Genomic DNA, 57671 nt, shown 5'->3' on the forward strand with positions numbered 1-57671 from the left:
CCCACAAGGCGGCCGACATCGCCGAACTGCTCCCGCATCGCTGGACGCCCAGCGCCACCTAGCTGGCAAGACGGGTTCACCGGGTGCTTACCATGAATCACTGTTCTTACGCTGTCATATTTCATTAGAGGCAAGTAAGCGGGGACCAACAGCAGTGAAATGCGGCGAGCGAGCTCTACTTCCGCGCTTTTTGCCTCGGGCGACAACGTCCCTTCTACGACCAACGAGTTGGGCGGGCATTCGCACCGTGCGTCTGGATGCGTAATCAGGGCTGAACGTGCATTTGGTCCGTGACAGGTTGGACAAAGGGTCTCAAGCGGCACGCCATGCACTCCACAGAACAACAGGCCCGGTATCAGGTGGTCGCGCCTCCAGAAAGGTCGGCCGCAAGGTGCCACATCAACACGAACACATTCGGGGCAGCTTGCGATCACGCGTGGACACCAGCCTGACCGAGGGCCACTCAACCCAACGATAGCCGGTAACCCAGCCACGGAGGCGTCAAGAAAATGTTTCTTCAGAAGCTCGACATCTTTCCCTGGCAAGAAGCGGCAAAAAAGCGGGACAGGAGTATTGTTCGCAAGCAAGGTACTGGCATCACCAACAAAGGGAGACATTCGGTCGACCAGCCCCCGCAATCCGGACGGCAACAACCAAGCCGAGAGCTTCAAGTCATCTCGTGTAGCGCGACGTATGCGGTGCCTAAACCCGGTCACGTGCTCCGAATGGCAAATCGACGTCATGTGCAGGTAGCCGCGTGGCGGAACGAATGTCATACGCTTTGATGGAGGAAGTGAGTGATCAATGCACGTGGTGCGTGTTTCCAGATGGAGGCTTCACGAAGCCCGGCTTCGCGCGCAACCATAGAGACGCTGGTAACGCAGCCCCCCCCCTTCTCGCCGCCAATTGCGTCGAAAACGCGTTGCTGTATAAAGGCCGCTCTCTGCGCCGGAAGTGCTAGGGTGCGTGCATCCGCCCCGAGCTGTCGCCGCGAGAGGAGGAAGACGTAGTCCGCCATTCCGTAGGCGAGCCGAGTCTGATACATCGATGGCAGACGGGCCCTTCCTGCAGCATCGAGCGGCTTAGGCCCCGCATGCCTCCCAATGAGCAACTCCACCTGCGGTGGAATAGCAGTTGGACGCCGCCCCGAATACCGGGGTACACGTGGAAATTGGTGGGCCGACAACCATAGCCGATCGTGGCGATACAGCCAGGTCCACAGAGCTGGGTTCCTGTGGCGTACCTGGGTCCTCGACAAGCCGATATTGGCCTTGCACAATCCCAGCCAGTTCTCTCGCTTTTCTGAGAGAAGCGTCGGCGTTATAGCGAACCTCTTGCGAGTGCTCTGGTCGACCTGCTTGACGGTCGTAGGTTTAGGTGCAGCGGACTTGTGCTTTGACACGTGCCTAGACTGCCCATCTGAAGCGTCCAGGAGCATATCGAGCAACGTTAAGTGAACCGGATGCATCGCCCGCTCTTCTCGTGCGAGGCCGTGCGCAACCAGGTCTACATAGTTCTTGTTGCCAATCAGAGCGTTCAAGCGGACGTCTTCAAAGCCGGCAGAGAAGCACCGCTCCAGGTCACGACGCAGGTGGACTAACTGAATCCGACCTGAATCCGATACATACCCCTGCTCAGCGAGCCTGCTCATCAACGCGGCTCTGTATCCGTCCAAAGGCTGACAGCAGGCGATTTGATAGCTGCGGATTGAGAAACGCTCACTATTAACTCTTGTAGAGGCATCGCCGGAAACGACTGCCAAGCGCTCAATTGAACTACATTCGTTGTCGCAGTCGAGCGCGCACCCGTGTAGAGGGCAGCGCGTTACAAAGGGCAAGCAGTGAAAACAGTACGAGACGCGACGCCCGAACTCAGCATGTGCTGCTACGGAGCACTCTGGGCACTGCAAACCAAACCGATTTCCGCACTCAACGAATGGCGGCAAGCGAGGGCAACTCGTTCGAGAACGAACACCATGAATCAGTTGCCAGTTGGCACGTGCTTGCGTGTCTACCGACATGCCGTGTCTGAAGTAGTTGAAGAGCGTGTGACCATAAAGCACCCCTTCCTCTCCCCCGTAGGCATGCTCTATAGCGACGTTGAATCGGCTAACACGACAGGGCAGCGTGTAGACCAGCGGGCTACACCGTCGGAAACACTGACCATTTAGAAGTTTGGCGTCTAGGTTATCGGTGAGGGTTGCCGCAGCATTCAGTAAGCTGGAAGCGGTTTCCCATTGCGCGGGGCACGGATAAGTTCTGCAAGCGGGCATGGTGTTTTTCCAATTGGCTGTCACTGAATGACGGCATAAGACTGCTGTTCAAGCAGGAGCCTCGGCACCGTGGCAAGCGCATGCCGCAGAGGCAACCAATCGCCATGCCTTCGCAGACTCGTGAGGGTGTATCGGCCCGGCGATGCCAAGCTATGAAGGATGTCAATGTGCGGCTGCTCCAGCACCAGGGCCTCAGCGGCGAGCTCTCGAAAACGAGCCTCGTCAAGGTGAACTAGCTGCTCACTTGAAAGCCGGCTGTCGACGTAGCGACAAACCCCGCTGGCCAGCCCATTAAGCGCTCGAGATACATCCCATAGAGCATCGTCAAACCACTGCGGTGGGCGGCAAAATTCCTGCGTACGAAGGTTTGCGTCAAATATGGCCTTACTCACGGCTGACCACTTCCGGGAGCCACGCTCTTGAGGGACTATCGTGTGAAGGCCGCTGGCTGAGAGCTCGCCAGCTGCTGAGCTTTGTTCTGAAAGAGCGGCGGCAGCCCCAGGTGTCGCCATGGATAAGACCGGGATGCCCGTAATGCGGGTGAATTGACCTAGCGTATCCCACAGTTTCTCGGCACTAGGCCCACTTGCGTCTCGTGTATTGATGCGCTCGACGATAAGCAAACCGAGATTGGTGGCTACGCCAAGCGCGCAAAGCGCCGAGCGGATGTCCACCTCGTTCCGACGGAATGGTCCATGGCGTAGCAGTGACAGGCGGGTGCCCATAGCCGCATCGAATGACCGTAAAAGGATCTCCGCAAATTTGCGAAGCGAGCCCCCTGCCGGCCACTGCACACGCAGAACCGGGAGCATCCAATAGGAGGCTATTTGGCCCTGGCTCACCTCTACAGTTAGCGGCCGTGGGTTACGGCCGATAAAATCCTGAATCGCATCAGCGATAACACGCCGGCCCATCCGCGCCTGAGCAATGACAAGGACTCCTCGCGGCTTCGCATCTGGCAGATTTGCAGCCGGCAGGCTGAGCGTATGGCCGTGCTGCCCTGACGAGTGGTGGACAAACTCGCTCGCCGTTATCACGCGAGCGCGAAAATCCGCGCGACGAAGGTCGCGTGCGGAGTAGCCTTCCCGGACGGTTGCGGCGACATTGATGAGCAGCAAGGCTAGCTCGTCATTCCCGAGGAGCAGGTCCGCATGATCCGCCGCTGCTCCGCCGACCGCACGATGGGTCCGGACAAATAGGCCCCGAGTGAGCTCGCTCATCGCGGCCAGCTTGGTTGGCGTCGGTGGCAACTGAGCAGAGCAGGGGTTTTGCTCCGCCATTACCGCTTTGAATCTCGTTTGGGCGAGCGCACCCGCCGCATATTCTTGCGCCATAAGTGTTTCCCGACCGACGTCGCATTAAAGCGCACGTGACCGTGCCTCCCCTAAAAGAGGAAGATTGATTGACTGGCGAGCCAACCCATGAGACACTTCGCGCGTTGTCAGGGCGGTGTGTCCCCATGGGGGCTCTCCGAAGAAAAAAGGCGAGGCGCCAACCTCGCCTTTTTTCGTTTACGTGGGCAATCTCGTTACTTCGATAACCACTCCTCTTAACTCGCCTCGCGAGTGTCAACGGCAACCATTCCAGCGCTGCGCAGCAGCCACAAGCAGGTTGCGCCAAACCGTGCTACGAGAAGTCGACACCAACATCACTCCCGCAGCAACAAACGGGCGGCATCGTAAATTTTTAATCTGATGCTGTCAACACAGTTTAAAAAAAATTTCTGAAAGATGCACAACTCCTCTTCTTAAAACGTTTTTTCAATTCTCAGCGCCTCATCCTCTTCCGGTCCGGCAGAGCGTCTTCACAAAGGACACCAAAGGCCAGACCACCGAAGCTGCTCGACAGCGACCGCCCGCTGCGCAGGCGCTGCGCGGATCAGCCAGGCAGCAGGGCATGAGAGGCAACCGTGGCACGCGGTCACGCTGGCTAACAGCGCTTCCAAGCGTCCATAGGGGCCCCAAGTCGCCAAGTCCGCGTCGCCAGTTGCACACCAAATACGGCCCTTAATTTTCTTATAAGACACTTAGAACACTATTCTTGCAATGGAACGCCCATAAATTCAATGCATTGAATCAGTGAATTGATCTACAAATTTCACATCCATCGGCACCTTATTTGCAGCGAGTAAACTCGCTCGCGCACAACTATAAGCTCACTCGTACGGCTTAATTTTTTATTTGATTCAATAAAATACGGCTTGAGCCATCTGAATTTATTGATATCGCCGAATATTTCCAGAACCGCATATCCGATTTTATTGAACTTTTTCGGAGCTTATCGCTATATGCAATCAAGGAGCCCTATCAGTATCTCGCAAAGGCTCGACGTCGATAGGCCTAATCCATCATGCAGAATCAAAGCTCTGTCAGTGAGACAAGCGAGTACTTGTCCATCCTCGCAATCGACGAGGATTGGGCTTTCCGGCTGCCTTCGCGCTATATCAGCGCGAAGCCATTCCCGTCGCGGTGCCAACGGCCTTTTAGTTAAACGCAGAGTGCGATTACCAGGCAGCGTTGCACCGACTACGCGAGACCGCACCGCAAGCGGTAATTGCTGTGTCGCGAATTGGTAGCCAAAATAGGGGACCCACCACGTGTGTAGCACTACGCGCACGCTCGGCCGTGCATCAACAACGCGCTCGAGCAACGGATTGTTCTCAAACAACGTATGGCCGGGCACAAGGAGACGCGGCTTCGCGCCTGCTTGCAAGCACACTCTCTGAGGATGCAGCACGCCGTCGAAGTTGAGGTAAAGGGTCGCAGCCATGGCGACTAATTGACAACAGATGCAGCGCTGGGAGCAAGCGGTCAACTTCCTAGCCGTTACAGATAGGCATAGAATTTCGCCCAGCTTGTCCCATCATCGACTTGGTCCGACTTCGCCATTGCGGCTAAAGTTCTGCTTCTGTTAAGTCGTCCCTTGACACTGCTCGCCGCGTTCGCGACGAGGAGCAATTTACCAATAACTTAAAGGCTCGTGCCGTGAGTCATGTCGACACGCCTTGGACACGTCTCGCTTCGCGCACAGCGCGAGGAATCCTTGCGCGCAAAGGCAGTAGCTACGAAGCACTTGCCAAGAATCTCTGCGCTATAGGAATCCAGGAATCCGTTAGAAGTGCCGAGAGCAAAATTCAACGCGGGTCGTATCGATTCACTTTTTTTCTCCAACTCCTGCGGGCAGTCGATTCCGAGTACCCCCAATCTTGGAGCGCATACGTCGATGCGGACGATGCCTGGGAAGTTGCTGCCAGGAAGATTATCGTCTACGAGCTAACTTCGCATGCGCTGGACGTTACAAAATTTGGGCACCGCTTGACTGGACTGGGCATCCCCGTTGAGGCCCGCTTTCTCGAATCGCAGATTTCATCAGGCGAATTCCCGTTCGTCATGGTCTTACAACTGTCCCTAGTGGCGCGCATTGTGGGGTTGGAGCGTTTCGTGGACCAGAAAGACATCGAGCACACGGCTTCGAGCGCGCGTGCCTAAACGTGTTCTCTGCGATCGGCGAGTTTCCTGTAGCTCTCATTTCTGGGGCCTCGTTTTTGGGTACGTAAAACCACGCACCATTAGTTTAGGCTGTCTACCCAGGAGGACAAGCACTGTTACAGTGTGCGCCCTCCATCGCGCACAGCTTGTCAAGCCCGTGTTGGTACGCGCGCACCTGGTTTGCGCTCAATCGTCAACGACCGAGGCCAGTGATGAGGTTGTGTCCCTTCGAATCGTTGCTACGTTCGAACGACCGTCCGTGTGTGGTGCCTTCACCTTCCGGCATCGACTGTTTGAGTTGGCGCGCTCGCGTCACGACAATCTGCAGGCAGCGGATTTCACGAAGCAAGGCGTTCACAGTGGGCAGCGCTCAAATCTTTGCCAACCCGACGCTTCATGTGGACCTCGCGTTGCGTCATGATGGGCGGCGGATAAGACATCTCTGCGTTGTCTGACATACAACGACGTTGTCTATTAGGCAGCGAGTGCACAGGCGAGCCGGCGTCAACCTAATAGGGCCTCATCGCTGATGCCCAGAGTTGTGCAAAATTGCGTCCAGCTCATGGGCTTTCCGAACAGCCAACCTTGCGCGTACTCGACACCTTCTTTGCGCAGAAAGTCCGCTTGGTGGCCATGCTCAACGCCCTCGGCCACCATGGTGATGCCGAGTGATTTCGCCAGCTCGATGATGTGCAACGCGACTTGATTCGTCGGAGCGTCGGTACCGAGCGCATCGATAAACGATTTATCAATCTTGAGGCAGTCCATGGACATGGAGCCAAGATAGGACAGGTTTGAGTATCCAGTGCCAAAGTCGTCGATGGCGATTCGAAGGCCAAGGTTGTGAAGCGCCTGAATAACTGGCAGGGACTGGCTTGGATCGAGGAAGCCTCGTTCAGTGGCCTCGATCAATAAGCTCGCAGGACTGATGCCGGTGGTACGCAAGAGTTGACGCAGTCGAGCGGGCAGCCGGTCTGAGACAAGGTCGGCTGCCGCGACGTTCACGGCAAGGTGCAGTTCCGGATGCTGGCAGAGCGCAGGACAGCATTCTCGCTCTACGATGTCCAAAACATAATTCGTGATGTCAGAAATCAGCCCGACGCTTTCCGCAACCGGGATGAACAAGTCCGGCCGGATGACCTTGCCATCAGGTCTTTTCCAGCGCAAGAGGGCTTCCGCGCCGGCGATGTGACCATCCCGCAGATCAACAACGGGCTGATACTCCAAATAGAACTCTTTCCGCCGAAGCGCGTGGCGAATAGCTGTCGGCAGTGAGGTTTGTTGCCGAAACAGATAGTAGAGCCCCACAGCCAGTAACGCGCCGCATAGCAGACCGATGGGTATCGCGCGCACTGCTAGACCCAGGGCCGTGCTGTAGACCAGTGAGGCAGGTACTGCTGCTGCCGCTACAAATTGCCGCTCGCTCGAGGCGCGCAGCATCAACAGTTGATCATGCTTGAATTGCGTCTTCTCGCTGCCTGGCGCGACACGTTCAAACCAGTCCGGCTTTGCTGCGCCATGAGAGGCCAGCATGCGACCATCGCCAATCGCATATAGGGCCATGACCGTGGCCGTTGTGCTCGGGCTGGTATTGATGGCTAATTCGCGATTGGCCACCGCAAGGTACCGGTCGCGCTCCAAGCCAATTAGATTTGGCTCCTGGCCGAAGTTGAAGCGCATGTGCATGTGAAAACGCGTGCGGGCAGCCGAGACGAAATCGATCGGCCCGAGCTGAATGCCGGAGTCACCAGGCCCATACGAAGAACAGATCACGCGATTATCTACAACGTAGGCAATCGCCTGAAGATGCTCCAGGCGCAGGGCGAGGTCGCGCATCAGTTGCAGGTGCTCCGCTGAACAAGGCGAATGACCGCTTGCCTGGAGCCGAGAGAAGGCGAACTCCGTTTGATCGCCCGTGTGCTCGCTGCGCTGAAGTACATCTGAGACCGTAGCCCTTAGATCGCTATTCACCAGCAACATCGCACTGTTCCATGCGAATACCAGGGCCATGACGACCGGGAGGATCAGCAAGAGCGCGCCAGCCAGGGCGATCACCAGCGGTGGTTTTTCGAAGTTTTTCAAGGGCTCAGCTGCATCGCATTTGTTTGCCGGTTTGGCGGACGCTGTCTCTCCATGCGGCTCGGTTTGGCGGACGCTGTCTCTCCATGCGGCTCGGTTGGGTGGGTTGCAAACCATCTCGGAGCAACCCTGGCCCCCGTCATCTCGGGGGCGTGTCGGCGTCATCGCTGTTGACGACGTTGGCACAGCGAAGCAGGTCTCGATGGTACCGAAGCGTTACACAGAAGAGGAGAACCATTTAATCGGTGCTCCGGCAAGGAAACTTGAGTGCCAGGGCATGCGACTTTTCGTGCAGAGCCAAGCGGGGGCGGACGCTCGAGCGTCTTGCATGACTTGAGCGAACGTGCGTTTGGATGTTGCGAAGCTATACACGCCAAACGCTTTGGTATCGCACGGGCCATACGAGTGTGTGCAAGGCCGTTGCAACAGGTTCGCGGCGTCCGCATTCGACGAACGTCGTTGCGTTGCCTGACTCATCGCAGGGGCGATAGATTGCCCGGGGCTATGACGCATGTGATTGCGCGTCTCGCCACGCTCGTGGCGTCATGCCGAAATGCGCAACAAACCAACGGGTAAATGAAGCCTGCCGCGTATAGCCTAATAGTGCCGCCACCCGCCCGATCCGATAACTAGGGTTGGCCAGGTAGCGGATCGCTAGGTTATGGCGCACCTCCTCTACCAGGTTAGAAAAGGTCGCGCCGGCTGCATCCAATTGCCGCTGCAGCGTACGCACGCTCAGGTGCAAGTGGTTAGCGACATCCTCTACTGACGCTCGCTCCAACGGTAATAGCAGATACACGGCGCGCCGGACCTCCTGCACCACAGCATCCGGCCCCGAGATATTGAGTGGCTCAGCCAGGCTTTCTGCATAGCGCACCAATGCCGGGTCAGCGACCGGGTTGGGCCTCTCCAGGTCAGCGGCAGCGCAGACAATGCCATTGAAGTCGCTATCAAACTGAACAGGGCAACCAAAGACGCGCCGATGCATGCTGACGTCAGCGGGTGCCGTATGCGTGAAGTGAACGCTACGGGGTTTCCAATGAACGCCAAGCAGCGCATTGCAGGTTCGGGCAAGCACGCCCACCGCCAGCTCGTTTGCCTGGCGCAGCGGCACCGGTTTCTCGGTGATGACCTCTTCGCGAATGACCACCATGTCGCCATCTGATTCGAGATAGATGGCCAGCGCCTCATTCAGCAGGTGGCGATATTGGATGATGGCCTGCAAGGCTTCACGCAGGGTTCGCTTATGCCCAAGCAACAGCCCGAGTACACCGAAGTCGAGTTCTTGTCGTGCCTCGGCCATTTGCAGTCCGAGCGTTTGGCAAGGCGCGGCCTGGGCCGTGAGCTCCATCAACTCGCACGTTGCCAACACCGGGACAGTCTGCTCCGGATCAGCCAGCTTGGCGGGATCAAGCCCTACTTGGCGTAGCGCCTCCTGTGGGTTGAAGCCAAGCCGCCTGACAACCTGAAAGTACCCATTGAGGGATCGGGCGCGCACCATCGCATCCATAGGTTTCTGCCGGTTTCGGGTCCTCTTGGTGTTTACACGGAATGGCACCAAAAGAGTAAAAATTGGCACCAAAAGAGAAATTCAACCTTACTGCTTCCCTATAGTGAAGTCCAGCCGAGACATTCCCTAGAAGGAGCCCCCACATGCAATTCCTCGACGATTCGCTGCACCCCGAAAACCAGGACAAGGTGGTCATCACAGTGGCGCCGTATGGACCGGAATGGATGCCAGAAGACTTTCCAGAAGATATTCCGGTCACGATGGAAGAGCAGATTCAGAAGGCCGTGGACTGCTACAACGCCGGCGCGACCGTACTGCACCTGCATGTGCGTGAGCTGGATGGCAAGGGCTCCAAGCGGTTGTCGAAGTTCAATGAACTGATTGCCGGCGTGCGCGCGGCCGTTCCCGACATGATCATCCAGGTGGGCGGCTCAATTTCATTTGCCCCCGAAGATGAGGGCCAAGCCGCGAAATGGCTGTCGGACGACACGCGCCACATGCTGGCCGATCTGACCCCGACCCCTGACCAAGTGACCGTGGCCATCAACACCACGCAAATGAACATCATGGAGCTGCTCTATCCGGAATACCTGGAAGGCACCTCCCTGGAACACCCGGCCTATCAGCAAGCCTATCGCGAGATGACAGTGCCGGCGGGTCCGCAATGGGTGGAAGAGCATCTGCGCCGCCTGCAGGCAGCGGGTGTACAGCCCCACTTCCAACTCACGGGCATTCATGCGCTGGAAACGCTTGAACGCCTGGTTCGCAAGGGCGTGTACAAAGGCCCGCTCAACCTGACGTGGATCGGCATCGGCGGTGGCTTTGACGGGCCCAATCCGTTCAACTTCTTCAACTTCGTCCACCGCGCTCCCGATGGTTGCACCCTGACCGCCGAGTCGCTGCTCAAGAACGTACTGCCGTTCAACATGATGGCCATGGCAATGGGTCTGCATCCGCGCTGCGGCATCGAAGACACCATCATCGACCAGCACGGCAAGCGAATGACCTCAGTGCAACAGATCCAGCAATGCGTACGCGTGGCACATGAACTGGGGCGCGATATCGCCAGCGGCAAGGAAGCCCGCGCGATCTACCGCATTGGCGTGCAATATGACAGCGTTGAAGAAACGCTGGCCAAAAACGGCATGCCGCCCAACCGCGCCCCGAATATCAAAAACCTGCCGCTGCGCGCCGCCTAAACTGGAAGAAGGCATTCCACCGGGCCCAACACAGGCGGCGCTCAACGCAAGCGCCGCCACTCGGAGACAACCATGAATCTGCATGCCGCCGACCTGCGCGCAGACAACCACGACGGCTACCTCGTTGGCCGCCCCCAAGCGTGGTTTGCGTTTGCAATGACGTTCGCGCTGATGCTGTTCGATTACATCGATCGGCAAGTCATCGTGTCATTGTTCCCGCACCTGAAGACGGCGTGGGCGCTGTCTGACAAACAGCTCGGCGCGCTTGTCTCCGTCATATCGATCGTGGTGGCTGTAGGAGGGCTGCCGGTCGCGCTGCTGGCTGATCGGTTCAGCCGCGTCAAGAGCATCGTCGTGATGGCTACGGTGTGGAGCCTGGCAACCATCTCGTGCATGTTTGCGCGCAACTATGCGCACCTCTTTGCGGCCCGCGCCATCGTGGGCGTGGGCGAGACGGGGTATGGCTCGGTGGGTGCAGCCTTGATTGCCAGCCTCTTCCCGAAGCGCCTGCGCGCGACACTGATGGGGGCTTTTTTTGCTGCGGCCTCTGTCGGGTCGGTACTCGGCGTACTGCTCGGAGGGGTGATCGCAGCGCGCTGGGGCTGGCAGGCCGCCTTTGGCGTAGTGGGCCTGCCGGGTCTGGTGCTGGCGTTGCTTTACATGTTCGTACCGGACTACAAGACAGTAGTGATGGCGCCGTCCAGCGTGCAAACGCGGCAATCCGGAAACAGCCTATTCCACGGCGTCGCCACGGCATTGTCCAGTTCACGCACGCTGTGGTGGACGTGCCTGGGCGCGGCATTTCAGCTGATCGTGGTTTCGACAATCTGGTCGTGGCTGCCAAGCTACCTGAACCGCTATCACGGGATTGCCCCCGACCGCGCGGCTATGCAGGCGGCTCTGGTCGTGCTCTGCGGCGCGCTCGGTGCATTCGTGTGGGGCGTCGTGGCGGATCTGGTTGCAGCACGGCGCCAGCGCAATCGGTTGATCGTCGTGGCGGCGCTAGCCCTCGTCACGCTGCTTGTTTTCACGGCAGCCTTCGGTATGACGATGCCAGCCAATCAACAATTCCTGTTGATCGCCCTCGGCGGCTTCCTGATGACGTGTGCCGTGGCACCGGCCTCGAGCGTGGTCTTCGACGTGATTCACCCGGGTGTGCGATCGACAGGCGCGGCTGTGCTGTCGCTGTTTCAGAACCTGTTCGGTCTGGCGATCGGCCCATTCGTGGGCGGAGCAATGTCCGACGCCTGGGGCCTGCAGACTGCACTGGCGGTGATGCCTCTTTTTAGCGTCATCGCCGCAGGCTGTTTTCTGTGGGCTGCCCGCAGTTATGAAGCCGAACTCAAGCGCGTGGCGAACGTAGCACTTGCCGCCGCGCCAACGGCCACACCGTCCGCCGTGGCTTCGGCATGAAATCCTGACCGCCTTCAACGCGCGCCGCCCCGCAAGGTACCTCACTCCTCTCCCGCTTTGCCTGCAGCTCGCCCTGTGAGCTGTGAGGGCGGCACGCACCCCAAACATCGCTGAAACATAGGAGAAACCATGGCAACCGCAGTTCGCTTTCATGAAACTGGCGGCCCTGAGGTCTTGCGCTGCGAGACCATCGAAGTTGGGCAGCCCGGGCCTGGTCAAGTGCGCTTGCGCCACGAAGCCGTTGGCCTGAACTTCGCCGATACATATTTTCGCTCTGGTCTATACCCGGTACCGCGTCCCGCCGGCATGGGCGTCGAAGCGGCAGGCGTTGTTGAAGCGGTGGGCGAGGGCGTGACCAATGTCGCAGTGGGCGACCGCGTTACCTACACCGGCTTCATCAACACGCTAGGCGCCTATAGCACCGAACGCCTCATTCCGGCCGCACCGCTCATCAAGCTGCCTGACGCCATCGCATGTGAGACGGCTGCCGCCATGACCATGCGGGGCCTCACCTCAGCCTATTTGCTGCGCCGAATCTATCCGTTCGCAAAGGGCAATACCGTACTGTTGCACGCGGCCGCCGGAGGTGTCGGGCTCATCGTCTCGCAATGGGCCAAGCTGCTCGGCCTCACGGTGATCGGGACGGTATCGAACGAAGCCAAGGCCGACATCGCCCGCGCGCACGGATGCGATCACGTCATCAACTACGCGCACGAAGACGTCGCCAAGCGCGTGCGCGAACTTACCGACGGTGTAGGCGTCAACGTCGTGTTCGACAGCGTGGGTAAGGCCACTTTCGATGCCTCGCTGGACTCGCTCAAGCGACGCGGTCTGATGGTGTGCGTGGGTACGGCGTCAGGCCCGATCCCGCCGTTCAATCCGCAGCTGCTGGCGATGAAAGGCTCGCTTTACCTGACGCGCCCGGCTCTGGCCGACTACATCGCCGATCCGACAGAGAAAGCCGAGCTAGCGGGCGAGTTGTTCGATCACGTGGCAGCCGGGCGCATCAAGATCGAGATTCACCAACGCTACGCGCTGCAGGACGCCGTCCAGGCACACCGCGACCTGGAAGCGCGCAAGACGACCGGGTCATCGGTCTTTGTCATCTGAGACATCACCATGCGTATCGAACAACTAACCAATGCCCTCGGTGCCGAGCTGATTGGCGTGCAACTGCGCGACGCGATCGAAGACGCCGAGCTGTTCAGCGAGATCCGCACCGCCCTTCTCAAGCACCGTGTGATCTTCCTGCGCGACCAAGACCTGAGCCGCGCCCAGCATGTTGCATTCGCTCGCCGTTTCGGGGAGCTCGAAGACCATCCCGTGGCCGGCAGCGACCCCGAAAACCCAGGCCTCGTGCGCATCTACAAGACGCCCGAGCAACCCAATGACCGCTACGAAAACTGCTGGCATGCCGATACAACGTGGCGCGAGGCGCCCCAGTTTGGCGCCGTGCTGCGGTGCGTGGAATGTCCGCCCGTGGGCGGCGACACCATGTGGGCCAACATGGTACTGGCCTACGAGAAGCTACCGGAAGACGTCAAGCGCGACATTGCAGACCTACGCGCCCGTCACAGCATCGAAGCCAGCTTTGGTGCCGTCATGCCGATCGAGAAACGCCTCGCGCTCAAGGCGCAATACCCCGATCCGGAACACCCCGTCGTGCGTACACACGCCGAGACCAGGGAAAAGGTGCTGTACGTGAACGGCTTCACAACGCACTTCACGAATTACCACACCCCCGCGCGGGTTCGGTACGGACAGGACGCCACTGGCGGTGCGGCGGACCTGTTGCGCTACCTGATCAGCCAAGCGTATGTGCCGGAATACCAGGTGCGTTGGCGTTGGAAGCCGAACAGCGTGGCCATTTGGGATAACACCGCCACGCAGCATTACGCAGTCATGGATTACCCGCCATGCCATCGCAAGATGGAACGCGCCGGGATCATTGGTAGCAAGCCGTTCTAACGATCGTTCGGGGCAATCCGCACCCGGCGACGACGACACTAGGAGACCCTGCAGTATGAAAACCAAGCATATCGCCCCAGTTGCTCTAATGGCTTGCGCCGGCGCAGCGTGGGCTCAATCCGGCGTCACGCTTTACGGCGTCGTGGATACCAACCTTGAATACGCCACCAACTTGCAGGGCCCCACGCCTGGCAGTTCAGGTAACCGCATCGCTATGCAGAGCGGCGGCCTGTCCGGTTCACGCTGGGGCATGCGTGGCGTGGAAGACCTCGGCGGGGGCTTGAGCGCCTTGTTCGTGCTGGAAAGTGGTTTCGCAAGCGACACGGGCCAATCGCAGCAAAGTGGTCGACTGTTCGGACGTCAGGCATTTGTCGGGCTGAAAAGCGGCACGCTCGGGCAACTCACGCTTGGCCGTCAGTACACGACGCTCTTTCAGTTGCTGGCCAACTTCGAGCCGATGGCGTATTCGACGCAGTACGAGCCCGCAGCCGTGCAGACAGGCGTCAACTTCCGTTCAGATAACACCGCTATGTACACCGGTACCTTTGGCCCGGTGACCGCGCAGGCGCATTGGTCATTTGGTACCGGCGCCCCTAGCGCCAGCCCGACTGGCGGCGGAAATGGCGAAGTGCCAGGTCAAGCCAGACGCGATAGCGGCTATGGCGCGGGGGTAGCGTATTCGGCCGGGCCGCTGGGCGCCACGCTCGCGTATGACCAGTACAACCCGAGCACGCCGCTGGGCGGCGGCGCGTTCAGCTCCGGCACGGTGCGCAAGGCTGCAGTGGCCGGCAGCTACCTGATCGGCGATACGGTCAAGGTCATGGGTGGATATCGCTGGGGCCAGAACAAGAACGCTGTCGGCAGCGTGGCACTGCGCGACGACTATTACTGGGCGGGTGTGAATTATCAGGCGTCGAGCGCGGTGATGCTGTCGCTCGAATACTCGTACCAGAAGATCACAACCATCAACAGCGCGCCGTCCACACAGGCCAATCCGTGGCAGGTGGCATTCATTGCGGACTACAGCCTCTCCAAACGGACTGACCTGTACCTGACCACGGCATATGCGCGCAATGCCGGCTTGGCACTAGACCAGGCCGGAGTGGACCTCAACGCCACTGGCTACAGCCTAGCGTCGGGCAAGACCAGCATGGTCGGTGCAGCCTTAGGCATTCGTCACAAGTTCTGAGCGGCCCACGCTGCGGTGGGGAGCAACATCCGCCCCCCCCCTTTGTCGGCATTCGAGGAGGGCGACCTCCTCATTTTTTCTGTCTTCTTCATCATGAATGTGTCCAAGACCTCTCCCACCATCTTGATGGTGCCCGGACTGCGCGACCATGTGGCAGACCACTGGCAGACGTTCCTCGAAGCACGGCTCCTTGCAGAAGGCCGCAAGGCCGCCTCTGTGGCGCCGCTGGAGTTTGACAAGCTGAGTTGCGCGGCGCGGGTAGCGGCATTGGACAAGGCCATCAGCGCGATCGACGGGCCCGTTATCCTGGTAGCGCACAGTGCCGGCGTCATGATCACCGTGCATTGGGCAAAGCGCCACGCGCGCAAAATTCACGGCGCCCTGCTAGCCACGCCAGCAGATCTTGATACGCAGTTGCCGTCCGGCTACCCGACGCAAGACGTACTGCAGAAAAACGGCTGGCTGCCGTGCCCGCGCAGGCCGTTGCCGTTTCCGAGCATCGTCGCTGCCAGCCGCAACGACCCGCTTGCTTCCTTTGACCGCGTAGCCGGGATGGCCTCCGACTGGGGCAGCCGTCTTGTCGACGTGGGAGAGGTCGGACACCTGAATCCCGCAGCTGGCTTCGGCCCGTGGCCCTTGGCGGAAAAGCTGATTCATGAACTCGTTTGATCAGCCCGTTCAGCCGAGCCAAAAGGGCAAAGACGGGCGAGGCAAGAGCCTTACCGTCGATGTGTTCTTCGACTTCATCTGCCCGTGGTGCTGGATCGGTACGCGCCATCTGTCTAGCGCGCTGAGCGCATTTGAGAAGATGCATCCTGAAGTCAAGACCAAGGTACGGTGGCGTTCGTATCCACTGCTACCGGATACCCCCGAAAAAGGAGTGCCCTATCAAACCTTCTACCTTAGCCGCCTCGGCAGCGCCACCGCTGTGTCGATGGGGCGCGCCCAGGTGGAGCGTGCGGGACAAGCTGTCGGCATCCATTTCGATTTTTCGCGCATCAGCGTCCTGCCGAATACCCAACGCGCGCATGGCGTGATCAAAGAGTTTCGGCGCGTCGATCCAGACGTACAACTGGACGTGCTAATCGACCGTATCTTCGGCGCCTACTTCAATGAAGGGGCTGACATCGGCGACCAGGATGTACTGCAAAGACTAAAAGCTGAGCACGACGCAGCCAAAGCACTCGCGCCTCCGACAAACTGGTCCAGCGTTAGCCGGCAGACTCTGCGTGGAGTGGCTGTTCCCGGCGTGCCCTATTTCATCTTCAATTCAGACGTATCCATCTCCGGCGCACACAACGCTGGGGCGCTGTTGCATGCCATGCGACACGCAGTTTCGAAATCCCAATGAGCACCATGATCAGCGAGATTGCCGTGGCCCAGGTCGGCGACGTATGCACTGGCCAACGCAAGCTCATTTTCGTCAAGGGCCGTAGCCTCCTCTTGTTCAACGTGGAAGGTCGGCTTCACGCCATCGATAACAGTTGCCCGCACAATGGCGCTTCGCTGGCGACGGGGCGCCTGGACGGCACCGTATTGCAATGCCCAGCGCACGGTCTCCGCTTTGATCTCGCCACTGGCTGTATGCCGGGCACCAGCGGTTTGTGCCTGAAGACTTATGCAATCCAGGAGGCTGACGGCCACGTTGTCATCCGGATGCCAGACGATGCTTGATTTGTCCCGTTACGTTCGAACCTTTCCTGAAGCCATCCAAACCATGCGAGCCATGCCGGCCGAGATTTGAGACTCGGTGATACCCGTGGGCCACTTCTCATTGGCCGCCGCAGCCTTAAAGTCGCGGTTAATGAGATTGGCGCCGGACTGATCTCGCTCAGATAGGAGCCGTATTAGCGACGCTTCGCTGTTACAGCGACCCGGTATTCCGAGCTGCTGCCCGTACTGCCGGCACCAACCCTTCAGCACGTTCTTGGTCGGGTATCCCAACTGACGAATGGTTGACCTGATACGCTTGCCGAGCTTGATGTAAAGCTCGACTGCTCGAGTCCTACCCTCGCACGGATACATAAACCACCTCTAGGTAGTCCAAGATTTTGTCCGCCGCTCCGGCCCGGACAGATTCCTTACGCGGGAATACGCAAACCGGCGGATCGTGCTCGGCATCCGCCGTTGGATCGCGGCACAGGATTAGAGAGACACAGCATTGGATTCAACGACGCGCTACCGATCTAGATCCCAGCAAGTTGATAACTAACCCCAACAGCACAAAAAGGCACCCGAACCACTGATTGGTGCTGAGCCCTTCTCCCAGCACAACAGAAGCAGTAGCTAACCCAACAACAGGAACGAGCAAGGTAAACGGTGCCACCTTGCCCGGAGGATGCCGAGTAAGCAACATCGTGAAAGCCCCTGACCCAAACAGGGTCCCGCCAAATGCCAGATAAGCCACCGATCCGACGGACGCGAGCGAGAAATGCCGAAGTGTACTGACTACAGTACCCGGCCCCTCCAGCCAGAGCGATAGCAGAGCAAAGGGCAGCGGTGGGATTAGCCCCGTCCAGACGATAAAGCCCATGAGGTCAAATTTTTGCCCCGCAGGTATGCTGTCAGCGGCCATGCGCGCCACCACATTTGACAGGCCCCAGAAGGCCGCTGCGCCAAGTACCAAGCTAAACCCAAACCAGCTTGCGCCCTGAGTCGTGCCGGCAAGCCCCCCGGCCAACATGGAGAGTCCCCCGGCGGCGACTGCCAGTCCAAAAAACTGGGGCCAGTACCAATGCTCGCGCAGCAAGAAGGCAGCGAATATCAGCGTGAAAAATGCCTGCGATTGCAGCGCGACCGAAGCGACCCCAGCAGGCAGGCCATTGCGAATGGCCAGAAAGAGCAAAGCAAACTGGCCCACACCCACGGTCAAGCCGTAGGCCAGCCACCACCGTAGAGCAACGCGCGGACGCGGCACGAAAAGCATGGCGGGAAAGGTCGATAGCACGAAGCGCAATGCGCCCATGAGCATCGGTGGCATACCGACCAAACCAAGCTTGATAACGGTAAAGCTCATGCCCCAAACGAGCACGACACAAAGTGCGAGACCGACGTCTCGCAAGGGCATGAAAAACATGGATCAGACCTTTAGCAAACCACCATCGACCGCAAGTGTTTCACCCGTAATGAACGACGCGTCCCCTGACGCAAGGAAAACCACAGCACGGGCAACATCATCGGGGTTGGCTATGCGCCCCATTGGAAAACGAGGCAGGATCTGCGAACGAGTTTCTGGGCTGAGCTGTGCCCGTACCATTTCCGTTTCCACCACGCTAGGGGCTACCGCGTTGACGCGAACGCCGTGGGGCCCTAATTCCCTTGCGAGCCCCTTGGTGACGGCTACCACACCAGCCTTGGTCACGCCGTACCAGACGTTACCAAACGTACCTCCGCCTTTGTATGCGGAAATAGAGGCAAGGTTAATGATGACGCCCGCGCTACGCTCACACATGGCAGGGGCGCATGCTTGGACGCAGTTAAAAATGCCTGTGAGATTGGTGGCGGCCAAATTGGTCCATGTGTCGTAGCTCGTTTGCAGCGCGGGGCCGGTGGTCATCACGCCAGCATTGTTGACCAGGATATCGATGTGACCGACTTCGTTACGGATCGTCTGCATGACATGAGCCACATCTTTAGGGTGACGCACATCCATGCGTTTTGCGCGGGCACCCTCTCCCAAGGTGGCTGCACGCAACTCAGCATCCTCGCCGTGAAAGTCAGTGACATACACTAAGCAGCCTTGCTCCACAAAGTGTTTGGCAATGCACGCACCAATGCCTCTGCCAGCACCCGTAATCACAGCGATTCGTTTAGTTTTAGGGTTCATAGATCTCATCAAAGCATGTGGATGCCGTGACTGGCACCTATGGACTGGCCATTCATCAACTTACTGGGGAAAGCTGCCAGGAGCACTGCCAGTTCGGCCAATTCGTGCACCGTTGTGTATTCACCGTCGACGGTATAGCGCAAGAAATCCTGCACCACCTCGTCTTCAGAGACTCCGCGCTCGCGTGCGAGCAACGGCAGCTGAAATTCGATGAGGGGGGTACGAACGAAGCCTGGACAAATTGTGTTGGCGCAAATGCCATGACGACCATTCTCTTTTGCAATGGCTCGGCACAGTCCTACGATGCCATGCTTGGCCACAGCGTATGGCCCCTTGTTTTCCGACACCATGTAAGAATGAATGGAACCAAGGAAAATCAGGTTACCTTTTCGAGCGGGCACCATATGACGCAAGGCGGCACGACAAGTCAGGAAGCTCCCATCGAGGTGCACCGCGAGCAGGCGCTTCCAATCCGCAAAGGAGACATCCGCCACTGAATCGAGATGCTGGATGCCTGCATTGGCCACCAAGATGTCTAACCGACCATGCGCGCGAGCAAAACGGTTCACGCCATCATCGACCTGCGACTCATCCGAGACATCCATGGCAATCGCCTGCGCCCGCCCTCCTGACTGCAAGATTTGCTCTACAACGTCATGGGCGCCATTGATGTTGATATCGGCAACGCCAACCAGGGCGCCCTCGGCAGCGTAAGCATGCGCGATACGCTGACCGATACCGCCGGCTGCACCGGTGACGATGGCTGTCTTATCCGCAAGTCTCATTGGAAACCTCCAGCGACGACTTCGGCATCGATCAAAGCTTTATCGGCATCATAGTTACGTGAAGCCCAGTACAAGCACAGTACCGCCGGTATGCAGCTCAGGGTGACCCAAGCCAGAGCAGACTGCAGGCCGATCCTGTCGGACAGCATGCCAACGACGAATGGGCCCATCGTAAAGCCTATGAGGTTGTTAGCCAGAGTCACCATGGATACTGCAGAAGACCGCAGCCCCGGGTGCACGACGTCCATGGCGACAGCGGTAGGGATGCCGCCTATCGCACCCATGAAGAAGCCTCCGAGCAAAATCATCTGATACTGCTTGGTACCGGGTTCCATCCCCGTGAAGGCGGGGAACAGCACGAGCACGGTGAGCAAGCCGCATGCGACGGTGATAAGCAAGCGCCGACGCGGTACGTTCGCTGCCACACGGTCAGCTACCATGGCCCAGAAAACCGTGCCGCAGGCGCCAGCTAGGATGACGGGGGCCGTCTTCAGGCCAATCGCAACACCCTGCAGGCTGTAGGCGCGGGCAAAGTAGCTCGGTAACCAGGCATTCATGGCCATGTAGGTGATCAGCATCAGGCCACTACCCAGGTAGGTAGACCAAGAGGTACGGGCGCGAAAGAGCTCCAGGGCAGCTTCCTTGAACCCCATGGTGGTCCCCGAGTTTCCGGCCAGTTTTCTCAGCGGTATGGTGCGATAGTCCTTGATGGCGAAAACCAGTAAAGCCACGACGATCCCAGGCACCCCTACGATGCCGAAGGCCGCGTGCCACCCCCATTTAACTGCGATTGCGCCGCCCGCGATGATGCCGATCACGGAGCCAACAGATACGGCAAAGTAAAACAGGCCGATCACGGTGCTGCGCAAACGCGACGGAAAATGGTGCGCTAACAGCGAGCAGCCGGCATTGCCATAACCCGCCTCACCTACGCCGATGACGGCGCGCATGGCGAGCAGTTGTGTGTACTTGGAGGCAAACATGCAACCTACTGTGGCAAAGCCCCAGCCCACGCCCATCAGGACGATGGACTTCACTCGGCTCCAACGATCCACCAACACCGCCACGGGTAGCGATAAGAGGCCCACCATGAGGGATACGATGGACGCGAGCGCACCGAGTTGGGTGTCCGTCAGGCCCCAGTCCTTCTTGATGTAGGGAAACATCGAGTTCACTATGCTGCGGTCGATGTAGTCAAACAGCATCAAGATGAACAGAAGGACCAGGGCAAACCAGGCATGGCCGCGAGATACAGCGTAGCCTGGTCGTCCTACGATGCTCTTGCTCTGCGGCAGGTGCATTGTTTGTCTCCGATTTCTTATTGTTTGGGTAGATGCGTCAGGCCATATCCGCGACGCGAGCGGTTTGCGCTGACGGCGTCTTAGCTTGATGCATGCCCATCATTTCGCGGGCTTCCTCCGGCGTTGCAATTTCCCGGCCCAGCTCGCGTGCAATTCGTACTGCCTTCTCGACGAATTGGGCATTGCTCACGGCAAGCACGCCATGCTCGATGTAGACGTTGTCTTCGAACCCGACGCGAATATTGCCGCCCATGGCAAGTGCCATCATGGACAGCGGAATCTGGTGTTTGCCGATGGTCACCACCTGCCAGCTCGATCCTTCCGGCAGGGCATCGACTAGGATCATCAGATTCTTGGGTGACGCTGGGACGCCGCCATCGATGCCCAAGACCAAGCTGAAGTGCATCGGTCCCTTGAGCACGCCACGATCGCGCAGCTTGATCATGTTATCGATGTGGCTGAGATCGTAGACCTCTAGTTCGTTGTGGATGCCGCGCTCATTGCAGCCATTGATGAACTCGGTGTTCCAAGCCTTGGAATTGTCAAACAGCACTTCCGTAAATTTGTGCTGGAAATGGAACGAGCCAGCGTTCACCGTCAGCATGTCGGGGCGCGGGTTGATGTCGAGCAGGGCCATGCGCTGCTCCTGTGTGAAACCGATAGCAGGGTATTGACGACCGCGCACATATCGCGCGCCAATGCCGTTGCCCACCTGCGTGATCATGCCGGGGCAGCGTGAGTTAATGCCGCCGACCACCTCGCTGTAAGTGTCTAAGTCGGCCGTGGTCAGCCCCTGCTTATCGCGCACGTGAATGTGAGCGACCGAAGCGCCGGCGTTGTACGCATCCTGCATGGCCTGGACGATTTCGCCAGGTTGCTCGGGCAGATTGGGGTTAGCTTCCTTACCGTGCAGGCCGCCAGTGGTGGCCACGGTGATGATGACCTTTTCGGACCTAGTGACGTCGAGTTTCATGGGTTGTCTCCTTCGTTAGAGGCGTTGGCATTCAACTCATTCTTGCTTTTTTCTCGAAATAAGATCAATAATGAAATGAAATATTTCACTGATCGAAATTTCAGTAGACAGTCCTGAGCAGAGAATTCGGTATGGCAACGTTGAAGGAAGGTGAGGCTGACGCGACATCGTTGCGCCCATTCTTGGTGCTGGAGTGCGTCATGCGCTCGTCCACCCCTCCGTCGTTGGATGACATCACTCGCATGTGCGGATTGCCGAAGCCCACGGTGTTCCGCATCCTTGGAAGCCTACAAAGTAGCGGGTTGCTTCAGCGTGAACCGATCAGCCGGTGCTATTCCGCTGGTGCTCGGCTGACAGCATTTGCGATGGACGTAGTGAACAGCGCCGCGCTGCGTGCAGAACGCAATGCCATCCTGCGCCGCCTCGTAGACGAAATCGGGGAGACCTGCAACTTCACTATGCTCGACGGAAATCAGGTCCTGTACTTGGACCGAGTGGAAACATCGATGCCTTTGCGATTGCACCTTGAGGCTGGCATCCATGTGCCGCTCCATTGCACTGCAAGCGGCAAGCTGTTCTTGAGCCAACTCTCGCCCAAACATGTGTACCGCCTGCTGGGCAAAGGGCCTTACCAACGCTGGACCCCCAACACGATCACCGATCCGCAAGCTATGGAAGAGGCGCTCAAGCGAATCCGCCATGACATGGTGGGAACCGACAATCGAGAGGCCGATCCGGATTCGGTATGCGTAGCGGTGCCGGTGATGGAAGCAAAAGGGCGCGTATATGCTGCTGTTGCTGTGCACGGGCCAGCCTCGCGTATGACGCTGGAAAAAGGGTTGCAATATGTACCTGCCATGCGGTGCGCAGCTGATGCCATATCGAAGAGCCTTGTGGTCAATAACGAAAACTCCGCCGATCGAAATTGATGGTCACCGAGTGGGATCGAGTGGAACAGTCGATAGCGTTGATGGCCGCTTGGCCTTACGATCCAGCCAAGCATCGGATTGCTGTGATCCGCGATGGCTTAAAATAGTTGTTTCTACTCGCTGGCAGTTAGACGGCAATCTCTCCCGACACTGGAACTCGGTGAATTTGCCCCCATATCTCCGGACACCGCCTCACACTTGAGTTGATGATTCTGTCCTGCGCCTGAACTCGCGTGGCGAGCGATATTTCAGTGCGCTATGGGGATGCTGCTCGTTATAGTGCTCGAACGCGATTGCAAGGTTGGGAACCGCCCCGGGTTTAGTGGAGGCTCCAACTCTTGAGAGAATGGAGCCATGAGCAAGCCAAGCAAGTTTTCCCCGGAAGTCCGGGATCGCGCAGTCCGTCTGGTACGAGAGCAGCGTAGTTAGCATCCGTCGTCGTGGGCGGCGGTCGAATCGATAGCGCCGATGATCGGCTGCACGAGCCAGACCCTGCTGGGTTGGGTGAAGCGAGAGCAAGTCAATAGCAGCGAGCAAGGCGGCGTAACGACGTCGGAGCGCGAACGCCTCAAGGCGCTGGAGCGAGAGAACAAGGAGCTGCGCCGGGCCAACGAGATCCTGAAGCTGGCCAGCGCGTTTTTCGCCCAGGCGGAGCTCGACCGCCGTTTGAAGTCCTGAAGGCCTTTATCGATCAGCATCGCGACACCTTCGGGGTCGAGCCGATCTGCAAGGTCTTGCGGATTGCCCCGTCGGGTTATCGGCGTCATGCCGCACAGCTTCGTGATCCATCCAAGCGCTGCGCACGGGCGAAGCGCGATGAGATGCTGTGTCCCGAGATCAACCGGGTCTGGCAGGCCAACATGCAGGTCTACGGCGCGGACAAGGTCTGGAAGCAGATGAATCGGGAGCGCATCGCCGTCGCCCGCTGCACGGTCGAGCGGCTGATGAAACGATTGGGCTTGCGCGGGGCAGTTCGCGGCAAGCGGGTCCGGACGACGATTCCTGATGCCGCCGCACCGCGTCCGCTGGATCGGGTGAATCGGCAGTTCAAGGCTGACCGGCCGAATCAACTGTGGGTCTCTGACTTCACGTACGTGTCGACGTGGCAAGGATGGCTGTACGTGGCCTTCGTGGTGGACGTGTTCGCCCGCCGCATCGTCGGCTGGCGCGTCAGCTCGTCCATGACCACGGACTTCGTTCTGGATGCACTTGAGCAGGCGCTGTACGCTCGCCGGCCAGGAGGCGATGGAACCTTGATACACCACTCCGACAGGGGATCGCAATACGTCAGCATTCGCTACAGCGAGCGGCTGCCTGAAGCGGGCATCGAGCCGTCGGTCGGCAGCCGAGGCGACAGCTACGACAACGCGCTGGCTGAAACGATCAACGGCCTGTACAAGACGGAGCTGATTCATCGCCGTACCTGGAAAACTCGGGAGTCTGTCGAGCTGGCAACCCTGGAATGGGTGGCCTGGTTTAATCACCATCGACTGATGGAGCCACTCGGATATATCCCGCCCGCCGAAGCTGAGGCAAACTACTATCGGCAACTTGAAATCGCCGACACTGAAACCGCATTAACTTAAACCAGCCAGCCTCCACGAGGCCCGGGGCGGTTCAAAGTGCATTTTCAGTTGATGTTTTCATAGGGCGCGCTCGCAGGTTAGGATTTGCCTTCTAGCGTAGCGAAGGCTTGGATCAGGACATCCGCCACTTCCCCGGATTTTGCTCGATTTGGCGTAGCGATGCGTAGAGTCGCCAATGCTTGGATGAGGATTTGTCCAGCACATGTCAATCGCCTGCTACCCGTGATTTCACGCTTGTTAGGTAGAGGTCCAAGAGACATCCATCCCTTGATGCGGGCCCTTGCATTGGTGCGCGTGGCATACGCGTACGAAGGCCTTGCTGACCAGCGTAAAACTTGCTAACCTGCGCGCCGTCATAACCACGGAATCATCTCCATGGACAGTTGTTCTAGTCGATCTTGGATCGCACTCTGAGCGGCTAAGCAGTCCAGGCGCGTTGGTCATCCTTCACGCTGCTGCCTAGCCGTATTGCACGGCGGGTAGTGGCTCTTGCGTAGGTTCTCTGCGCAGGTCTCTTCCTGAATTTGATCGTTTTCCTGACACGGCCATTGGGCCGCGTGCGCCCTTGCGTGCGTGGTTTCCTGGGAGGCCGTGGTCGGCTCATACCCACGTTCGTCTTAGAAACGAACGAGGGAGGTCTGATGCTGTTTCTCTCGATGCTGCAATACGCTGGGATCGCTGTGCGCCTGCTGGTTGTAGTGCGCGTCGCAGCACTTGTGCGTACGGCCTCGTTGGCCGTGATGGCTCTATTGTCTGTTTCTATCCAGGCTGCTCGCGCCGAAGATGGGCATGCGCCAGCCCCGGCAGCCGATGCTCCGTCTATCGCTGTTGGTGAGTTAGGCGATCGTTTCGGCTTTCATGGCCAGTCCACCTGGGTCTGGCAAGCCAAGCCTGCATTCAACTCGCCGTATCGCGGCGACAACAGCCTGACGGCGGACCGCGCAACCAGTTATTCCTTCAGTACGACGCTCGATCTGGGCATGCGCCTATGGAAGGGGGCGGAGTTCCACTTCAACCCGGAGGTCGTGATGGGCAAGGCGTTCTCGGAGTTGCATGGTCTGGGCGGTCCGACCAATGGGGAACTGGCCAAGGTCACGGGCACTGATCCGTCGCTGTATCGCGCCCGCTTATTCCTGCGCCAAACCTGGGGCCTGGGCGGTGACACGGAAAAGCTCGATGCCGATTTCAACCAGTTCGCCGATGTGGTGGACAAGCGCCGCGTGGTGCTGACCGTGGGCAACCTGCCGGTGCTCGACATATTCGATGCCGTGGAATATGCCCACGACCCGCGCGCGCAGTTCCTGAACTGGTCGTTCATGACGCATCCGTCGTTCGACTACGCCGCTGATGCGCGCGGCTACAGCTGGGGTGTCGCGCTGGAATACATCGATAGCGAACTTGGCTGGGCCGTACGAGCGGGCCGTTTCCTGCAGCCGGTCGAGTCCAATGGCTTGTCCCTCGACACCCGTTTTCTCGAGCACTACGGGGACATGCTGGAACTGGAAAAGAGCTACATGCTGTTCGGCCAGGAAGGCAAGGTGCGCCTGCTGGGCTGGCGTAATTTTGCGCGCATGGGCCGTTTTGATGATGCGATCGCGCTCGGCCAAGCTACCGATGCTGCACCGGACCTGAGCCTGGTGCGCCGCGAGCACGCCAAGATGGGCGTGGGCCTGTCGTTCGAGCAGAAAGTGGGCGAAAACGTGGGCCTATTCGCCCGCCTGAACTGGTCGGATGACAAGACGGAGACCTATGCTTTTACGGAAGCCGGGCGCAATGTGTCGTTGGGTGGCCTGCTCAAAGGCGCGTCGTGGGCGAGGCCTAACGACGTGCTGGGGGCAGCGGTCTCGTTGAACATGCTGGGTCCCGACCACCGCGCGTATCTAGCGGCGGGCGGCAGTGGCGCATTCCTGGGTGATGGGGCGTTGAACTATGGCCCCGAACACATACTCGAACTGTTTTATAGCTTTCAACCGGTCAAGGGCATCACTCTCAGCCCTGATTTTCAATTAATCCAGAACCCAGGCTACAACCGGGATCGGGGGCCCGCCAAGTTTTATGGCATCCGGGCTCACGCTGAGTTCTAAGACTTACGGAGGACCCATATGGACAGTCCGAGTCGACCTTACCCGATAGCTTCAACTAAATCCCACTAGGCAAGTCCGCCGCACGGTTGTTCCCTGCTGCTGACTTGCCGTCCAGGCAAGGCAGCGGTGTCCGCATCGCTCCTTGATTGTTTGAATACGCCATGCTCGGTCGTGGCGATTGCCGTATGCCCTGCACGTGTCGTGCTTATACGGCTAGGAGTGAACTATGCGTAAATTCAACATCTCTCCGCGTCGTTTCTCGGCGCTTGCACTGCCTTTCAGCTCGCCATTTGTGCAAGCCCGGGCTGGCACGCCCGAGCGCGCTGACGCTGTGTCGGTCAAGTCCAACCCACGTGGGGTGGGTGCTGCTCAACCGCTCACGAGCCGCGACTATGCCAGCGCCGCCATTCGGCTGTCGCGTACGTACTGGTAGCCCAACAACGCCAACACAAATCGAATCGGAGGTCTACATGACCAAAACTGCTTCGGGCATCGACGCACCACCACGTCATGCCGCACTTGACGATGCCCACGTGGGCGATATTCGCGGCGCGCTCGGCACCATTGCACATCACGACACCGGCGCACGCGATACCTGGCGGGCGCGTCTGCGCACGATGCTCGCCATTCTCGGACCTGGCCTGATCGTGATGGTCGGTGACAACGATGCCGGTGCATTCGGCACGTACACACAGGCTGGTCAGAACTACGGCACGACTCTGCTGTGGACGCTGCTGTTGCTCATTCCCGTTCTGTACGTGAATCAGGAAATGGTGCTGCGCCTGGGCGCCGTCACTCGCGTCGGCCATGCGAGGCTGATCTTCGCGCGCTTCGGCAAGTTTTGGGGCAGCTTCTCCGTCATTGATCTGTTCCTCGTCAATGCGCTGACGCTGGTCACGGAGTTCATCGGTATCAGCTTGGCACTCGAGTATCTCGGCATTCCTCGCCAATGGGGCGTGTGTGCGGCGGCAGCGCTGGTCATGCTGGCTGCCTCCACGGGCGACTTCCGACGGTTCGAGCGCTTCGCACTCGCACTGGTCGCAGGCAGCCTGACGCTCATTCCAATCTTCCTGATGGTGCATCCGCCCATGGGGCAGGTCGCGCGCGATTTCTTCGTGCCTGCGTTGCCAGCAGGCGCCCCGCTGGCAGAGGTAATGCTGCTGATTATCGCTATCGTCGGCACGACTGTGGCGCCTTGGCAACTGTTCTTCCAGCAGAGCTATGTGATCGACAAGCGCATTACGGCGCGCTTCATCCGCTACGAGCGTGCCGACCTATGGCTTGGCATCGCGCTGGTCATTGCCGGTGCGGTGGCGATGATTGCGTTCAGCGCCCAGGCATTTCATGGCACGCCGGCGTTCGGCAACTACACCGATGCGCTGGGCACCGCGCAAGGGCTGGAGAGGCACTCGGGTCGCTGGGCCGGCGTGCTGTTTGCGATTGCCCTGCTGGACGCGAGCATCATCGGCGCGTGCGCTGTGTCGCTTTCCACGGCTTACGCAATCGGCGATGTGTTTGCCGTGCGGCATTCGCTGCATCGCAAGCCGACGGAGGCGAAGGGCTTTTATGCGATCTACTTCGGCTTGACGCTGCTGGCAGCTGGTTTGGTGCTCACGCCCGGCATGCCGCTGGGATTGCTAACCAATGCAGTGCAATCACTGGCCGGTGTGTTGTTGCCTAGTGCGACGGTGTTCCTGCTCTTGTTGTGTAACGACAAGGCTGTGCTGGGTCCATGGACGAACGGTCGCGCCATGAACATTTTCACCGGTGGCGTCGTGGCGGTGCTGGTGATGCTGTCTGTCATCCTGACCGCCGCCGTGTTGTTCCCGGGGATTGGCGAGATCGAGATCGGTGCGATTCTGATCGGTGGTTCGCTCATCGCCATCGTCATGTCGCTGGTACTGTGGCTTATCGAACAGCGCAGTCACAGGCCACATCATCCGCAGCGCGTAAGCGTGCTCGATCGTAATCGATGGACTATGCCGCCGTTGGAGCAGCTCGCTCCGGCACGGTGGACTCCCCTCAAGCATACGTGGATGTTCGTGTTGCGCGGCTATCTTGTCGTGGCGGCGGGGCTGGTGCTCGTGCGTATTGCAGGGCTTCTGACCGGCTGAGGCCGGGTCGACACTCGTATTGGGGGCGATAAGTTGAATTTGCCCCCCATCAGAAGCACCGCACTGTCACGCCTCACGGGTGCGATGGCGAAGATACTTTCGAGCGCACCTGGGCACCGGTGGCTTGTCTTGATCGTCTGCGCCGGTGTTGCAACTGTGACGACTTGTGAGACAGCAAATGCGAACGCCTCTCATGCGGATTCTTTTCTGCGGCTGCCGGTTATTACCCAAACGGCCAGTTCTCCTCCTATGATCGCGCACAAATTGGGCACCCGCCGCCAAAAGGATCTGTCCTAAACCATCGGACGAGCAAAACCATGCAACAGCCAATCGAGACCGATCTCGGCGACGAGACGCCCACCATGAAACGCGCCGCGAAACGCAGCACGCTCGTGAGCGTGGGCGTCAACTTGGCCCTCACAGCCGCACAACTAGTTGCTGGCGTCCTGGCCCATTCACAAGCGTTGGTAGCCGATGCGATTCACTCGCTTTCTGACCTTGTTTCGGATTTCGTTGTTCTCTTCGCTGGACACCACAGTCAGAAAGAGCCGGACGCAGATCATCACTACGGGCACCTTCGATTCGAGACAGCAGCATCCCTCGTGTTGGGCTTGCTGCTGCTCGCAGTCGGGATCGGAATGCTTTGGAGCTCGGTGACCAAGCTGGAGCATCCGGAATCGATATCCCATGTGAAGTTGATCGGTTTATGGGTCGCGCTTGGCGCACTGGTGAGCAAAGAACTGTTGTTCCGGTACATGCTGGCCATAGCGGAGCGCGTACGCTCCAGCATGCTGATAGCGAACGCCTGGCATGCTCGTTCCGACGCGGCTTCCTCGTTAGTTGTCGCACTCGGTATCGTCGGTAACTTGCTGGGATTCCACCTGCTCGACCCCGTAGCGGCACTTATTGTTGGGTTAATGGTGACGAGAATGGGCTGGCAGTTTGGCTCGAACGCGCTGCACGACCTCATGGACAGAGCCGTCGATGAAGAGACAGCGATCGAGCTTCGGGAGGTGATACTCAGCACGCCGGGCGTGCTTGGCGTCCATGACGTACGAACACGTAAAATGGGCGACATGATTCTTATGGACGTCCACCTCGAAATCGCAGGCACCGCAACCGTGAAGGTCGGCCACGATATCGCGCTCGAAGCGAGACGCCGCGTAATGGAAAGGCGTGATGTGCTCAATGTTATGACCCACGTCGATCCCGTAGAGGTCCGATCAAACCAAAGACCATAGCGCGCCAACCTGTTGGCAGTACTCAAGGATTTCGTTTGCGGTGCACGCGCGCGAGGGCCGCTAGCAAAGTTGCACGGGGGTGAGCCCGGAAGAGTCCCAACACAGCGACCAGCGGGTTGCCACCGTTGACGCTGATGGCGCTGATCGCTGGAGCTAGCGCCCTCGACACTCGATATGACTCAACCAACAACCTGAGGAATGCTCTCTGCCGAATGGCTCGCCTCGGTGCCGCGCAGTCATTCGTCGGTTTTCGGCTCGTCGAGAGTCCGGGCCTCTATGCGGCGAAGGCCAGTGATGTGAAGAGGTATTTCAAGGCCGTCGAGACGTCGATGCATTGACGCAAAAGGTACTGAGCAAATCCTCAACCAGGTTGCAGTAGAGTTGGAGACCGCCTGACTATGGCAGGCCAGTTCGAGCAGGCGGTGGTTCGCCTTCCGCCAACCAGCAGCCCCGCAACAGTTCGTCTTATCGGTGGCATAGGGGCACGTCGTCCCCGCAATATAGCAAAGAACGAAAAGATGACAGCTAGCATAAAGCGGTTTTACCGATTCAGGCCTCCCCAAATCCTGCCTGACAAATCCGTTGCAGACGAGTTGCGAGCACGCGAACTCTATCTTGGAACGCTCGAACAAAATAACGACCCGATGGATGGCATGCAGGATGCCTATTGGGAGGGGGATGACGTAGTCTGGGGCAATCTTATCCGGCACTACTGCTTTTGCATGCTGAACGCCGCATACTTTGTTCGCATGGCAGGGGATAGCACCCTATTCGAGCTGGACCACGTTTTTGCACGCGCGACGCCAGATGATTTACCAGATGCGCCTATAAGGCAGCTCTTCCGGGAATTTGTCGACGCTGTTAATGCCGACGGAACAATCCGTGGCCTCTTAGCTATGCTGGTAGATAGGAAACGGCTGGCAAAGGATGAGCTACGGCTTCTTCTTGGGATGTACCATCCCCGAATCCTTACGCTCCTTCGCGAAACGTTTCGGCGCAACGGGCATACCGACTTCATGCTGGGGCTGGAATTGAACAAATCCCCCGCTTCGCTTCCCGATTTCGAAGCGGTAGTGAGGCAGACTGACTCGCATGTGCTGAGTGCTTTGGCTGGTGCGGCGGAGCAGGCTAGTCGTCAGATGCAGCTAATAGGTATGTATAAGCACATACATCCTTCCTCTGAGCAGCGGACAGCGAAGAAAAATCTCCTCACCCTGATCGGCAATTTCCATGCCTTGTACTTGGACGCATGTGTCAAGGCGATCTACGACGAGTATTACATCGCTTGCTTTACGGAGCGGAATGACAATGAATCAATGTGGGGCCACTATGCATCAGGACATCGAGGGGTCTGCCTCATTTTTGAGTTCGATGAACGAGAGGGCCAGCTCGAGATGGATATGGAAGAGTCGATGCGCCTAGCATTGCACCGAGTGCAATACAGCCCATACCCACCGCAGGTCAACGTGTTCGAAAGCCTTGGATATCTTCCACAGGCGAGCTTGCACAAGCACTGGCTTTCACTCGACGAACGCGTTAGCCCGCTTGCGTGCACGTACAGTTCCTCCGAGTACCGCTCCTCATACTGGAGGGTCTATGCGGATACGATTTCGCACAAATTTCCAGAATGGGAGCGCGAGCACGAGTACCGCGTCGTCAAGAGTGCGTGGTTCTCTGGCCGGAACTCAGACTCGGACAAGTTGATGCATTACAAAGAGAAGCATCTGAAGGGCATCATATTTGGTATGCGTACCCCTGTGGATCTGCAATTACAAATCATGGAAGCGCTGGACGCAAGCCTGACTTCCACTCAGAAGGCAGCCTTCGAGTTCCACATCGCACGCTACTGCACTGTGAAGAAGGCGCTCGAAATCAGTCGCCTCGATTTGGTCAAGTTTGTGTGAGGTCGTGGTCCCGCCTGCCGGGGTACGGGGTGTTGGTTGGCTTTTTCGATGTTCTGTGCGCGGCACGGTCTTCGCTAACGAATTGAGGAAATGTACTGACCTGGTGAGGGTAGTTCAGTAAAGAATCCACTGTGCAGGCCTACCGGATATCGCCGCGCGACCTTGCATCTCTCGGTAGGCGTTCTAGACTGTAGACACGCGTACCCCCGGTGCCCAAACTGTTGCCGCCATAAGCAGAACTACATCTTGGCAACAAATTTCCTCTCCTTGCTTGCAACATGCCTGACAGGCCGTTGAGCTCCCGACTCGTCGCTGCCTGAGCTTGGACTGACTAAGCCTGCACGCCCGCTGACGAGTGTAGGGCAGGAGCTTTGTGCCCGCATTCCTGGTTCTCAGCGACGCGAGCGTACTAGCTGGGGCGGCACTTGCCTGTACCGACGTTGTTATGGCAGATCAGTCTCCCTGCCCGCCACGCCGGTGTGCGAGGTTTGGTTAGTCCGTTGGCGCGTGCTGCGAACAAACCGGGGTTCGAGTCCTTGTCGAAGTATGAAACAGCAGTTCCGCAGACGCTTTTACAGTGAGGCTCATCATGTCATTCTGGTCTGCTACGCCTGTGAGTTTGCAGCCGCGCGCGACGCTCGTACGGTGGAGAGTATTTCAGACGGAGCTAGGTGAGCGACACTTCGCTGGCCACTGCATTGAGAGTGGTCGCGGACGCGTCAGCTCTGCAATCGTCTCTTTTGACTTCAATACGCGCACCGGTGTTAGTACGAGTGGTCGGAGATACGTGCTATCCGGTAAGGCCGGGTACGACGACGATGGCCAATATGTTTGGCTTCTATGGAGTCTCTACAACGCCGTCCCGTGGGCCAAGGATGTGAGCGATGAATACGACCCACTCGGTGATGTTAGTTAGAGCAGATGTCGAACTAGTCATCTCAACTGTGTAAATGACCCCCAGTGTAGCTGCCAGTCCCCTGCCTCCAACCAGAAGGGCGGAAAGCTAGCTAGGTCACCGACGTCACTTCGATGACGGCATGATAAGACGCGGGCCCCTATCCTCCAGCTGCACGAAGGTGAAACGGATCGCATCTGTTCGGCAACGTTCTTGTAGCCCGGACTCGAACAAAGGCTGACCCGCTCACTTCCAATTAACGAGTATCTGCTATGCGCCATCTATCCAACCCGGGGCACGCAATCGCCGCAAGGGCGCTACGAGACGCGAAGTTAGCCGGTGTCTCTGAAGCAACGCGGGTTGCAGCGGCCGTTGAAGCCGGATTCCGCTACCTGCAACAGGCGGCAGCACCGAAGAATCAGGCTTTAAGATCTTGCATCCCAAGTAAAGCGGCGCTGACGAGGGCCTTCGACAGCATTCAGTGTTCGCACCGTGATCGGCGGCTTGGCTATCAACTGATGGAATGGTTCGAGCGCCGTTACGAGCTCCCGCGCCCGCCTTGTACGATCAACGAAGCTGTTATGTGGGCACAGCGAATGTCGAAATCGACTATCCAGCAAGGATTATCGCGTGTCGTGATTTCACCAATGCCGTCCTTACTTACTGGTTCAACTTAGCGGCCATGGACTTGGAGCAATTAGTTGTTGCCGCAATTAAGAAAAGCCTGACAAGGCGGCTGCATGACCTGAATCGAAAGACAGTTGTCACTGTTCTGTCGATACCATCGACTGCACTTGGGCGGGAGTTCAAGAAAAGACTGCGCGATGAGCTCCGCAGACTGAAGCGAGCTCATGGACGCAAGAGCCCCACGCGTTGATGCGGGGCAACGTCGCGGCCACAGCTACATGATGAAGCTACCGCACGACTGGCTGTCGTCACTCTTAGTTATGCGAGGTGTCCCAATGGCAGACCTTTTGGTTCGCAACGTCGATGACTGTCTTGTACAGCGCCTACGTGAACGCGCAGCCGCGCACGGGCGTAGCCCTGAGGCAGAGCATCGTGAGATTTTGGCCAAGGCGCTTGGCGGAACAAAGCGCAAGTGCTTTGCGGAAGTGCTAATGAGCATGCCGAACGCCGGGGAAGATTCTGACTTTGCCCGGTCCTGACGTGGACGACCGCTTCGTGGCGAGCAGCGCGGCGAACTGGACGTCGGGTCTGGGTCGCAAGCATTTGGCTGGCGCCCCAGCCGTCCGCTACCGGCCAAATACGGCCCGTCCCTCAGGCCTTTGGGCTTCCCGGGAAACCAGCGGCGATCCGTCTTTTGTGCGCAGCGCGGACGCAAACCGCGAGCCTCCCCACCATTTGTAACATCGTCAGGTTTCCACGCCTTGCACCGAAGGTGCTCAACCCATTGATTTGGAAGTGGAATAGAGCCCTACAGACCCTTACAAATTAAAACGGTATCCAATCGGTAGATCGACCAAACTTTCTCCATCAACAGACCACATGCACTGGTCACGGGAGAACGAAGATGAACAACGAGCAACCGAACGTCCAAGGCCAACACTACGCCGGCACGTCGATAGGTCATATGCCACAGTCGCGTCGCATACGTTTGGGTAAAGGGCAACGGTGAAGTCGTACAAGCGCTCTGGTCGGACTCTTCGAAGTATGGATGCTTTCAGTGTCTGCGTCACGGAATTGGTCCCAACTATCGTCAAGATCGGTTTCCGGTTCTGCCGAACCCGCCTCGAACTCAATTCCGGGGATGCAGCTCATTCACACCATATGCGGTCTCAGCGCCGATGTCTGCAGCCGCCCTTGCTGCCGATATGGTTGGCGACTGGCTGAGGGGCGACGTCAGCCCGAGATTCCGTACGCGGTACCTCGAAACAGCGAATGCGTTACGGGTTAAGAACCAAGATATCGCACCGACGGATGGATGCCCCGCATGCCGGACTGCCTGATTCTCGGACACCCATTCAACGAGGAGGCTCGGGTTCTTATTGAGCCTTCTGTCTTGGTGACGCTAATGCGCTATCGACAAACAAGCGCGGCAACACCCGAGTCGGGAGGCATCCTGTTGGGATATCGACGAGGCGCACATCTTCATGTTTCGACGATGACGACTCCTCAACCTGGCGATACTCAACATCGCTATAGCTTTCAACGACAGGCACACCGGCACCAGAAGATTGCCCTTGAGCGTTGGGAGGCGGAACACAAAACGATGGACTACATCGGTGAGTGGCATACGCATCCGGAAACAGAGCCCACGCCGTCGTCAATTGACACGCGCGAGTGGCAAAATATTTACCACACAAAAAGCGAACCAATGGTGTTTCTGATTGCCGGCACTCGCAACATGGTTTGGGCCGGAGTTGGTCGAGGTAATGCCCTGTATGGTTGGGTTACCAAAGTGAACGTCAAAATCGGGGAGGATTAACTCACACGGTGCATGGCGCTATCGGCCCCGTCGCTTAGGGGCAGAGAGTGCTCGTAGTGGGTACGCCCAAGTTTGCGCGCAATTGAAAACTGTCTCCGGATATTTCTGGCCAGCATGTGGTTTCCAGCTAGTTCCGTGTACGGCTTATGGAGCAAGCCTCCATAGGGTAAGAGGTCATCTCGTATACGGAACTTCTAGGGCTCCGTATACGGAACTATTGAATAGTGGCAGATCCGCTTACCAGCGGAGCGCCTTACTCAACAGTCACGGACTTCGCCAAATTGCGTGGCTTGTCCACGTCCGTTCCACGCGCCAAGGCGGTGTGATACGCCAGCAGTTGCAGCGGCACCACGTGCAGGATCGGCGAAAGCTGTCCGTAGTGCTCGGGCATGCGGATGACCTGGATGCCGTCGCTCGACTGGATATGCGTATCGGCATCGGCGAACACATACAGCTTGCCGCCGCGCGCGCGCACCTCCTGGATGTTGGACTTGAGCTTTTCGAGCAGCGCGTCGTTCGGTGCAACCGTTACCACCGGCATCTGCTCGGTGACGAGCGCGAGCGGGCCGTGCTTGAGTTCGCCCGCCGGATAGGCCTCGGCGTGGATGTACGAAATTTCCTTGAGCTTGAGCGCCCCTTCCAGCGCGATAGGGTAATGCAGCCCGCGACCCAGGAACAAGGCGTTCTCGCGGCGGGCAAATTCTTCCGACCACGCGATGATCTGCGGCTCAAGCGCCAGCACGGCGTTCAGTGCCGAAGGCAGGTGGCGCAGATGGCGCAGTGCATCCTCTTCCTGCTCGGCGGTGAGATGTCCTCGCAGCTTGGCAAACGTCATCGCCAGCATGTAGAGCGCGGCGAGCTGCGTCGTGAAGGCCTTGGTGGACGCCACACCGATCTCGGTGCCCGCGCGCGTCAGGAACTTGAGCTGGGTCTCGCGCACCATGGCGCTGGTCGCCACGTTGCAGATGGCCAGCGTGTGCGTGTGGCCCAGTTCACGCGCATGACGCAGTGCGGCCAGCGTGTCAGCGGTCTCGCCCGATTGCGAGATCACCACCACCAGCGCGTTCGGGTTGGGCACGGTCTCGCGGTAGCGGTACTCGCTGGCCACTTCCACCTGCGTCGGAATCTTGGCGATCGACTCCAGCCAGTACTTGGCGGTACACCCCGAGTAATAACTCGTGCCGCACGCCAGGATCAGTACGCTGTCGATCTTGGGCAGGACTTCGGCTGCGCGCGGGCCGAACAGGTCGGGCGCGAAGCCCTGCACGCCTTCCAGCGTGTCGCCAAGGGCGCGCGGCTGCTCGAAGATTTCCTTCTGCATGAAGTGGCGGAACGGGCCAAGCTCGACGGCAGCAGCATAGCCGCCGACTTCCTTGACCTCGCGCTCGACGATGCGGTCATGCGCATCGGCCACGGTAAAGCCCTCACGCGTGATTTCAACCACGTCGCCTTCTTCCAGGTAGGCCATGCGGCTGGCGGTACCTGCCACGGCCAGCGCATCGGACGCGAGGAACGATTCATTGTCGCCCAGCGCCACCACCAGCGGCGAACCGGCGCGGGCGCCCACCACCACATCCGAGTTGTCGCGGGCAAATACGGCAATCGCATACGCGCCATGCAGACGCTTGACCGTCGCGCGCACCGAGGCGAACAGGTCGCCGCGCGTGGCGCTGCTCGGGTAGGTGTAGGCCTGGTGGATCAGGTGGGCGACGACTTCGGTATCCGTCTGCGATTCAAAGCCGTAGCCGACGGCCTTGAGTTCTTCGCGCAGCGATTCGTAGTTTTCGATGATGCCGTTGTGCACCAGAGCGATGGTGTCACCCGAGAAATGCGGATGCGCGTTGACCGTGTCGGGACGGCCGTGTGTGGCCCAGCGCGTGTGGGCAATGCCGATGGCGCCGTCGAGGTGGCTGGTCTGTGCCTGGGCATCGAGATCGGCCACGCGCGAAACCGTGCGGGCGCGCTCGAGCTGGCCGTCGCGCTGCACGGCCACGCCGCACGAGTCATAGCCGCGATATTCGAGGCGGCGCAGACCTTCGATCAGGACGGGAACGATATTGCGCGAGGAAACCGCGCCAACGATACCGCACATGTTGATTTCTCCGGTTGAGGCGCGGCAGCTTGGCCGCCGCGCTCGGTATTCATTCAGTATCGACGCTCATGTGCCGCAGCGGCATCCGCTATTCGGCGCAGGCATGTGCTGCTCAGGCTTCCTTCTTCTGCTTGACCGGCCGCTGCCAGCTGTCAATCGTGGTCTGGCGCGCACGAGACACCGTCAGCTTGCCCGCCGGGGCATCCTTGGTCAGGGTGGTGCCGGCCCCGAGCGTGGCGCCCTTGCCCACCCGCACGGGCGCCACCAGTTGCGTGTCCGAGCCAATGAAGGCGTCGTCCTCGATGATGGTGCGGAACTTGTTCGCGCCGTCGTAGTTGCACGTGATGGTGCCGGCGCCGATGTTCACGCGCGAGCCCACCGTGGCGTCGCCCACGTAGGCGAGATGGTTAGCCTTGCTATGCGCCGCGATCTGGCTGTTCTTGACCTCGACAAAGTTGCCGATGTGCACGTCTTCGGCCAGCTCGGTGCCGGGGCGCAGGCGCGCGTACGGGCCGATGCGCGAGTCGGCGCCAACCTTGGCGCTCTCGATGTGGCAGAACGGCAGGATCTCGGCACCGGCCTCGATGGCGGCATCGCGGATCACCGCATTGGCGCCGATGCGCACGCCGTCTGCCAGCGTGACATCGCCCTCGAAGATGCAGTTGACGTCGATCACCACGTCGCGGCCGCAGGTGAGCTTGCCGCGCACGTCGATGCGCGCCGGGTCGATCAGCGTCACGCCGTCTTCCAGCAGTTGCTGCGCGAGGTTGCGCTGGTGAATGCGCTCCAGCTCCGCCAGCTGCACCTTGCTGTTCACGCCCAGCGTTTCCCACTCGGCCAGCGGATGCGCGGAGGTGATGGGCACGCCTTCGCTGGCGGCGCGCTCGATGACATCGGTCAGGTAGTACTCGCCCTGCGCGTTGTCGTTGGAGAGCGTGGCGAGCCAGCTCTTGAGCTTGGCCGTCGGGCACACGAGGATGCCGGTGTTCACTTCGTGAATGGCCAGCTGCGTCTCGTTGGCGTCCTTCTGCTCGACGATGCGCGTGATGCGGCCGGCGGCGTCGCGCACGATGCGACCATAGCCGGTCGGGTCGCCCAGATGCACGGTCAGCACACCCAGGTGGTCGGTACCGGCAGCGCCAACCAGCGCCCCCAGCGTGTCGGCGCGGGTCAGCGGTACATCGCCGTAGAGCACCAGCGTGGGCACGCTCTCATCGAGCTGATCCAGCGCCTGCATGACGGCGTGGCCGGTGCCGAGCTGTTTGTCCTGCGTGGCGAAGGTGATGTCCGGCGCTCCCACCATTTCCCGGACGCGCTCGCCACCGTGACCGACCACGACCACCAGGCGCTTCGGCGACATGGAGCGCGCCGTTTCAATGACGTGCGCCAGCAGCGGTTTGCCGGCCAGGGGGTGCAACACTTTCGGCAAGGCAGAACGCATGCGTTTGCCCATGCCCGCGGCAAGGATGGCGATATTCACAAGGAGGTTCCTAGAGTGACCCGAAGCGATAGCCTGCCGTGGATGTCCGGGCACATGAACGGCCGCCCTTCACCACCGCCCGCCACCTCCCCTCAGATGGCCGGACCGCCTGCAAACCCTTCTGCGGGGCGCATTTGCGGCGTATAAGACACAGGTGAAAATTCTAGCATGGGGCCCACCCTCCGCCTGAACCGGCCAAACGGTCGAATTGTTGCAATTGCGCCATTGCCGGGCCGGTTAGACCGCCGGCGGGTCAGACGGATGGAGGACGCTTTGGCCACATGCGGCGAGAACCTGACGCCGCTCCCGCCGCCCGGCGGGAAGCGAGCGGCTCAACTGGCAGCGGCCTCGCCCAACGCCGTTGCGTCGCCCCCCGCGCCCCCGGGCTTGCGCTCGAAGCGGACAAACTCGATGCGGTCATCGTGCGAGCCGGCAAACACCAGCGGCGCCTGGTCGTAGGCGGTCTGGCCGAACAGCGCGTCTTCACCGATCTTCGCCAGGCCCGTGGTCAGGCCGTTGAAGTCGAACAGGTCGGTATCGGCCAGGTGCGACGGCACGACGTTCTGCAGCGATGCGAAGATGTTGTCGATGCGGCCCGGCGTCTGGCGCTCCCACTCCAGCAGCATCTCCTTGACCTTCTTGCGCTGCAGGTTTTCCTGCGAGCCGCAGAGATTGCACGGAATGATCGGAAATTCCATCGCACGGGCGTACGAGGCGATGTCCTTTTCCGCGCAATAGGCGAGCGGCCGGATGACGATGTGATCGCCGTTGTCGGTGGCCAGCTTGGGGGGCATCGACTTCATCTTGCCGCCAAAGAACATGTTCAGGAAGAACGTGTTGACGATATCGTCGCGGTGGTGGCCCAGCGCGATCTTGTTGGCGCCCAGCTCCTTGGCCGTGCGGTAGATCACGCCGCGGCGCAGGCGCGAGCACAGCGAGCACGTCGTCTTGCCCTCGGGCACCTTCTCCTTGACGATCGAATACGTGTCCGCCTCGACGATCACATATTCCACGCCCAGCTTCTTCAGGTAGTTGGGCAGCACCTCTTCCGGAAAGCCGGGCTGCTTCTGGTCGAGGTTCATGGCGATCAGCTTGAAGTCGACCGGCGCGCGCTTCTGCAGCGCCATCAGCACCGACAGCATCGTGTACGAATCCTTGCCGCCGGACAGGCACACGAGGATGGTGTCGCCGTCTTCGATCATCTTGAAGTCGCCGATGGCACGGCCGACCTGCGACTGCAGACGGGTTTCGAGGCGGTGGAAATTATTGGAAAACGTCATGGCATATCGACCCCGCCAGCGCTGAATAATGGCCGGACGGGCGTCAAATCGTGAGGAAAATCAGCATTTTAGCGCGCCATCCGCACCGCCGGCCCACATCTGGTGCGTGGTCTGCAGCGTTGGAAGAACAGGCCTAGAATCGGTTGCCAATCTTCTGCCAATCGATACAGCCCTCTGGAGACAGCAATGCGGATTCTGGTGCTTGGCGCCGGTGGCACCGGCGGTTATTTCGGCGGGCGGCTCGCCCAGGCGGGCGCGGACGTGACCTTCCTGGTGCGCCCCGCGCGTGCGGCGCGGTTGCGCGAACACGGTCTCGTGATCCGCAGCCCGCATGGCGATGCGCAATTGCCCGTGCAGACCATCACCGCAGACCAGGCCGCGGCTTGGGGCCGTGCCGACCTGGTGCTGCTGAGCTGCAAGGCCTACGACCTGGAAGACGCCATCACGGCCATCCGCCCCGCGGTGGGTGAACGCACGGTCGTGCTGCCGGTGCTCAACGGGCTCGCGCATCTGGAACGGCTCGATGCCGCCTTTGGTGAATCGCGCGTGCTGGGTGGGCTGTGCCATATCAGCGCGACGAGCGCGCCCGATGGTGCGGTGCTGCACCTGAGCAACGGCCAAGGGCCCGCCGTGCACTCCATCACCTTTGGCGAGCGCACGCTGCACGCGCCGCGCGAGCGCACCGAGGCGATTCGCGATGTATTTGCCACGGCCAACTTTGATTCCGTGCTGGCCGAGAACGTCATGCAGGACATGTGGGAGAAATTCACCTTCCTCACTTCGCTGGCGGCGATGACATGCCTGATGCGGGCGACGGTGGGCGAGATTGTCGCCACGGATGAGGGCGCTGCGCTGAACGAGGCGATGTTCACCGCGTGCGAGCGTGTCGCAGCAGCGTCGGGCTATCCGAATCGGCAGGCTGCGCGCGAGCGTGGGTTGAATGTGCTGACGCAGGCTGGGTCGCCGCTGACGGCATCGATGCTGCGAGATCTGGAGAGTGGTGCGCGGGTGGAGGCGGATCACATCGTGGGGGACATGCTGCGCCGTGGGCGGGCGTTGGGCGTGGATGTGTCGCTGCTGCGGGTGGCGTTTGCGCATTTGCAGGCTTATCAGCAGCGGTTGTTGCGGGCTGCCGTTTGATTGTTTTGTGTTTGGGGTTCATCCCCGGTTTCATCCCCTGCCGGGGCTGACTCACTTTCTTTGTCTTGCCAAAGAAAGTAAGCAAAGAAAGGCGCGCCCGAGATGGCGACCCCCTCCTTGAATTTTTGTCGCGGGGAGGGGAAGGAGCCAAACTCGCTGCGCTCAGACAAGGCTCCTTCCTTGATCCTCCCCGCGACAAAAATCCAAGGCGCCATCTAGGGCAAGGAAAAGCAAACCGTCTACTGCCAGCGGCGCCACTCTGGATCGCTGCTTGTCATTTGCCTATTGCCAACCGCCACCCAACGCCTGCATGAGCGCGGCGGAGTCGAGCAGCCTGTCGGCTTGGCTCTGCACCTGTTGCAGCGTGGCCTGGTCGACCTGACGCTGAGCGTCCAGCAACGTTAGCGTGCTGATGCCGCCGGCGGCGTGGCGGGCTTGGGCGGCGCGCAGGGTCTGTTGCGCCTGGTCGGTTGCCAGCGCTCTGGCCTGCAGCGTTTGGGCGTCGTTGTGCACGGCGTGCAGGGCGTCGGCCACTTCTTGCAGACCTTGCAATACGGCTTGCTTGTAGGCGGCGCCGGCCGCGTCGTAGGCGGCTTCGGCTTCGCGCTTTTTGGCGCGCAGGGTACCGCCGTGGAAGATTGGCTGCGTGAGTCCTGCGCCGAGGTTCCAGATGCTCGATCCGGCGCCGAGAAGGTTGCGGAAGCTGGTGGTTTCCGAACCTAGCCCTGCGGACAAAGTGATGCGCGGGAACAGGTTGGCCGTGGCGACACCCACATTGGCGCTGGCTTCGTGCCACATTGCCTCAGCAGCGCGGATGTCGGGGCGGCGCTGCGCGAGTGTGGACGGCAGCGACACCGGCAGCGGGTCCGGCAGATACAGCGCGTCGAGCGACGGCAACTCCGGCAACCCGGCGCCAGGTTCGCGGCCCAGCAACACCGATAGACGATGCCGCTGCTGCGCAGCCTGTTGCACGAGGGGCGGCAACGTGGCGTCGGTTTGCGCGACGAGCGTGCGCTGCGAGAACGCATCGACCTGCGCGACGCCGCCAAGGCTGAGGCGGCGCTCCGTGATCTCCAACTGCTTGCGCTGCTCGGCGGCCAATCGCTGCGTGGTGGCGATCTGCGCCTCCAGCGCGGCAATCCGCACCGTCGTCGTCACCACATTGCCTGCCAGAGACAGCCGCGCCGCTTCCAGTTCATAACGCTGCGTATCGACCTGGGCTTGCGATGCCTCCAGCGCCCGGCGCACGCCGCCGAAAATATCCAGCGCATACGACACCGACAGCGACGCCGAATACAACGTGAACGGCCCCGGCTTGGGCGTGTTGAATCCGAACGCCTCCGGGTTGATCTGCTGACGCACCGCCGACACGGTGCCATCCACCGACGGCAGCGCATAGCCGAACTGCGCCTGCGCTTCGGCCTGCGCCTGACGCAAGCGCGCCTGCGCCTGGGCCACGGACGGGCTCGCCCGCAACGCCTCGTCCACCAACGCATCCAGCGCCGGCGATCGGAACAGGTGCCACCAATCGGCCGGCACGTTGGCATCGACAAGATGCTGCGCTTCGCCGCCAACTACGGGCGCGGATGCGGTTTCCCGCGACACTGGCTGTGCGGAATAGGCCGCGGCCGCAGGACCGCCCGGCGTCTTGAAGTCAGGTCCGACGGCACAGCCTCCCACACCCAGCGCGGCAACAATCACAACACTAAGCAACCGCTCGCCACCCACCAGCGCTTGCCCTAACGCCAGCAAACGCTGCCAGACGGTTTGGCCGTACCCTGCCCTAGATGGCGCCTTGAATTTCTGTTGCAGAGAGGAAAAAGGAAGGGAAACTGTCTGAGCGCAGCGAGTTTTTCCCTTCCCCTCTCTGCGACATAAATCCAAGGGGAAGTCGCCATCTCGGGCGCGCCTTTCTTTGCTTACCTTTCTTTGGCAAGACAAAGAAAGTAAGTCGGCCCCGGCAGGGGACGAAACAAGGAATGCACCACCAGCGTCAGCACGTCGAATCCACAGCGTCCACATAGCCACCTCAATCCAACGTCTTGCGATAAAACCGCAACGCCACCCCCAACACCACCACCGTAAACACCATCAACGGCCAAATGCTCGGCCACAGCTCGAACCAGCCGTTGCCCTTGAGCAGGATGCCGCGCGTGAGCCGGTTGAAGTACGTCATGGGCAGCAGGTTGCCGATCACTTGCGCCCACTTCGGCATGCCCACGAACGGAAACATGAAGCCCGAGAGCAGGATGTTCGGCAGGAAGTAGAAGAACGTCAGCTGCGTCGCCTGCAGCTGGTTCTGCGCGAGCGACGACAGCGTGATCCCCACCGTCAGGCTCGCCACGATAAACAGCAGCGCCGACACGTAGACCATCCACACGCTGCCGACAAACGGCACGTGGAAAACGAAGACCGCCATCAGCAGGATGATGGTCACCTGCACCAGCCCAATGAAGATGTATGGGACGATCTTGCCCGTCATCACCTCCAGCGGATGCACCGGGGTGGCGAGCAGGTTTTCCATCGTGCCGCGCTCGCGCTCGCGCGTCATGGCCAGGCCCGTCATCATCACCATGGTCATCGTGAGGATGGTGCCCATCAGGCCGGGGATGATGTTGTACTGCGTGATGCCTTCCGGGTTGTAGAGCTTGTGCAGACGCACGTCGAACGGCGGTGCGCCGCCGCCCGCGAACGGCGACAACACGCCTTTCATATCCTTGCTGACCACGCCCTGCACCAGCTGCGAGACCGACGCCAGCGCCAGCCCCGTGGCGGCCGGGTCGGTGGCATCCGCTTCCACCAGCAACGAGGGTTTCTCGCCGCGCACCAGCTTGCGCGTGAAGTCCGGCGGAATCGAGACGACAAACTGCAGTTGCCCCTTCGCCAGCGCCTCGCGTGCGGCGGTTTCATCCGCCAACGTCGTCGTCACATCGAAATACTCGGAATTGCGCATGGCCGCCAGGAAGCTGCGCGTGAATTCGCTCTGATCGGCGGCGATCACCCCGGTCAGCAGGTGTTTCGGATCGGTGTTGATGGCAAAGCCGAACAGGAACAGTTGCATGATCGGGATGCCGATCATCATGGCGAAGGTGATGCGATCCCGCCGCAGTTGGAGAAACTCCTTGAGCACCACGCTCCACCAGCGGTGAAGGGAAAAGCGATCCCCGGTGATGCTCATGGCGCATCTCCGTAGTTGTCGGACGAGCCGCGCATGAGGTGGATGAAGACGTCTTCCAGGCCCGTGCTGATGGGTTCGGCGCGAACGCCCTCTTCGGCTGCGAGGCGACCTAGCGTGGCTTCCAGCGCGCGGGCGTCGGCGCCGGCCACATGCAGCACCGAGCCGAAGGCAACCGTCTGGTCCACGCCCGGTTGGCCTTCGAGCTTGCGACCCAGGTCCACGAGGTTGCCGCCCGTCACGGCCCAGGTGGCAAGGTGCTGGCTGGCAATCACGTCATCGGCCGTGCCTTGCGCGAGCAGTTCACCGTAGGCGATGTAGGCGAGCTTGTGGCAGCGCTCGGCCTCGTCCATGTAGTGCGTGCTGACGAGCACGGAAATCCCCTGCGCGGCCAGCCGGTGCAGCTCTTCCCAGAAGTCGCGGCGCGCTTTGGGATCCACGCCCGCGGTCGGCTCGTCAAGCAGGAGCAGGTCAGGCTTGTGCAGCATGCAGGCGGCCAGCGCCAGCCGCTGTTTCCAGCCACCCGACAACGACCCCGCGAGCTGCTTGGCGCGCGAGGCCAGCCCGAGGTTCTCCAGCGCCTGGTCGACCGCCTCACGCCGGTTGGGCATCTCGTACAGACGCGCGACAAAGTCGAGGTTCTCGCGAATGGAAAGATCGTCCCAATACGAAAAGCGCTGCGTCATATACCCGACGCGGCGTTTGATCAGCGCCGACTGCCTCAGGATGTCGTAACCCAGGCAGGTGCCGCTGCCGCTATCCGGTGTGAGAAGCCCGCACATCATGCGGATCGACGTGGTCTTGCCGCTGCCGTTCGGGCCCAGGAAGCCGAAGATCTCGCCCCGCGCCACCTGCATGGAGAGATCCTTGACGACGTGCTTGTCGCCGAAGTGCTTGTTCAGGCCGCGCACGTCGATGGCGTATTCGCCGGGCCCGTTGCGGTTGGCGGCGCTCATTGCAGCGTCACCTCGACGGGCTGGCCGGGCCGCAGCCTGGGGCCATCGGCGGCGGCAGGCCGGGCCTCGACCATGAAGACCAGCTTGTCGCGCGTGGTGTTGCTATAGATCACGGGCGGGGTGTATTCAGCCTCGTTGGCAACGTAGGTGACCGTGGCGGTGACATCGGCCGCACAGCCGTCGCAGTGGATGCGTGCCGCCTGGCCAGGCTTGAGAGCGCCCACCACACCTTGCGGCACGAAGAACCGCACTTTCACGTTGGCCGGCGGCAGCATGCGCACCACCGGGCTTCCGGCACCCACCCACTCGCCTTCGCGATACAGGGTGTCGAACACCAGCCCGCCCTGCGTGGCCTGCTGCACCTTCTGGTCAAGCCGCCATTGCGCCTGCGCGACGGCAGCGCGGGCCGCCTGGACCTGCGCAGATTGCGCGCGAATCTGATCCCCGCGCGCGGGCAATTGGGCGATGCGCAATTGGTTGGTCAACTCGCGCACGCGTTGCGCGTTGGTCTGCGCGCTCGCCCGACTGGAATCGAGCTGCGCCTGGGGAATACCGCCCGCGTGGAACTGCGCCTCGTCACGCGTCAGCTGGAGGCTCGACAGCTTGTCTGCCGCCACTGCCTGCGCCAGTTGCGCACGGACCGCATCGACCTCGGGCACGCGCTTGCCGAGGTGCAGGTCCGCCAATTGCGCTTCGGCCGCCTGAAGTTGTGCGACGGCCTGCTGCCGCGCAGCGGTTTCGTCGACGGATTCCAGCGCGAACAACGGCGCACCAGCGCTGACCGTCTGGCCGCGCTGCACGCTCAACTGTTCCAGTCGCCCGCCCACCGGTGAGGCGACGTACACAAACTCGCCTTCCACGTAGCCTTGGTAGGTGTTGGGTTCCTGCTTCGCACAGCCGACCAGCATGACGCCCGCCGCCGCACACCCCGCTACACCTGCCCACTTCGCTGCACTCATGCCGCCCTCCACCGGAGTCGTTTGAAGCGATTGAACTGCCTTGCCTACCCGCGCCCCTTGCGTCTGGGCGGGCGACCGCGATCAGCCTGGCTGTCAGGCGCCGCCACCGGGCCGATGCCGTGCAGCAGCAACGCCGCCACGTGCTGGCCAATGGCGTCGTCGGTCACTTCGGCTGCCCCCGGGAGCCGCTCCCACAGCCCGCGCGTCGCCAGCGGCAACATCGCCAGACCAATCACGGACACCATCACCAGCGGCGGTTGCAGGCCGGCGTTCACCGCGCCGGCTGCTTGCGCTCGACCGATGCGCCCGACCAGGACGGTTGCGCGCTCCAGCGCAATGCGTGCGAACACGCGTTCACGCAACTGGCCGCCCTCACTGGCGATCTCCCGAATCCACAGCGGCGCAAACCACGGTGTTGCACAGGCCATCGCCACCATGCGCTGCGCCACGCCTGCCACGGCATGCGCCAGGTCAACCACGTCGCCGTCGTCCGCGATCGCCAGCAGCGCTGGCCCCATCACCTGGTCGATCAGGGGCCGCAAACGCGCATCGACCACCGCATCGAGCAACTGGTCGCGCGTCTTGAAGTGGTAATGCACCATGGGCGGCGTCACGCCGGCCTCGCGCGCAATGGCAGCCAGCGTGGTCGGCTCTACCCCGTCGCTGGCGAACCGCGTCACGGCGATGTCGAGCAGACGCTCTCGCAGGTCGTCCTGCGCCGCACCCTGTGGTCGACGCGGGCGGCCGGGGCGACGTGGAGAAGTTGTTTTGGGTGACATGCCGCCAATATTAATTTCCGGATTAATTAAATTCAAGGCGGCGGCATCGGCCTTGCACATCGACTGCCCCCGGCGCATGCTGAAGATGACGCAAAGCCCACGCCCCAACCGTCATGCCGACCCCCGCTGAAACGCTGATGCAACGCCTGCACCTCGACACGCTCATGGGCGGCACCGGCCCGCTGGTCGCGCGTTCCCCCATCGACGGCGCCGTGCTGGCACGCCTGCCGGTCGAGACTGCCGACGACGCAGACCGCATCGTCATGCAAGCGCACACGGCGTTCTCGGCCTGGCGCACCGTGCCGGCCCCGCGTCGCGGCGAACTCGTGCGCCTGCTGGGTGAAGAACTGCGCGCGCACAAGGAAGACCTCGGCGCCCTTGTCACGCTGGAGGCCGGCAAGATCACGCAGGAGGGCTTGGGCGAAGTGCAGGAGATGATCGACATCTGCGACTTTGCCGTCGGGCTGTCGCGGCAGCTTTACGGGCTGACGATCGCCAGCGAGCGGCCCGCGCATCGCATGATGGAAACATGGCACCCGCTGGGGCCATGCCTGATCATCACCGCATTCAACTTCCCGGTGGCGGTGTGGGCCTGGAACGCCGCCCTGGCACTGGTTTGCGGCGACCCGGTCATCTGGAAGCCGTCGGAGAAGACGCCCCTTACGGCGCTGGCGGTCGAGCGCCTGTTCCTTCGCGCATGCCAGCGTTTTGGCGCCGCGCCACCCCACCTTGCACAGGTCGCCATCGGCGAGCGCGGCCTGGGTGAAGCCCTCGCCCACCACCGCGGCATCCCGCTCATTTCCGCCACCGGCAGCACGGGGATGGGGCGCGCCGTGGCGCAAGCCGCAGCCCCGCGCTTTGCGCGCACGATCCTTGAACTTGGCGGCAACAATGCGGCCATCGTGTGCCCCAGCGCCGATCTTCCGCTGGCGGAACGCGCCATCGCCTTTGCCGCGATGGGCACGGCCGGGCAGCGCTGTACCTCGCTGCGCCGGCTATTTGTCCATCGCGCGGTGTACGAGGCCCTGGTTCCGCGTCTGGTGAGGCTGTACGAACGGGTGCGCGTAGGCGACCCGCGCGAGGCCGACACGCTGGTCGGTCCGCTGATCGACGCAGTGGCCTACGAACGCATGCAATCCGCACTGGCGCGTGCGCGCGCCGAAGGGGGCACTGTCCACGGCGGCGCACGCACCGCCCGGGCATTCGGCGAGAACGCCTATTACGTGCGCCCCGCGCTCGTGGAGATGCCCGCGCAGCACGGCGTGGTCTGCGAAGAGACGTTCGCACCCATCCTCTACGTCATGCCGGTCGATTCGCTGGACGAGGCCATCGCCCTGAACAACGCAGTGCCGCACGGGCTGTCGTCGAGCCTCTTCACGCTCGACATGCGCGAGGCCGAGCGATTTGTGTCGGCCACTGGCAGCGATTGCGGCATCGCCAACGTCAACATCGGCCCCAGCGGCGCCGAGATTGGCGGAGCGTTCGGCGGCGAGAAGGACACCGGTGGTGGCCGGGAGGCGGGGTCCGATGCGTGGAAAGGCTATATGCGGCGGGCGACGAATACGCTCAACTACGGTAGCGCATTGCCGCTCGCGCAGGGCATCCGCTTTGACGTGGAATAAGCACTAGACCTTCGCTGCTGCCGCGTTGAGCTGGGCGAGACGGACAAGCAGGCGATCCTGCGCCTCGCTCGGGAAACTCGACGTGCGACGCACCGCAAACACGGTGTTCAGGCAGCGCCGCCCTGCCACCGGCCGGGCAACATGCAGACGCGCGCGCTCCACCGCGTCGCGGATGGCATGCAGGGGCAGGACCGACCAGCCCATGCCGGCCTCGACCAGCGTGGCGACTTCTTCGATGTCCGACACGTGATGCGCGCTGACGGTGGTTTCCGGCAACCGCCGAAACAGCGCCTTGAACCACAGGCCATACACCGCATCGGATTCGTCGTACGTGACGAACGGCAGTGCCGCGCATTCAGCCAGCGTGCGGGGCGCGGCATGATCACGCAGCGCATGCGCGCCGCAGGCGAGGACGAACTCCTCGGTGTAGACGGCGTGATGCTCGAACAGCCGCGAGGTTCGCGGCGTGTAGACAAAGCCCAGGTCTGCACGACCGGATTCAACGTGACCGAAGACTTCGTCGTCACTGCCGAAGGCAAGCTCCAGGCGCACGTCGTCAAGCAGCGGCCCATCGGACGCGGCAGCCGGCGTCAGCAGTGCGGGCATCAGGACATGTCGGCCAAAGCTGGAGCCGCTGGCGAGCTTGAGCGATACCCGTTCCATCTCGCCGCTATGCAGTGCGGCACGCAGTTCATCCAGCCCCGCGAACGCGTCCCGGCACCACGCGCGCACCAATGCTCCGGACCGGGTGAGCACGAGCTTGCGCCCCGAGCGTTCGAACAGCGGCACGCCCAGCCATTGCTCCAACTGTCGCATCTGATACGACAGCGCCGGCTGCGACACCGAAAGATGGTCGGCCGCACGCACGAAGCTGCCCTCGTTGGCGACGATCAGAAAGCTATGCAGGTAGCGAAGCGGGGAGTGCGACATGCCGAAGGCACAGGCGTTTAAATATAAAAATTTTGGATGAAAAAACGAAAAACATTCGATTTGATTTCGAGTCTGTCAGATTGGACAATCCGCCGCAAGTGACCGATCTACCTTGCACGGAGGCTCTCATGACGACCGCAATGCAACATCCAAGCTACGCATTGGAAGCACGCTATGGCGCCCGCAACTACGCGCCCCTGCCCGTCATGCTCGGGCGCGGTGAAGGCGTGTGGCTGTTCGATACGGATGGCCGCCGCTACCTCGACATGATGTCGGCCTACTCGGCCGTCAGCTTCGGCCACTCGCATCCGAAGCTGGTCGCTGCGCTGATCGAGCAGGCGCAACGTCTGACGCTCACCTCACGCGCCTTCCACAACACGGAGCTCGGCCCGTTCCTGGCCGACGTCTGCCGCATCACGCGGATGGACCGGGCGCTGCCGATGAACACCGGCGCGGAAGCCGTCGAAACCGCCATCAAGGCCGCCCGCAAGTGGGCGCGCGACGTCAAGGGCCTGGCACCCGATGCAGCCGAGATCATCGTCTTCGAGAACAACTTCCATGGCCGCACGACGACCATCGTCGGCTTTTCCTCGCATGAACAGTACCGCTACGGCTTCGGGCCGTTCGCGGCGGGTTTCCGGCGCATTCCGTTCGGCGACGCGCAAGCGCTGCGCGCTGCGATGGGCCCGAACACGGGCGCCATCCTGATCGAACCCGTGCAGGGGGAAGGCGGGATCGTCGTGCCGCCGCCCGGCTACCTGACGCTTGCACGCGAACTGGCCACGCAGCACAACGCATTGCTGATCTGCGACGAAGTCCAGACCGGACTCGGCCGTACCGGCGACATCCTGGCGAGCTGGCACGAAGGCGTGCAGGCCGATCTCGTCGTGCTCGGCAAGGCGCTGGGTGGCGGCATGATGCCGGTGTCGGCCATCGCGGGGCGGGAGGCGGTGATCGGCGTATTCCAGCCGGGTGATCACGGCTCGACGTTTGGCGGCAATCCGCTGGCGGCGCACATCGGGCGCGCGGCACTCGCCTTGCTGAGTGAAGAACAACTGCCGCAGCGCGCCGCACGGGTGGGCGAGGCGTTCATGGGCGAGCTGAACACGCTCATCGGCCACGGCGCGCGTCAGGTACGCGGGCGCGGGCTGATGATCGGCCTGCAACTCGAGGCCGACATCGACGCACATGACTTCGCCTTCGCACTGGCCGAGCGCGGCGTGCTGACCAAGGACACCTACGGCAACGTGGTCCGGCTGACACCGCCGCTGGTGATTGGCGAGGCAGAGCTGGCGCTGGCGGCGGAGGCCATTCGCGCCACGCTGGCCGGATGGCCGCGCCGCAAGGCGGCCTGAGCCATCACGCATTGAACAAGGGGAGTGGACATGACCATCATCGACGTGATTGGCGCAGCCATCGGATGCGGGGCGCAAGACGACGGCTGCAAGGACGGCCCGCGCGCGCTGCTGCAAGCCGGCGCGCTCGCACGGCTGCGAACGCCGGGGACGCAGAGCGGACTCGTGCATGACATCGAACTGGCGATGGCGGCGGGCCACAGCCGCGCCGCGCGCCTGGCAGCGCAACACGGTGTGGCGGGCTTTTCGCGCGCGCTGGCCGATGCGACGGCGCACAGCCTGCACGAGGGCCATGTCCCGGTGGTGATCGGCGGGGACCACTCGTGTGCGATTGGCACGTGGTCGGGCGTGGCAAGCGCGTTGCGACCGCATGGGCCGCTGGGGCTGATCTGGATCGATGCTCACCTCGACAGCCATACGCCGCAAAGCAGCGATTCCGGCGCCATCCACGGAATGCCGCTGGCAGCACTGCTCGGCCATGGTGCACCTGCACTCACGCAGGTGCGCGACGCCGCACCAAAGGTGCTGCCGCAGCATGTGGCGGTGATTGGCGCACGCAGCTACGAGCCAGCTGAACGGGCGTTGCTCGATCAGCTCGGCGTGCGTGTGATCGACGCGGATGAGGTGGCCAGCAACGGCCTGCGCGCGACGATGGCCGATGCCATCCGCCAAGTGACGGCCGGCACGGCGGGCTTTGGAGTCACGCTCGATCTGGACGCGTTTGACCCGGCAGTCGCGCCGGGCGTGGGCTCACCGGAGCCGGGCGGTCTCACGGGGCAGGAGATGGCCCAGGCGCTGGCGGCCTGCGCGCGCGATGCGCGCTTTACGGCATTCGAACTGGTGGAATACAACCCGCGCCATGACAAGAACGGGATCACGGCGCGCTTGGCGCTCGACCTGCTGGGCAGCGTCGCGGGCGCGTTGCACGCCCAGCGCCACGAATATGCGACGGCGGCTTGAGCCGCCCGTCAGTCCTTGATCCGAAACACCTCGACACCCACCGACTCGCAATCGGGATAGACGTCGGGCTTCTCCGTCGACACCCGCGCGGCCAGCACCTGCGGGTGCTTGAGCATCTCTGTGAGCACATCGTCGCAGAGCGTTTCCTGCAGGTGGATATGGCCTTGCGCCACGCGACGCGACACCGTCTCGCGCATGAAGTCGTAGTCCACCACTTCGTGCAGCTTGTCCTCCGTGGGCGACGAATATTCGAGCGGCACATACAGCTCGATATTGATCAGGACGCGCTGCTCGCCCTTCTTTTCGAACTCGTGCACGCCGATGTTGATCTGCACTTCATAGTTGCGCAGGAACATGCGGCGGCAGTGCGACAGGCGCGGGTGGGATAACAGGGAAAGCATGGGGCGTCCGGAAAAAGATTACTCGGTCAGAAACATCACGTCGCGGGCCAGCGGCATCAAATGCTGGCCTCCGTCGACGAACAGCGTGGTACCGGTCACGGCACGGGCGGTCGCAAGGTAGCAGACCGCCTCGGCGATGTCCTCCGGCGTGGACGACTGGCCCAGCGGCGTCATCTGGTGGGCGCGCGCAAAGCCGCCTTGCGACTGGTCGCCGGACACCATCGTGATGCCAGGCGCCACCCCCACCACTCGCAGCGCGGGGGCCAGTGCCTGCGCGAGCTGCATCGTGGCCGTCGACAGCGCGGCCTTCGACAGCGTGTACGACAGGAAATCCGGATTCAGGTTGTCCAGCTTCTGGTCGAGCAGGTTGATGACCACGCCGCGCACGTCGCGACTTTCCGGCTGCTCGCCCACCAGCGCGCGGTGCAGCTCGCGCGAAAGGAGCAACGGCGCCGCGACGTTGGTGCGCATGTGCGTGTCGAGCGACGCATAACTGAAGCTGGTCGCCACGTCGTACTGGAACAGCGACGCGTTGTTGACCAGGCACGTGGGCGTGCCAAGTGCTGCGATGCAGTCCGCAACCAGCCGCCCGGCGGCCGTTTCGTCCGACAGGTCAGCCTGCAGCACCGCAGCGCGGCGGCCCAGGGCGGTGATCTCGGCGGCCACGGCGTCGGCCTCGGCACGAGAGCGGTGGCAATGCACGGCAACGTCCCAGCCGTGGCGGGCCAGCGCCAGGGCGATGACACGGCCTACGCGGCGGGCGGCGCCCGTGACGAGCGCCACACGGGCCGGTGCGGGCGGTTGTGCGTTCGATTGAGTCGGCGTCTGCGCCATTGTTTACAATCCGGCGATGAGCAAAACCGTCAGTCTACCGCTTCCGAGCGAAGCCGCGCAGGCGCAGTCCGCCCGCCTGTTCACCCTGATCGCCGACGCCATTGCGGCCGCCGGTGGCTGGCTTGCCTTTGACCGCTACATGGAACTTGCGCTGTACGCGCCAGGCCTGGGCTATTACAGCGGTGGCGCAGCCAAGTTCGGCCGCCGCGTGGAAGACGGCGGCGACTTCATCACTGCGCCAGAGCTGACCCCATTCTTCGGGCGCACGGTAGCGCATCAGATCGCGCAGGTGCTGCGCGTACTGCCCGCAGGGCAGCGCCACGTGCTGGAGTTCGGAGCGGGCACCGGCAAGTTGGCCGCCGACATCCTGACCGAACTCGATGCGCTCGGCGTGCGGCCGGATGGATACGGCATCGTCGAGCTGTCCGGGGAACTGCGCCAGCGCCAGCAGGAGCGGCTCGCTGCGCTCGGCCCCGAACTGGCTGCGCTGGCGCACTGGCACGACACGCTGCCCACGCAGTTCACCGGTGTGATGGTCGGCAACGAAGTGCTGGATGCGATGCCTGTGTCGCTGTGGGCGCGCCGTGGCGGTGCGTGGCACCTGCGCGGCGTGACGCTCGATGCAGAGAACGGCCTGCAATGGGAAGACCGGCTCGTTGCTCCGTCAGACGTGCCCGCCAAGCTCGCCGCCCTGCCCGGCACGGACGACTTCGTCACCGAATCGCACGAGGCCGCGGAAGGCTTCATCCGCAGCACCGGTGCGGCGCTCGAGCGAGGCCTGCTGCTGCTGATCGACTACGGTTTCCCGGCCGGCGAGTACTACCACGCGCACCGCGTAGGGGGCACGCTGATGTGCCACTACCGCCAGCATGCACACGATGATCCGTTCTGGCTGCCCGGCTTGCAGGACATCACCGCGCACGTCGATTTTTCGGGGATTGCCCAGGCGGGCAAGGACGCGGGGCTGGAGCTGCTCGGCTATGCGAGCCAGGCGCGCTTCCTGTTGGGCGCGGGAGTGGGTGAACTACTGATGACGCTCGACCCCAGCGATCCCATGCAATTCCTGCCGGCGGCCAACGCGGTGCAGAAGCTGCTCTCGGAAGCGGAGATGGGCGAACTCTTCAAGGCGATCGCGCTGGGCAGGGGCATTGATGCGGCCCTGCCGTTGATCGGCTTTGGCAATGCCGATCGGTCGGAACGCTTAGGCTGACGCGGGTTTCGCGGCCTGGGCCTCGAGGGCGCGCTCGTTCTGCTCGGCCTCGTAGCGCCCGATCGTGCGCCGCATCCCCCACAGCAGCGCGAGCCCGGGCAAGGCAAACCCCACTGTCATCAGATAGAACGTCGGCCAGCCATAGGCTTCCACGAGGTAGCCCGAGGTGGGGCCGACGTACACGCGGCCGATCGATGCCAGCGCCGACAGCAGCGCATACTGCGTCGCCGAGAATGACCGGTTGCACAGCGCCATCAGCAGCGCGACGAACGCCGCGGTGCCCATGCCGCCGCAGATGTTCTCGATGCCGATGGCCACGGCCATCGTCCACAGGTGCTGCGGCGTGACGGCCAGCACCCAGTAGCCCAGATTCGATACCGCCTGCAACACGCCAAACAGCAGGAGCGCGCGCACCAGCCCCAGCCGCACCATGAGCGTGCCGCCATACAGCGCCCCAACGATGGTGGCCGCCAACCCCAGCGTCTTGTTGACGATGCCAACCTCACCGGCCGAGAAACCCACGCCACGCATCAGGAACGTGGTCGACAGGCTGCCCGCAAACGCATCGCCCAGCTTGTAGAGGACGATCAGCGCCAGCAGCGCCCACGCGCCGCGGCGCGAGAAGAAATCCCGCAGCGGCCCGACCACCGCTTCCTGCAGGCTGCGCGGCGGGCGCGCCTGCACCTCAGGTTCGGGCGACCACAGCGTCGTGACAATGCCCAGCGCCATCAGCCCGGCCATCAGCAGATACATGTGGCTCCAGCCCATCACGCGATCGGCAAGATACAACGCCAAGCCGCCCGACACCAGCATCGCCAGCCGGTAGCCGAGCACCTTCACGGCCGCGCCGACGCCGCGCTCGCTGGTGTGCAGCACATCGGTGCTGTAGGCATCGAAAACGATGTCCTGCGATGCCGACAGGAACGCCACCAGCACCGCCAACCCGGCCAGCGCCCAGAGCGCGGCATGCGGCGGCGTGAAGGCCATCGCGGCAATCGACGCCACCAGCCCGGCCTGCGTCAGCACCAGCCAGCCGCGCCGCCGGCCCATGAGCGGCGGCGTGAAGCGGTCCATGAGCGGCGCCCAGAGGAACTTGAAGATGTAGGCCTGCCCCACCAGCGAGAACAGCCCGATCGTGCGGATGTCGAGCCCTTCCACCGTCATCCACGCCTGCAGCGTGCCCGAGGTGAGCGCCAGCGGCAGACCCGAGGCAAAGCCCAGCAGCAGCATCGCGCCGATGCGTCGGTTACGGAAAACGTCGAGATAGTCGTGAAATGTCATGCGGCAGGCTGCGTACGGGCGGATACGGGTTGCCACGTAGCGTGGCCGGGAACGTTGCCCGATATTATGTCGCACGGACTCGGCTCAAGACTGATATGCCTCGCATAACGCGCCTCCTGCTCACTGCCACCGGCCTCGCGCTCGCCACGTGGGCCACCGCCATGGATGGCCCGCTACCCGTGCCCGCCGACGGCGTGAAGCTGGAAGCCCCGACCACCACGTCGCCCAACATCCGCCTCGTCATTCCGTCCGACGAGATCGAAAAGCGTGCGCAGGCCGAATACCGGCAGGTCATCGATAACGCCGCGCGCGAAGGCGCACTGGCGCCAGACACCGTGCCGGACCTCGTACGGATTCGCGCCATCGTCAAGCGCTTGATTCCGCAGGCTCCCCGCTGGAACAGCGATGCCGCGCACTGGCGGTGGGAGGTCAACCTGATCGGCTCGCCGCAAGTCAATGCGTTCTGCATGCCCGGCGGCAAGATCGCCGTGTTCTCGGGGCTGGTCGAACAGTTCAAGCTGACGGACGACGAACTCGCCATGGCGCTCGGTCACGAGATCGCCCACGCGCTGCGCGAACACGCCCGAGCACGCGCCGGCCAGCGCGAAATCACCAACCTGGGCGCCAACGTCATCTCGCAGCTCTTCGGGTTCGGCAACCGCGGCGATACCGACCTCGGCGAAGGCGCCAAGATGCACCTGCTCGCGTTCTCGCGTGCGGAGGAAACCGAAGCCGACCTGGTGGGCATGGACATCGCCTCGCGCGCCGGCTACGACCCGCGCGCCGCGCTCACGTTGTGGCAGAAGATGGGCTCGATCGGCGGCGCGGAGCAGAAGCAGTTTCTGTCCACACATCCATCCGGACGCACCCGCATGGTCGTGCTGTCGCGCCATCTGCCCGAAACACTCACGCTTTTTGCGGCCGCGAAGCAGATGCCAATGGCCAAACTGCCGGAATATCGCTCCAACGTGCAATACCTGGGCGCCGCGCCGGTTGATAACGGCGATGAGGCGCCGATGCGGCCGATGGTGGGGCGGTAGCGTGTCAACGCACCCGTGACCGACTGCCCGGACCTGCATGTGCAGCCCGCCGAAACGACCTTGTAAGCGGACGGGTCGCGCGCCCGGCCATTCCTCATTACGATGGCGGCCCATGCACGCGCGGGGCGTGCCCAATCGGAGGATGCCGTGAGTTTGGCTGTGCTGTGTGTACTGGTGATCGTGGCGATGGTGTGCGGGGCGCAGGGCCGGCGACGCGCTGCGCGCGCGCTGGCGGGAGGTGCGGCGGCCCTGGTGGTGGCCATCGGCTGCGGGCCGGTGCCGGCGTGGCTGCTCGATTCGCTGGAGCAGCCTTTTGAGCATGCGCCGCAGCTGACCTGGGGCCCGCGCAACGCCATCGTGTTGCTCGGTGCCGGCACGTTTCGCGTGGGGCAGACGGTCGAGCCCAGTCTCTTCTCGTATCCCCGCATGGTACAAGCCGCGAAGCTGTACGAGGCATGCCGCAAATCGGACAACGATTGCAAGATCTTCGTCAGCGGCGGCGATGCCCGCCACCACGGTGCGCCAGAAGCGACCGTCTATGCCCGCGACCTCATCGCGCTCGGCGTCGACCGTACCGACGTGCTCCTCGAGCCCGAGAGCATGAACACGTGGCAGAACGCGCAGTTCTCCCGCGCACTGCTCGCGCAGTATGGGCCGGACCGGACGGTGCTCGTCTCTTCGGCCATCCACCTGCGGCGCAGCCTGCTGTATTTCGCGCACTTCGGCATGACGCCGATCCCCGTGCGCGCCGACGATCTGCAAGCCACCGTCTCCCCCTTGCCGCTGGCATACAACTTTGCCCTGACCGATTTCGCGCTGCACGAGTGGATCGGCATTGCGCGCTATCACGTCTATAACGCGCTGGGCTGGAATCCGGCCCGCCTCCAGCCCGGTGAGTCGTAAGCCGCGCGCCCAAAGAAAAACGCGCCTTCGGGCGCGTTTTTCGTTTCAGCTCAGCTGGCGATCAGCTCGCAA

The 57671-nt window shown here is 61.4% G+C and carries 47 protein-coding genes, 2 pseudogenes and 1 other annotated feature (1 of these 50 running past the window's edge); of the genes and pseudogenes, 25 read left to right on the forward strand and 24 right to left on the reverse strand.

The window, feature by feature from the left end; all coding sequences use genetic code 11:
- Positions 1 to 772: 772 nt before the first annotated feature.
- The 3 genes from R2N03_RS21015 to R2N03_RS21020 all read right to left on the reverse strand — a co-directional run bounded on the left by R2N03_RS21015 (position 773) and on the right by R2N03_RS21020 (position 5041).
- Positions 773 to 2272: a TnsD family Tn7-like transposition protein gene (locus R2N03_RS21015; RefSeq protein ID WP_428984397.1), complete on the reverse strand. Its 1500-nt coding sequence runs from the start codon at positions 2270 to 2272 to the stop codon at positions 773 to 775.
- A 20-nt stretch (positions 2273 to 2292) separates the two neighbouring features.
- Positions 2293 to 3606, reverse strand: a complete 1314-nt coding sequence (locus R2N03_RS11740) for a hypothetical protein (protein WP_316657799.1) — start codon at positions 3604 to 3606, stop codon at positions 2293 to 2295.
- Positions 3607 to 4555: 949 nt separating this feature from the next.
- Positions 4556 to 5041, reverse strand: a complete 486-nt coding sequence (locus R2N03_RS21020; protein ID WP_428984398.1) for an HAD domain-containing protein — start codon at positions 5039 to 5041, stop codon at positions 4556 to 4558.
- Positions 5042 to 5256: 215 nt separating this feature from the next.
- Between R2N03_RS21020 and R2N03_RS11745 the strand changes: the two genes are divergently transcribed.
- Positions 5257 to 5760 carry a DUF6471 domain-containing protein gene (locus tag R2N03_RS11745; RefSeq protein WP_316657801.1) on the forward strand — a complete coding sequence of 168 codons (504 nt, stop codon included), beginning with the start codon at positions 5257 to 5259 and terminating at the stop codon, positions 5758 to 5760.
- Positions 5761 to 6264: 504 nt separating this feature from the next.
- On the opposite strand, the gene R2N03_RS11750 is transcribed toward R2N03_RS11745, so the two are convergent.
- Positions 6265 to 7842, reverse strand: coding sequence for an EAL domain-containing protein (locus R2N03_RS11750; RefSeq protein WP_316657802.1), 1578 nt, complete (start codon positions 7840 to 7842; stop codon positions 6265 to 6267).
- A gap of 499 nt (positions 7843 to 8341) precedes the next feature.
- On the reverse strand, positions 8342 to 9349 hold the full coding sequence (locus R2N03_RS11755; protein WP_316657803.1) for an AraC family transcriptional regulator: 1008 nt from the start codon (positions 9347 to 9349) through the stop codon (positions 8342 to 8344).
- A gap of 143 nt (positions 9350 to 9492) precedes the next feature.
- On the opposite strand from R2N03_RS11755, the gene R2N03_RS11760 reads away from it, so the two are divergent.
- The 8 genes from R2N03_RS11760 to R2N03_RS11795 all read left to right on the forward strand — a co-directional run bounded on the left by R2N03_RS11760 (position 9493) and on the right by R2N03_RS11795 (position 16792).
- Complete coding sequence (locus R2N03_RS11760) at positions 9493 to 10548, forward strand: beta-keto acid cleavage family enzyme (protein WP_316657804.1); 1056 nt, start codon at positions 9493 to 9495, stop codon at positions 10546 to 10548.
- Positions 10549 to 10620: 72 nt separating this feature from the next.
- Positions 10621 to 11961: an MFS transporter gene (locus R2N03_RS11765; RefSeq protein ID WP_316657805.1), complete on the forward strand. Its 1341-nt coding sequence runs from the start codon at positions 10621 to 10623 to the stop codon at positions 11959 to 11961.
- Positions 11962 to 12090: 129 nt separating this feature from the next.
- A complete protein-coding gene (locus R2N03_RS11770) occupies positions 12091 to 13071 on the forward strand; it encodes a quinone oxidoreductase family protein (protein ID WP_316657806.1) in 981 nt (326 codons plus the stop codon).
- A 9-nt stretch (positions 13072 to 13080) separates the two neighbouring features.
- Positions 13081 to 13929, forward strand: a complete 849-nt coding sequence (locus R2N03_RS11775; RefSeq protein ID WP_316657807.1) for a TauD/TfdA dioxygenase family protein — start codon at positions 13081 to 13083, stop codon at positions 13927 to 13929.
- A 55-nt stretch (positions 13930 to 13984) separates the two neighbouring features.
- The gene (locus R2N03_RS11780) at positions 13985 to 15118 is read left to right on the forward strand and encodes a porin (protein WP_316657808.1); all 1134 of its coding nucleotides are present in this window, start codon (positions 13985 to 13987) and stop codon (positions 15116 to 15118) included.
- 93 nt (positions 15119 to 15211) lie between these two features.
- Positions 15212 to 15787 carry an RBBP9/YdeN family alpha/beta hydrolase gene (locus R2N03_RS11785; protein ID WP_316658184.1) on the forward strand — a complete coding sequence of 192 codons (576 nt, stop codon included), beginning with the start codon at positions 15212 to 15214 and terminating at the stop codon, positions 15785 to 15787.
- The gene (locus R2N03_RS11790; protein WP_316657809.1) at positions 15774 to 16469 is read left to right on the forward strand and encodes a DsbA family oxidoreductase; all 696 of its coding nucleotides are present in this window, start codon (positions 15774 to 15776) and stop codon (positions 16467 to 16469) included. Before R2N03_RS11785 ends, R2N03_RS11790 begins: the two co-directional genes overlap by 14 nt.
- A complete protein-coding gene (locus R2N03_RS11795) occupies positions 16466 to 16792 on the forward strand; it encodes a Rieske (2Fe-2S) protein (protein ID WP_316657810.1) in 327 nt (108 codons plus the stop codon). Before R2N03_RS11790 ends, R2N03_RS11795 begins: the two co-directional genes overlap by 4 nt.
- A gap of 493 nt (positions 16793 to 17285) precedes the next feature.
- On the opposite strand, the gene R2N03_RS11800 is transcribed toward R2N03_RS11795, so the two are convergent.
- Genes R2N03_RS11800 through R2N03_RS11820 form a run of 5 tightly spaced genes read right to left on the reverse strand, consistent with a single transcriptional unit; the run spans position 17286 to position 22003 of the window.
- On the reverse strand, positions 17286 to 18185 hold the full coding sequence (locus R2N03_RS11800) for an EamA family transporter (RefSeq protein ID WP_316658185.1): 900 nt from the start codon (positions 18183 to 18185) through the stop codon (positions 17286 to 17288).
- A 12-nt stretch (positions 18186 to 18197) separates the two neighbouring features.
- Positions 18198 to 18944 (reverse strand): SDR family NAD(P)-dependent oxidoreductase, encoded by a 747-nt coding sequence (locus R2N03_RS11805; RefSeq protein WP_316657811.1) that lies wholly within the window; start codon positions 18942 to 18944, stop codon positions 18198 to 18200.
- A gap of 8 nt (positions 18945 to 18952) precedes the next feature.
- Positions 18953 to 19729, reverse strand: a complete 777-nt coding sequence (locus R2N03_RS11810; protein WP_316657812.1) for a 3-hydroxybutyrate dehydrogenase — start codon at positions 19727 to 19729, stop codon at positions 18953 to 18955.
- Positions 19726 to 21030: an MFS transporter gene (locus R2N03_RS11815; RefSeq protein ID WP_316657813.1), complete on the reverse strand. Its 1305-nt coding sequence runs from the start codon at positions 21028 to 21030 to the stop codon at positions 19726 to 19728. Before R2N03_RS11815 ends, R2N03_RS11810 begins: the two co-directional genes overlap by 4 nt.
- 37 nt (positions 21031 to 21067) lie before the next feature.
- On the reverse strand, positions 21068 to 22003 hold the full coding sequence (locus tag R2N03_RS11820) for a beta-keto acid cleavage family enzyme (protein ID WP_316657814.1): 936 nt from the start codon (positions 22001 to 22003) through the stop codon (positions 21068 to 21070).
- 131 nt (positions 22004 to 22134) lie between these two features.
- Here R2N03_RS11820 and R2N03_RS11825 point away from each other — a divergent pair, with 131 nt between their 5' ends.
- The gene (locus R2N03_RS11825) at positions 22135 to 22932 is read left to right on the forward strand and encodes an IclR family transcriptional regulator (protein ID WP_316657815.1); all 798 of its coding nucleotides are present in this window, start codon (positions 22135 to 22137) and stop codon (positions 22930 to 22932) included.
- A gap of 192 nt (positions 22933 to 23124) precedes the next feature.
- Here R2N03_RS11825 and R2N03_RS11830 read toward each other — a convergent pair.
- Positions 23125 to 23244: pseudogene (locus tag R2N03_RS11830) on the reverse strand (integrase core domain-containing protein); the annotation flags it as partial.
- A gap of 42 nt (positions 23245 to 23286) precedes the next feature.
- Between R2N03_RS11830 and R2N03_RS11835 the strand changes: the two are divergent.
- The 8 genes and pseudogenes from R2N03_RS11835 (at position 23287) to R2N03_RS11870 (ending at position 35202) form a co-directional block, all read left to right on the forward strand.
- A pseudogene (locus tag R2N03_RS11835) lies at positions 23287 to 24518 on the forward strand (IS3 family transposase).
- Positions 23565 to 23681: a sequence feature (AL1L pseudoknot), on the forward strand. It overlaps the preceding pseudogene by 117 nt.
- A 641-nt stretch (positions 24519 to 25159) precedes the next feature.
- Positions 25160 to 26602 carry a carbohydrate porin gene (locus R2N03_RS11840; RefSeq protein ID WP_316657816.1) on the forward strand — a complete coding sequence of 481 codons (1443 nt, stop codon included), beginning with the start codon at positions 25160 to 25162 and terminating at the stop codon, positions 26600 to 26602.
- Between the two features lie 226 nt (positions 26603 to 26828).
- On the forward strand, positions 26829 to 27035 hold the full coding sequence (locus tag R2N03_RS11845; RefSeq protein ID WP_316657817.1) for a hypothetical protein: 207 nt from the start codon (positions 26829 to 26831) through the stop codon (positions 27033 to 27035).
- Between the two features lie 37 nt (positions 27036 to 27072).
- A complete protein-coding gene (locus R2N03_RS11850; protein ID WP_316657818.1) occupies positions 27073 to 28716 on the forward strand; it encodes an NRAMP family divalent metal transporter in 1644 nt (547 codons plus the stop codon).
- A 317-nt stretch (positions 28717 to 29033) separates the two neighbouring features.
- Positions 29034 to 29957, forward strand: a complete 924-nt coding sequence (locus R2N03_RS11855) for a cation diffusion facilitator family transporter (RefSeq protein ID WP_316657819.1) — start codon at positions 29034 to 29036, stop codon at positions 29955 to 29957.
- A 398-nt stretch (positions 29958 to 30355) separates the two neighbouring features.
- A complete protein-coding gene (locus R2N03_RS11860) occupies positions 30356 to 31861 on the forward strand; it encodes a DUF2971 domain-containing protein (protein ID WP_316657821.1) in 1506 nt (501 codons plus the stop codon).
- Positions 31862 to 33718: 1857 nt separating this feature from the next.
- Positions 33719 to 33922 carry a FitA-like ribbon-helix-helix domain-containing protein gene (locus R2N03_RS11865; protein WP_012430550.1) on the forward strand — a complete coding sequence of 68 codons (204 nt, stop codon included), beginning with the start codon at positions 33719 to 33721 and terminating at the stop codon, positions 33920 to 33922.
- 785 nt (positions 33923 to 34707) lie between these two features.
- Positions 34708 to 35202: a Mov34/MPN/PAD-1 family protein gene (locus R2N03_RS11870; RefSeq protein ID WP_316657822.1), complete on the forward strand. Its 495-nt coding sequence runs from the start codon at positions 34708 to 34710 to the stop codon at positions 35200 to 35202.
- A 253-nt stretch (positions 35203 to 35455) separates the two neighbouring features.
- On the opposite strand, the gene glmS is transcribed toward R2N03_RS11870, so the two are convergent.
- From glmS to ttcA, 3 genes are all read right to left on the reverse strand, one after another.
- A complete protein-coding gene (gene glmS / locus R2N03_RS11875) occupies positions 35456 to 37294 on the reverse strand; it encodes a glutamine--fructose-6-phosphate transaminase (isomerizing) (protein ID WP_316657823.1) in 1839 nt (612 codons plus the stop codon).
- Positions 37295 to 37406: 112 nt separating this feature from the next.
- Positions 37407 to 38774 carry a bifunctional UDP-N-acetylglucosamine diphosphorylase/glucosamine-1-phosphate N-acetyltransferase GlmU gene (gene glmU / locus R2N03_RS11880; protein ID WP_316657824.1) on the reverse strand — a complete coding sequence of 456 codons (1368 nt, stop codon included), beginning with the start codon at positions 38772 to 38774 and terminating at the stop codon, positions 37407 to 37409.
- A gap of 332 nt (positions 38775 to 39106) precedes the next feature.
- On the reverse strand, positions 39107 to 40054 hold the full coding sequence (gene ttcA / locus R2N03_RS11885; RefSeq protein ID WP_316657825.1) for a tRNA 2-thiocytidine(32) synthetase TtcA: 948 nt from the start codon (positions 40052 to 40054) through the stop codon (positions 39107 to 39109).
- A 186-nt stretch (positions 40055 to 40240) separates the two neighbouring features.
- Here ttcA and panE point away from each other — a divergent pair, with 186 nt between their 5' ends.
- Positions 40241 to 41194 carry a 2-dehydropantoate 2-reductase gene (gene panE / locus R2N03_RS11890; protein WP_316657826.1) on the forward strand — a complete coding sequence of 318 codons (954 nt, stop codon included), beginning with the start codon at positions 40241 to 40243 and terminating at the stop codon, positions 41192 to 41194.
- Positions 41195 to 41476: 282 nt separating this feature from the next.
- On the opposite strand, the gene R2N03_RS11895 is transcribed toward panE, so the two are convergent.
- From R2N03_RS11895 to R2N03_RS11915, 5 genes are read right to left on the reverse strand one after another with little or no spacing between them, the layout of a single operon-like run.
- Entirely contained in the window at positions 41477 to 43216 is a 1740-nt protein-coding gene (locus tag R2N03_RS11895; protein ID WP_316657827.1) for an efflux transporter outer membrane subunit, read from the reverse strand.
- A gap of 7 nt (positions 43217 to 43223) precedes the next feature.
- Positions 43224 to 44372 (reverse strand): ABC transporter permease, encoded by a 1149-nt coding sequence (locus tag R2N03_RS11900; protein ID WP_316657828.1) that lies wholly within the window; start codon positions 44370 to 44372, stop codon positions 43224 to 43226.
- On the reverse strand, positions 44369 to 45325 hold the full coding sequence (locus R2N03_RS11905) for an ABC transporter ATP-binding protein (protein ID WP_316657829.1): 957 nt from the start codon (positions 45323 to 45325) through the stop codon (positions 44369 to 44371). The genes R2N03_RS11900 and R2N03_RS11905 overlap by 4 nt, the downstream gene beginning before the upstream one ends.
- Positions 45322 to 46284: an HlyD family secretion protein gene (locus tag R2N03_RS11910; protein WP_428984399.1), complete on the reverse strand. Its 963-nt coding sequence runs from the start codon at positions 46282 to 46284 to the stop codon at positions 45322 to 45324. Before R2N03_RS11910 ends, R2N03_RS11905 begins: the two co-directional genes overlap by 4 nt.
- A gap of 44 nt (positions 46285 to 46328) precedes the next feature.
- Entirely contained in the window at positions 46329 to 47063 is a 735-nt protein-coding gene (locus tag R2N03_RS11915) for a TetR/AcrR family transcriptional regulator (protein WP_316657830.1), read from the reverse strand.
- A gap of 113 nt (positions 47064 to 47176) precedes the next feature.
- On the opposite strand from R2N03_RS11915, the gene amaB reads away from it, so the two are divergent.
- Positions 47177 to 48685, forward strand: coding sequence for an L-piperidine-6-carboxylate dehydrogenase (gene amaB, locus R2N03_RS11920; RefSeq protein ID WP_428984400.1), 1509 nt, complete (start codon positions 47177 to 47179; stop codon positions 48683 to 48685).
- Positions 48686 to 48688: 3 nt separating this feature from the next.
- On the opposite strand, the gene R2N03_RS11925 is transcribed toward amaB, so the two are convergent.
- On the reverse strand, positions 48689 to 49615 hold the full coding sequence (locus R2N03_RS11925) for a LysR family transcriptional regulator (protein WP_316657833.1): 927 nt from the start codon (positions 49613 to 49615) through the stop codon (positions 48689 to 48691).
- A 128-nt stretch (positions 49616 to 49743) separates the two neighbouring features.
- Between R2N03_RS11925 and rocD the strand changes: the two genes are divergently transcribed.
- Together rocD and R2N03_RS11935 are read left to right on the forward strand one after the other, a co-directional pair.
- Entirely contained in the window at positions 49744 to 50970 is a 1227-nt protein-coding gene (gene rocD / locus R2N03_RS11930; protein ID WP_316657835.1) for an ornithine--oxo-acid transaminase, read from the forward strand.
- A 30-nt stretch (positions 50971 to 51000) separates the two neighbouring features.
- Positions 51001 to 51930: an arginase gene (locus R2N03_RS11935; protein WP_316657837.1), complete on the forward strand. Its 930-nt coding sequence runs from the start codon at positions 51001 to 51003 to the stop codon at positions 51928 to 51930.
- Between the two features lie 8 nt (positions 51931 to 51938).
- Here the strand turns inward: R2N03_RS11935 and R2N03_RS11940 are convergent, their stop codons facing one another.
- Both R2N03_RS11940 and R2N03_RS11945 read right to left on the reverse strand, forming a co-directional pair.
- The gene (locus tag R2N03_RS11940; protein WP_316657838.1) at positions 51939 to 52331 is read right to left on the reverse strand and encodes a dihydroneopterin aldolase; all 393 of its coding nucleotides are present in this window, start codon (positions 52329 to 52331) and stop codon (positions 51939 to 51941) included.
- Between the two features lie 18 nt (positions 52332 to 52349).
- A complete protein-coding gene (locus R2N03_RS11945) occupies positions 52350 to 53165 on the reverse strand; it encodes an SDR family oxidoreductase (protein ID WP_316657839.1) in 816 nt (271 codons plus the stop codon).
- Between the two features lie 16 nt (positions 53166 to 53181).
- On the opposite strand from R2N03_RS11945, the gene R2N03_RS11950 reads away from it, so the two are divergent.
- Entirely contained in the window at positions 53182 to 54375 is a 1194-nt protein-coding gene (locus R2N03_RS11950; RefSeq protein WP_316657841.1) for a class I SAM-dependent methyltransferase, read from the forward strand.
- Here the strand turns inward: R2N03_RS11950 and R2N03_RS11955 are convergent.
- Positions 54367 to 55656 carry a muropeptide transporter gene (locus R2N03_RS11955; RefSeq protein WP_316657842.1) on the reverse strand — a complete coding sequence of 430 codons (1290 nt, stop codon included), beginning with the start codon at positions 55654 to 55656 and terminating at the stop codon, positions 54367 to 54369. The two genes, R2N03_RS11950 and R2N03_RS11955, sit on opposite strands and share 9 nt — an antisense overlap.
- Positions 55657 to 55751: 95 nt before the next feature.
- Here R2N03_RS11955 and R2N03_RS11960 point away from each other — a divergent pair, with 95 nt between their 5' ends.
- Complete coding sequence (locus R2N03_RS11960; RefSeq protein WP_316657843.1) at positions 55752 to 56696, forward strand: M48 family metallopeptidase; 945 nt, start codon at positions 55752 to 55754, stop codon at positions 56694 to 56696.
- A gap of 147 nt (positions 56697 to 56843) precedes the next feature.
- Complete coding sequence (locus R2N03_RS11965; protein WP_316657844.1) at positions 56844 to 57599, forward strand: YdcF family protein; 756 nt, start codon at positions 56844 to 56846, stop codon at positions 57597 to 57599.
- A 61-nt stretch (positions 57600 to 57660) separates the two neighbouring features.
- On the opposite strand, the gene argC is transcribed toward R2N03_RS11965, so the two are convergent.
- Positions 57661 to 57671, reverse strand: the 3' end of a protein-coding gene (gene argC / locus R2N03_RS11970; protein ID WP_316657845.1) for an N-acetyl-gamma-glutamyl-phosphate reductase. The gene runs 1003 nt beyond the window's last position; the window shows 11 of its 1014 coding nt (coding positions 1004–1014); its start codon lies beyond the right edge, outside the window — the gene reads right to left on this strand; it ends in the stop codon at positions 57661 to 57663.

This window comes from Ralstonia condita (assembly GCF_958405655.1).
Classification (GTDB): Bacteria; Pseudomonadota; Gammaproteobacteria; order Burkholderiales; family Burkholderiaceae; genus Ralstonia; species Ralstonia condita.

Excerpts from the sequence above, each read along its gene's own strand:
- R2N03_RS21015 (WP_428984397.1), bottom strand. The coding sequence starts at position 2,272 with ATGCCCGCTTGCAGAACTTATCCGTGCCCCGCGCAATGGGAAACCGCT.
- R2N03_RS11740 (WP_316657799.1), bottom strand. The coding sequence starts at position 3,606 with ATGGCGCAAGAATATGCGGCGGGTGCGCTCGCCCAAACGAGATTCAAA.
- R2N03_RS21020 (WP_428984398.1), bottom strand. The coding sequence starts at position 5,041 with ATGGCTGCGACCCTTTACCTCAACTTCGACGGCGTGCTGCATCCTCAG.
- R2N03_RS11755 (WP_316657803.1), bottom strand. The coding sequence starts at position 9,349 with ATGGATGCGATGGTGCGCGCCCGATCCCTCAATGGGTACTTTCAGGTT.
- R2N03_RS11760 (WP_316657804.1), top strand. The coding sequence starts at position 9,493 with ATGCAATTCCTCGACGATTCGCTGCACCCCGAAAACCAGGACAAGGTG.
- R2N03_RS11765 (WP_316657805.1), top strand. The coding sequence starts at position 10,621 with ATGAATCTGCATGCCGCCGACCTGCGCGCAGACAACCACGACGGCTAC.
- R2N03_RS11770 (WP_316657806.1), top strand. The coding sequence starts at position 12,091 with ATGGCAACCGCAGTTCGCTTTCATGAAACTGGCGGCCCTGAGGTCTTG.
- R2N03_RS11775 (WP_316657807.1), top strand. The coding sequence starts at position 13,081 with ATGCGTATCGAACAACTAACCAATGCCCTCGGTGCCGAGCTGATTGGC.
- R2N03_RS11780 (WP_316657808.1), top strand. The coding sequence starts at position 13,985 with ATGAAAACCAAGCATATCGCCCCAGTTGCTCTAATGGCTTGCGCCGGC.
- R2N03_RS11785 (WP_316658184.1), top strand. The coding sequence starts at position 15,212 with ATGAATGTGTCCAAGACCTCTCCCACCATCTTGATGGTGCCCGGACTG.
- R2N03_RS11790 (WP_316657809.1), top strand. The coding sequence starts at position 15,774 with ATGAACTCGTTTGATCAGCCCGTTCAGCCGAGCCAAAAGGGCAAAGAC.
- R2N03_RS11795 (WP_316657810.1), top strand. The coding sequence starts at position 16,466 with ATGAGCACCATGATCAGCGAGATTGCCGTGGCCCAGGTCGGCGACGTA.
- R2N03_RS11800 (WP_316658185.1), bottom strand. The coding sequence starts at position 18,185 with ATGCCCTTGCGAGACGTCGGTCTCGCACTTTGTGTCGTGCTCGTTTGG.
- R2N03_RS11805 (WP_316657811.1), bottom strand. The coding sequence starts at position 18,944 with ATGAACCCTAAAACTAAACGAATCGCTGTGATTACGGGTGCTGGCAGA.
- R2N03_RS11810 (WP_316657812.1), bottom strand. The coding sequence starts at position 19,729 with ATGAGACTTGCGGATAAGACAGCCATCGTCACCGGTGCAGCCGGCGGT.
- R2N03_RS11815 (WP_316657813.1), bottom strand. The coding sequence starts at position 21,030 with ATGCACCTGCCGCAGAGCAAGAGCATCGTAGGACGACCAGGCTACGCT.
- R2N03_RS11820 (WP_316657814.1), bottom strand. The coding sequence starts at position 22,003 with ATGAAACTCGACGTCACTAGGTCCGAAAAGGTCATCATCACCGTGGCC.
- R2N03_RS11825 (WP_316657815.1), top strand. The coding sequence starts at position 22,135 with ATGGCAACGTTGAAGGAAGGTGAGGCTGACGCGACATCGTTGCGCCCA.
- R2N03_RS11840 (WP_316657816.1), top strand. The coding sequence starts at position 25,160 with ATGCTGTTTCTCTCGATGCTGCAATACGCTGGGATCGCTGTGCGCCTG.
- R2N03_RS11845 (WP_316657817.1), top strand. The coding sequence starts at position 26,829 with ATGCGTAAATTCAACATCTCTCCGCGTCGTTTCTCGGCGCTTGCACTG.
- R2N03_RS11850 (WP_316657818.1), top strand. The coding sequence starts at position 27,073 with ATGACCAAAACTGCTTCGGGCATCGACGCACCACCACGTCATGCCGCA.
- R2N03_RS11855 (WP_316657819.1), top strand. The coding sequence starts at position 29,034 with ATGCAACAGCCAATCGAGACCGATCTCGGCGACGAGACGCCCACCATG.
- R2N03_RS11860 (WP_316657821.1), top strand. The coding sequence starts at position 30,356 with ATGGCAGGCCAGTTCGAGCAGGCGGTGGTTCGCCTTCCGCCAACCAGC.
- R2N03_RS11865 (WP_012430550.1), top strand. The coding sequence starts at position 33,719 with ATGGCAGACCTTTTGGTTCGCAACGTCGATGACTGTCTTGTACAGCGC.
- R2N03_RS11870 (WP_316657822.1), top strand. The coding sequence starts at position 34,708 with ATGCCGGACTGCCTGATTCTCGGACACCCATTCAACGAGGAGGCTCGG.
- glmS (WP_316657823.1), bottom strand. The coding sequence starts at position 37,294 with ATGTGCGGTATCGTTGGCGCGGTTTCCTCGCGCAATATCGTTCCCGTC.
- ttcA (WP_316657825.1), bottom strand. The coding sequence starts at position 40,054 with ATGACGTTTTCCAATAATTTCCACCGCCTCGAAACCCGTCTGCAGTCG.
- panE (WP_316657826.1), top strand. The coding sequence starts at position 40,241 with ATGCGGATTCTGGTGCTTGGCGCCGGTGGCACCGGCGGTTATTTCGGC.
- R2N03_RS11895 (WP_316657827.1), bottom strand. The coding sequence starts at position 43,216 with ATGTGGACGCTGTGGATTCGACGTGCTGACGCTGGTGGTGCATTCCTT.
- R2N03_RS11900 (WP_316657828.1), bottom strand. The coding sequence starts at position 44,372 with ATGAGCATCACCGGGGATCGCTTTTCCCTTCACCGCTGGTGGAGCGTG.
- R2N03_RS11905 (WP_316657829.1), bottom strand. The coding sequence starts at position 45,325 with ATGAGCGCCGCCAACCGCAACGGGCCCGGCGAATACGCCATCGACGTG.
- R2N03_RS11910 (WP_428984399.1), bottom strand. The coding sequence starts at position 46,284 with ATGAGTGCAGCGAAGTGGGCAGGTGTAGCGGGGTGTGCGGCGGCGGGC.
- R2N03_RS11915 (WP_316657830.1), bottom strand. The coding sequence starts at position 47,063 with ATGTCACCCAAAACAACTTCTCCACGTCGCCCCGGCCGCCCGCGTCGA.
- amaB (WP_428984400.1), top strand. The coding sequence starts at position 47,177 with ATGCCGACCCCCGCTGAAACGCTGATGCAACGCCTGCACCTCGACACG.
- R2N03_RS11925 (WP_316657833.1), bottom strand. The coding sequence starts at position 49,615 with ATGTCGCACTCCCCGCTTCGCTACCTGCATAGCTTTCTGATCGTCGCC.
- rocD (WP_316657835.1), top strand. The coding sequence starts at position 49,744 with ATGACGACCGCAATGCAACATCCAAGCTACGCATTGGAAGCACGCTAT.
- R2N03_RS11935 (WP_316657837.1), top strand. The coding sequence starts at position 51,001 with ATGACCATCATCGACGTGATTGGCGCAGCCATCGGATGCGGGGCGCAA.
- R2N03_RS11940 (WP_316657838.1), bottom strand. The coding sequence starts at position 52,331 with ATGCTTTCCCTGTTATCCCACCCGCGCCTGTCGCACTGCCGCCGCATG.
- R2N03_RS11945 (WP_316657839.1), bottom strand. The coding sequence starts at position 53,165 with ATGGCGCAGACGCCGACTCAATCGAACGCACAACCGCCCGCACCGGCC.
- R2N03_RS11950 (WP_316657841.1), top strand. The coding sequence starts at position 53,182 with ATGAGCAAAACCGTCAGTCTACCGCTTCCGAGCGAAGCCGCGCAGGCG.
- R2N03_RS11955 (WP_316657842.1), bottom strand. The coding sequence starts at position 55,656 with ATGACATTTCACGACTATCTCGACGTTTTCCGTAACCGACGCATCGGC.
- R2N03_RS11960 (WP_316657843.1), top strand. The coding sequence starts at position 55,752 with ATGCCTCGCATAACGCGCCTCCTGCTCACTGCCACCGGCCTCGCGCTC.